The sequence below is a fragment of the Jiangella asiatica genome (assembly GCF_004349065.1).
Classification (GTDB): Bacteria; Actinomycetota; Actinomycetes; order Jiangellales; family Jiangellaceae; genus Jiangella; species Jiangella asiatica.
In genome coordinates this window covers 344,701-401,405 of the sequence record NZ_SMKZ01000001.1, presented here as the reverse complement: position 1 = coordinate 401,405, position 56,705 = coordinate 344,701, and the positions used below count along the sequence as shown (strand labels likewise).

Here is a 56,705-nt window from a genome sequence, read left to right as displayed (position 1 = left end):
GTCCGCCGGCGGCGGGTCGCCGCGAGGCGAGGCCCTGCTGCTGTCGGCGATCTTCGCGCTGCTCTACCTGGCCTGGTTCGGCCTGTACGTCGCAGCCGTCGACCGCCTCGGTAGGTGGCTGCGCCGGCCGCCGGTCAAGGCCCGGATCGAGCAGGTCACCGGCGTGCTCCTGCTCACCGTCGCCGGCCGGCTGGCGGTCGCCAGCCATTGAGGCAGGCAGTCGGTCGACGACCGTCGTCACGTCTTCGGTTCGGGTTCGATGGCGGCTTCATCGCCCTGCTCGGGCCCGACCGCGCCGGCGCCCACCCGTTCGTGGATGTTGTCGATCTTCCGCTCGATCCGTTCGAGATCCTCGGCGTCGGCCTGGAACAGCAGGTGCTTCGCCGCGAGCAGCAGCACAGCCTGGAAGATCAGCTGCAGCCACTCGCTCTGCCAGTTCTCGAACGTCGAGGCGAAGAACGACGCCAGGTAGTCGGACCACACGAATGGCTGATCGTGGTCCTGCTGCTCGCTCCGGAACTCGGCCAGCTGCGTGAAGAAGTGCCCCATCCATGATCCGAGGAACAGCAGGATCAAGATGTAGACGGCTCCCCACCGGCGAAAATGCCGCATTCCGGCCTCCTTCGAGATCGTTCGTCGCCAACGCACTACCCGGTGTGGCAGCGCCGAAACGGTGAGCACGTCCCCATGCCCAGCGCCTGGTGGGTACCACGCGCCGACACGGGTACGGCCTCACTGTCGGGCCACACAGCTCCAGATCGAGGAGAGCGACATGAACCGATGCGATGTCTGCGGCAACGAGTACGAGCGCACTTTCACGCTGCGTACCGCCGACGGTCACGAGTACGTGTTCGACAGCTTCGAGTGCGCCGTCCACCGCTGTGCGCCCGAGTGCGCGCACTGTGGCTGCAAGGTGATCGGCCACGGGATCCAGGCCGGCGACCGCGTCTTCTGCTGTGCACACTGCGCGCAGGAGGAGGGGGTCCGCGCCGTCAGCGACAACGCCGCTCACCCGGTGTTCTGACGCCGGGCCGGCCGAGCTGGTCGGCGTCGGGCTCGTCGTGAACGCCGTCCACGTGCGCGGAATCGGCCGGATTCATTGCGTGCCGCCGCACGATCGTCGGGTCGGGCCGGGCGGCCACCCGCGGTCCACGGGCGATACTGGTGTGTTCGAACCGTCGACTCCCCGTGTCGCCGGCCATTGGAGGTGCGGCACATGGACCACATGGACCGAAGCGATCTCGCCCAGTTGGCGCTGGAGCTGCACGACGAACCCGACGTGGAGCAGACCCTCGACCGGCTGATCGAGTACGCCCGCGACACGACCGGCTGCGACGAGGCCGGTGTGTTGTTCCTGCACGGTGGCGGCCGGATCGAGACCGTCGCCATCACCGGCCCGAAAGTGGCCACGTCCGACCGTCTGCAGACCGAGCTCCGCGAAGGGCCGTGCCTCGAAGCCCTCCAGAACAACGAGTCGTTCGTCGTCACCGACACCACGCTGGAGAAACGATGGCCGGCCTGGGCGCGCGGCGTCACCGAGCTCGGCCTGCGCAGCGTCATCGGCGTCCGGCTCTCGACCTTGCGCGACATCCACGGCGCACTGGACCTCTACTCCGCCACGCCCGGCTTCTTCGACGAGGACGACCTGGAGGTCGCCGACATCTTCGGTCGGCACGCGTCCGTGGCGCTGGCGGCCGCGCGCGAACAACACGGGCTGCGTCAGGCGATCGGCACCCGGCAGTTGATCGGGCAGGCACAGGGCATGCTCATGGAGCGCTTCGACCTCGACGCGGATCGCGCGTTCGCGCTCCTCCGGCGCTACTCGCAGCACAAGAACGTCAAGCTCCGCAACGTCGCGCAGCAGGTCATCGACACCCGGCAGCTGCCCGGCGACTGACCGTGCCGGCGCGGGCCAGCCGTACGGCCGCGTCGGGAGTGGGCGGACATCTTGCCCGAACCCGTCCGAAATCTTCCCCTTGCCCGCCCAAAGGGCCCCTGGTACCGTCAGTCAATCGTTTGACTAGGAGGCCCCGTGAGCGTTGCTGTCGACCTCCGGGGGCGACGGGCACTGATCACCGGAGGCGCCGGCGGTCTCGGCCTGGCCTGCTCCCGGTTGCTCGCCGCCGCCGGTGCGCGCGTCGCCGTGTGCGACCTACCGGGCGAGCCGGTGAAGGCGGCGGTCGAGGAACTGGGCGACGCCGCGGTCGGTATCGAGGCCGACCTCACCGGTGCCGGCGAGCCGGCGCGGGCGGTACACGAGGCGACCGGCGTCCTCGGTGGCCTGGACATCCTGGTCAACTGCGCCGGGATCATGGAGACGACACCGATGGCCCAAGTGAGCGAGGAGTCGTGGCGGCGCATCATGGACGTCAACCTCACGGCGACGTTCCTGGTCACCCAGGCCGCGGCGAACGCGATGGCCGAGCACGGCGGCGCCGTCGTCACCCTTGCCTCGGTCGCGGGCCGATCCGGCCGGCCGAACGCGGTCCACTACGCCGCCAGCAAGGCCGCCCTGCTGTCCATGACCAAGTCCGCCGCCCTGGCCTACGGGCCGGCGGTCCGCGTCAACGCCGTGTGCCCCGGCGTCTTCCACACGCCGATGTGGGACGGCATCATCGCCGACCGCGGCAAGGCGTTCGGTCCCGGCGCCGGCGAGGCCTACCTGCGTGAGGTGACGGCCGCCGCGCCGTTGCGCCGGGAGGGTCGCCCCGACGAGCTCGCCGCCGTCGTCCTCTTCCTGGTCAGCGACCTCGCCTCCTACGTGACGGGCCAGGCGGTCAACGTCGACGGCGGATTGGAGATGCACTGATGGCCAACGGTGCGATCCCGGGACCGTTCCGCCTGCTCACCGCCTTGTACGCGGACGAGCCGATGACGCGCGTGTTCAGCGAGGAGGCCACCGTCGACGGGTGGCTGCGAGCCGAGCTGGCCTTGTGCCAAGCGCAGGCGAGCGTCGGCGTCGTCGACGACCATGACGTCCAGGCGCTGAAGAGCCGGCTCGCCGAGCAGCCCGTCGACCTGCCCACCCTGTGGGAGGAATCGCGCAACGTCGGCTATCCGGTCCTGCCGCTGGTGCGGCAGCTGGCCGAGCCGGTCGACGGCGCCAGGCCGCCGCGGGTGCACTGGGGAGCGACCACGCAGGACATCATGGACACCGGCCTCGTCCTGCAGCTGGTCGCGGCGGGCCGGCGACTCGACGAGCTGCTCCGCGAGTTCGGTGACGCCCTCGCCGCCTTGGCCGGCCGGCATCGCAGCACCGTGATGGCGGCCCGGACGCACGCACAGCAGGCGGTCCCGACCACCTTCGGCGCCAAGATCGCGACCTACCTCGGCCAGGTGTCCCGCGACCTCGCCCGTCTGCGGACGGCGGCGGCAGCGGTCGGTGTCGTGTCGCTGTACGGTGCCGGCGGCACGTCTGCCGCGCTGGGGTCGACCGCGGCGGCCGTCCGGCGGGCGATGGCGGCCGAGCTCGGGCTGGCCGCGGACGACGTGCCGTGGCACGTGGCGCGCGACCGCCTGGTCGAGTTCGGTGCGGCGTGCGCGGCGGCGGCGGGGACGGCCGGCCGGTTCGGGCGCGAGATCGTCGACCTGTCGCGCACCGAGATCGCCGAGGTGCGCGAGGTCGACGGCCACCACCGGGGAGCGTCGTCGACGATGCCGCAGAAGCGCAACCCGATCTCGTCGGAGGCGATGCTCGGGTTCAGCGTGCACGCGACCACCCTGCTGCCCGGGCTGTACCGGGCGCTGGAGGCGGGCCACGAACGGGCCACCGGCGAGTGGCAGGCCGAGTGGATGATCGTCCCGGACCTGGCGTGCAGCACGGCCGCCGCGCTGGCGCTGGCCGCCGACACGGCACGAGGCCTGCAGGTCGACGCCGCGGCCATGGCGTCGAACATGGGCGCCGAGGGAGGGTCGGTGCTGTCCGAGGCGTACATGATGCGGCTGGCGCCGCACCTGGGGCGGGAACGCGCGCACGACACCGTCTACGCGGCGGCCGCCCGGGCCCGCGCCGAGGGCACGACCCTCGACGAGGCCGTCCGGACCGCCGAGGTCGCCGCGCTGCTGCCCGAGCCGATCGCCCCCGGCGACTACGTCGGCGAGGCGGAAACCAGCTGCGACCGCGCCCTGGAGGCATGGTCCGTCCAGCGAGAGGTGAAGGAGCGATGACGGAATCGGAGACCGGCACCGGAGCCATGCTGCGCGACCTGCGCGACGTGTGGCGCATCCGGCTGCTGGAGGAGAAGGTCCGCGATCTCCGGCTGGGCGGCGACATCGTCGGCTCGGTGCACCTGTGCATCGGGCAGGAGGCCGGCCCGGTCGGCGCCTGCTCGGTGCTGGAGCCGGCCGACGCACTGTTCGCGACGTACCGCGGGCACGGCTGGGCGCTGGCCCGCGGCGTGCCGGCCGCGGCGATTCTGGCGGAGCTGCTCGGCCGCGCCACCGGCGTCAACGGCGGGCGCGGCGGATCGGCGCACTTCACCGCGCCCGAGTACGGCTTCCACGGCGAGAACTCGATCGTCGGCGCCGGGGCGCCGCTGGCGCTCGGCGCGGCGCTGGCCGGGCGGTTCGACGGTACCGGGCGGGTCGCGCTGTGCGTCTTCGGCGACGGCGCGATGAACCAGGGCGCGGTCCACGAGTCGATGAACTTCGCGGCCGCGTTCGACCTGCCGGTGGTGTTCGTCTGCGAGAACAACGAGTACTCCGAGCTGACCCCGATCCGGGACATGGTGCGCAACGACGTGCTCGCCGACCGGGCCCGGGCCTACGGCATGCTCGGCGAACGCATCGACGGCAACGATCCGGCCGTCGTGCGCGACCGCGTCGGCGACGCGGTCCAGAGCGCCAGGGAGGGCGGCGGCCCGGTCCTGCTCGAGCTCATGACGGCCCGCCTGGTCGGCCACTACATCGGCGACGCCGAGCAGTACCGGCAGCCGGGCGAGCTGGAACGGCTGGCCGAGAACGAGCCGGTCACCAGGCTGCAGGCGGCACTGCGCGCGGCGGCCGTCCCCGAGTCCGACATCGCCGCGGCGCACGACGACGCCGCTCATGAGATCGAGGCGGCGGCGCGGGAGGCCGCGGCCGCCCCGCTGGCCGACGCCGAAGCCGTCAGGAGGCACGTCCATGCCTGAGACCCGCAAGCTGTCCTACGGCGAGGCGGCCAACGCCGCGCTGCGCCGCGCCCTCGAGGAACGGCCCGAGGTCCTGCTCTACGGCGAGGACGTCGGCGTGCCCGGCGGGGTCTTCGGGGTCAGCAAGGGCCTGCGCAAGCAGTTCGGCGACCGGGTGTTCGACACCCCCATCAGCGAGTCGGCCATCCTCGGCTCCGCCGTCGGTGCCGCCATGTTCGGCCGGCGCCCGGTGGTCGAGATCATGTGGACCGACTTCTTCCTGGTCGCCCTGGACCAGGTCGTCAACCAGGCGGCGAACGTCCGCTACGTGTCGGAGGGGCGGCTCACCGCGCCGCTGACCATCCGCACCCAGCAGGGCACCGCACCGGGCTCGTGCGCACAGCACTCGCAGAGCCTCGAGGCGTTCTTCCTGCACACGCCCGGCATCAGGGTGTGCATGCCGGTCACCGCCCAGGACGCGTACGACCTGCTGTTGTCGGCCATCGGGTGCGACGACCCCGTCGTCGTGATCGAGAACCGCACGCTCTACCACGGTGCCAAGCAGGAGGTGAGCCTCGGCGGGCCGGTCGCCCCGATCGGCGGCCTGCGCACCCGCCGTACCGGTACCACCGCGACCGTCGTGACCTGGGGCGCGCTGTCGCTGCAGACCGTGGCCGCCGCGGAGACACTGGCCCAGGAGGGCCACGACGTCGAGGTGCTCGAGACGCCGTGGCTGGACCCGTTCCCGTGGGACGAGGTGCTGGCGTCGGTCGCCCGGACCGGTCGGCTCGTCGTCGCGCACGAGGCCAACCGCACCGGCGGGTTCGGCGCAGAGGTGCTTGCCCGGGTGGCCGAGGCCGGCATCGCGCTCGCGGCACCGCCGCGGCGGGTCGCCGTGCCGGACCTGCGGCTGCCCGCCGCCCCCGGCCTCGCGGCCGCCGTCGTGCCTGGCGCCGACCAGATCGCCGCCGCCGTGCGGCAGCTCGTCGCCGCCGGCTGAACGCCGCCCTCAAACGATTGATCAATCCGTCCCACGCACGCGCGCCGGACACCCACGGATCGACTGAGAGGACTGTGATGAGGCACCACAACGGAGTGAGGGCCGCCGCCCTGATCGGCGCGCTGGCCGTGTCCCTGACCGCCTGCGCGACCGAGGACACCAGCACCGAGACGAGCGCCGAGGGCTCGGAGGACTCCGGCAGCTGCCGGATCGCGATCGACAACGGCTCCGGCACGGCCTTCCCGTACCCCAACGCCGGCGCCGCCGGCATCGTCGACAAGGCCGAGGAGCTGGGCTGCGAGGTGATCGCGAACCTCGACGGCAAGAGCGAGGTGCAGACCGAGGCCGCCAACGTCCAGACCATCATCGCCCAGCAGCCCGACGGCGTGATCATCATCCCGGCAAACGCCGCCGAGGCCGGCGAGTTCGTCGACCAGATGACCGACGCGGGCATCAAGGTCGTGAGCTACCACAGCATCATCGGCGCCGACCGCGCCATCGACGACGTCTACCCGTCGCTGAGCGCGCTGGTCATCGAGAACGAGACCGGCGTCGGCGAGATGGTCGGCCAGGCGATGATGGAGCAGCTCCCCGACGGCGGCCCGATCGGCCTCGTCCTGGGCGCCCCCGGCTACGCCGAGAACACACTGCGGGTGGAGCAGTTCCGCGCCGTCACCGAGGGCACGTTCGAGATCGTCGCCGAGCAGCCCGGCGGCTGGGTGGCCGACCAGGGCCAGGCGGCGTGCGCGTCGATGCTCAACGCCAACCCCGGCATCGTCGGGTTCTACGCCATCTCCGACGACATGGCGGTCGGCTGCCAGGAAGCGGTCGACGCGGTGGGCTCCAGCGCCATCGTGTGGGGGGTCGGCGGCGCTCAGCTCGGCATCGACTCGATTGCCGCCGGCGGCATGGACGGCACCGTCTGCTACAAGCCGTACGACGGCGGCGCCCGAGCCATGGAGGAGCTCAAGAAGGCGATCGACGACGACTCCTACGGCACCGGCGAGCTGGTGTTCTACGACACGCCCGTGATCACCGCGGAGAACGTCGACGACTGTGAGCCGCAGTGGTGACCGGGGCGCGGCGCGCGGTGACGAGGTGAGCGAGGTGCTGCTCGAGGCCCGCGGTGTCTCGAAGCGGTTCCCCAACGGGACCGAGGCGCTGCGGCAGGTGAGCCTCGCCGTCGAGGAGGGCTCGATCCACGGCCTGGTCGGGGCGAACGGCGCCGGCAAGTCCACCCTGTTCAAAATCATCGCCGGGGCGATCCCGCCGACCGCCGGGCGGATCCGCTGGCGAGGGGCGGACGTCACGTGGAGCGCCCCGGGCGACTCCCGCGCGGCCGGCGTGTCGACGATCCACCAGCACATCCCGCTGGTGCCGACGTTGACGGTGCTCGAGAACGTCTACATCGGTGAGCTGTCCGGGGTGTTCCGCACCGCGCCGCTGCTGCAGCGCTACGAGGAGCTGTGCGAGCGGCTGGGCTACCGCGCCGACCCGGACCGCATCGTCGGCGAGCTGCCACTCGGCGAGCGGCAGATGGTCGCCGTCGCCCAGGCGCTGGCCGGCGGCGCGACGCTGGTGTGCATGGACGAGCCGACGGCGTCCATGGCGCACGCCGAGGTCGACGTGCTGTTCGCCGCAGTGCGCCGGCTGCGTGCCGACGGGGTCTCGTTCGTGTTCTGCTCGCACTTCCTCGACCAGGTGTTGGAGCTCACCGACGCGGTCACCGTGCTGCGCGACGGGCGGGTCGTGACGTCCGCGCCCACCGCGAGCCTCGACGAGGCGGCGCTGGTGGACGCCATGGTCGGCCGGCGCCTGCACGAGATCGAGGAGCACCGCGCCGATCCGCTACCGTCAGGTGCCCCGGTGCTGCTGGAGGCGCGCGACCTGGCGTCCCCCGGCCGGCTGGCCGGCGTCGACCTCACCGTCCGGGCGGGCGAGATCGTCGGCGTAGCGGGGATGCTCGGCTCGGGCCGCTCGGAGCTGCTCGAGGCGCTGTTCGGCGCCGACCCGCGGTGCTCGGGCACGGTGGCCGTGCGCGGGGAGCCCGTGCGCAACCGGGTGCGTTCCCGGGTCCGGGCGGGCATCGCCCTGGTGCCGGAGGACCGCGCCCGGCAGGGTTTGGTCCCGGCGTGGGAGATCTGGCGCAACGTGTCGCTGCCGGGGCTGGGCGCCCTGTCGCGGCGCGGCGTCCCGGACCACGCCGCCGAGCTGGACCGCGCGGAGCGGGCCATCGCCGACCTCGGCATCCGCACCCCGTCCGCCGAGACCCCCGTCGGCGCGCTGTCCGGCGGGAACGCGCAGAAGGTCGTCTTCGGCAAGTGGCTGTTCGGCGACGGCGACGTCTTCCTGCTGGACGAGCCGACGGTCGGCGTGGACGTCGGCGCGAAAGCGGACATCCTCCAGCTCGTGCGCGGCTTCGCAGCGGCGGGCAAGGCGGTGGTGATCGTCTCCTCGGGCTTCGAGGAGCTGCTGGCGGTCGCCCACCGGATCGTGGTCATGCGCGCGGGGCGGGTCGTCGCCGAGCGCCTGACCGGAGAGACCGACGAACCGGAGCTGCTGGCGCTGGCCAGCGGCCTGACGACCGTGACTGGAGCGAGTCGACGATGACGACCACCATGCCACGACCGGCCGGCGCGGTGCGCGCGCGGCCGGCGCCGTCCCTGCGTCAGCGGGCCGAACCGTTCCGGCTGCACCGGGCCGGCGTCGTGTACGCGTTCGCGCTGATCCTGATGACGTTCACGATGGCGGCGGAGCTCACCGGCCGGCCGTTCTACCTGTCTCCGGTGAACACCGCGAACATCCTCGACCAGACGGTCCAGGTGGGCATCCTCGCGGTCATCATGACCATCTGCCTCATCAGCGGCAACTTCGACCTGTCAGTCGGAGCGACCGCGGCGCTCGGTGCCGGGGTCACGCTGACCGTGCTCAACACCGGCAGCGGGGTGGCCGTGGCGGTGCTGGCGGGGCTGGGCACCGGCGCCGCAATGGGTCTGCTCAACGGCGTGCTGGTGCAGCTGGTGGGCGTGAACGCGTTCATCGTGACGCTCGGGACGATGACCGGCGTCCGCGGCCTGCTGTTCATCCTCACCGACGGGCAGAGCATCCAGACCGACCACGACGGGCTCGGCGACGCGTTCACGGGGGTCCTGCCGCTCAACGCCAAGGTGTGGATCGCCATCGCCGGCGCCGTGTTCCTGGCGCTGGGCGTTCGTTCGCTGATGCGCGAACGCAAGGGGTTGGTGACCAGCGGCTACGGTCCGTGGATGGTGGGCGCCGGCGTCGTGGTCGTGGCGGTCGCCCTGCTGTTCCTGCCGACCCGGTGGGAGCTCACCAAGCAGGTCTACATCTTCGTCGCGGTCGCCGTGGTCGCGTGGCTGGTGCTGCGGTTCACCGCCGTCGGCCGGCGCCTGTACGCCGTCGGCGGCAACACCGAGGCCGCCCGGCTGTCCGGTATCGACGTGGCCCGCTACAAGATCACACCGTTCGTGCTCAACGGCCTGTTCGCCGCGCTCGTCGGCATCCTCTACGTCTCCCGGTTCTCCGCCATCAACCCGCAGGCGATGACCGGCCTGGAGCTGACGGTGCTGGCCGCGGCCATCCTCGGCGGCACGTCGCTGTTCGGCGGCGCGGGCAACGTGCTCAAGTCCGTCGTCGGCGCGCTGATCCTGTTCACGCTGATCAACGGCTTCGGCGTGCTGAACCTGGGCGCCAACTACCAGGACCTCATCAAGGGTGTCGTGATCATCGGCGCCGCCACGATCTACGTGCTGGCCGAACGTCGTGGACAGCGCAGCCGGCCGGCGGTCGCCGCACCTGACGACGACGACGGCGGAGGCGGCGGCCCAGCACCCGACCGGCCAGCTGGGGCGGACTCGCCTACGGCGCCGGACCGGCGGCAGGCCACCCCATGAGCGGACCCGCCGACACCGTGACCGGGATCTGGCACTTCAGCTTCACCGTGACCGACGTGGACGCCTCCGTGGCGTTCTACCGCGACCTGCTCGGGATGACCCTGGTCCACGTCCAGGACCAGGACAACCCCTACACACGCTCGCTGGTGGGCTACCCGGACGCCCGGCTGCGGGTTGCGCAGCTGCGCGCCGGCCCCACGGCGGGCACCGTGTCGTCACACGACCTGGAGCTGGTGCAGTATCTCCAGCCGGCCCGGCCGCGGCTGGACCCCGAGCGCGGACGGGCCGGCGCGGCGCACCTGGCCTTCGCCGTCGCCGACGCCGATGCCGTGCACACCCGGCTGGCAGGAGCCGGGGTGCGCTTCTTGTCGTCGCCGAACGCCATCACCGCGGGCGTGAACCGGGGCGGCAAGGCCTGCTACTTCCTCGATCCCGACGACATCACCCTGGAGCTGGTCCAGCCGCCGCCGTGACGCCCCGGTGTCCCCGCCATCCCTACACTCTGGCCAGGAGGTCGATCAGCCCATGCGAGTCGTCGACGCACATCAGCACTTCTGGGACCTCGAGGCGGTCGCCTACCCGTGGCTCACCCCCGACCAGGGCCCGATCTACCGCACGTTCGGCTGGGCGGACCTCGAGCCCGAGCTGACCGCCGCCGGTGTCGACGTCACCGTCCTGGTACAGGCCGCGAACTCCGTCGAGGACACCGAGGCGATGATCGCGCAGGCCGACCGGCACCCCGAGGTGGCCGGCGTCGTCGGCTGGGCCGACCTGACCGACGCCGGCGCCGCGCGGGCCGTCCTGGACCGGTTCGCGCCCGACCCGCGGTTCGTCGGCATCCGCCACCTCATCCACGACGAGCCCGATCCGGACTGGCTGCTGCAGGACGCCGTGCTGGACAACCTCGGGCTGCTGGTCGAGTACGACCTCAGCTTCGACGTGGTGGCCGTGCTCCCCCGGCACCTCGAGCACGTCCCCACGCTCGCCGCGCGCCATCCCGGGCTGCGGCTGGTCATCGACCACCTGGCCAAGCCGCCGATCAGCACGCGGGAGTGGGAACCGTGGGCGAGGCTGCTGCGCCGCGCCGCAGAGCACCCCAACGTCCACGCCAAGGTGTCGGGCCTGAACACCGCCGCCGACTGGTCCACCTGGAGCGCCGCCGACCTCGCGCCCTACGTCGAGCACGCCGTCGACGTGTTCGGCGCCGGTCGCCTGATGTACGGCGGCGACTGGCCGGTCAGCGTCCTGGCCGGCGGCTACCAGCCGGTGTGGCGGGCGACGCTGGAACTGCTGGAGCCGCTGTCCGACGACGACCGGCGGCGGGTGCTCGGCGGCACGGCGGCAGACTTCTACCGGCTGCCGGAGGTGGCGTGATGCTCGACGTCCTGCGTCCGATCGCGGCCGCCTGCGACCTGTCCGTCCCTGCCGGCCACCGCCTGCCGATCTCCGTCGTGGGCGCCGGCTCGATCGTCGACGTCGCCCATCTGCCCGCCTACGCCGCCGCCGGGCTCGAGGTCCGGGGCATCTTCGACCTCGACGGCGCCAAGGCCGCGGCGGTAGCCGAGCGGCACGGCGTCGAGCGGCTCTACGGTTCGCTGGACGAGTTGCTCGCCGACGACGTGCCGGTCGTCGACATCGCCGTCGCGCCGGCCGCCCAGCCGGACATCGCGCGGCGGGCGTTGGAGGCCGGCAAGCACCTGCTGTGCCAGAAGCCGTTCGCCCTGGAGCTGTCCGTGGCCGAGGACCTGGTCGCGCTCGCCGCCGACCGCGGCCGGGCCGTCACCGTCAACCAGCAGATGCGCTACGAGGAGGGCGTCGCGGCGGCACGGGAGATGGTGCGGCAGGGCTGGATCGGCGAGCCAACCTCCATGACGATCACCGTCGACATCGCCACCGACTTCTCCGGCTGGCCGTGGCTCTACCGCAGCCCGCGGCTGGACTTCTGGTACCACTCCATCCACTATTTCGACTCCGTCCGCTCGGTCCTCGGCGACCCGGCGACGGTGTACGCGGCGACCGGCGGCACCCCCGGCCAGGGCCCGGCCGGCGAGACGCGCACCGTCAGCACCTTGACGTTCCCGTCCGGCGCGCACGCGATGGTGTTCGTCAACCACGAGAACCGCGCCGGCGACGCCGTGGCCCAGTTCCGCATCGACGGGTCCGAGGGCGCCGTCCGCGGCACCATCGGGCTGCTGTACGACTACCCGCGCGGCCGCCCCGGCACCGTCGAGGTCAGCAGCCGCACGCTGCCCACCGACGGCTGGCTGACCTATCCGGTCACGTCCCGCTGGCTGCCCGACGCCGTGGCCGGGCCGATGCGCGCGCTGCTGGCGGAGGTGGCCACGGGTGCGGAGGCGCCGACCTCGGCCCGCGACAACCTCGGCACGCTGCGGCTGATCCACGCCCTGTACCGCAGCGCCGACACCGGTCAGGTGCAGGCACCGTGAGCACCGGCACCGGCGGACGCCGCGTCACACTGGCCGACGTCGCCGCCCGCGCCCGGGTCGACCGCTCGGTCATCTCGCGCGTGCTCAGCGGCGATCCCCGCCTGCTCATCAGGGAGGAGACCCGCCGCCGCGTCCTCGACGCAGTCCGCGAGCTCGGCTACCGGCCCAACGTCGCCGCCCGCACGCTGCGCACCCAGCGCACCGGCACGATCGGCCTGCTGATCCCGGACTACGCCAACCCGGTGTACGCGGAGATCATCAAGGGCGCCGAGGCGGCCGCCGCCGAACGCGACTGCGTCCTGCTCACCGGCAGCGCCGGCGCTGCGTCGGAGCTGGACTCCTACCTCGACCTGCTCGGGCAGGGCCGCGTTGACGGCCTGCTGCTGGCCGGCGAGCTGACGTCGAAGGCCACCCTCGACGGGCTGACCGCCGACGGCCTTCCCTGGCTGCTGGTCAACCGCACGATGCGCGGCGAGGCCCGGCACGTGGTGCTCGACGACGAGCGGGCCGCCGCCCTCGCCGTCGAGCATCTCGTCAGCCTCGGCCACACCGAGATCGCGCACCTGGCCGGACCGAGCCGCGCCGACACCGCACAGCGGCGCGAGCGCGGCTACCGCGCCTCGATGCGAACGCACGGGCTGGTGGTCCGGCCGGGCTGGACAAACCGCAGCGACTACACGGCCCACGGCGGATACCGCGCGATGATCCAGATCCTCGATGCCGGCGAACGGCCGACCGCGGTCTTCGTGGCCAACCTCGCCTCGGCCATCGGCGCGCTGCACGCGCTGCGCTCACGCGGCGTGGCGGCGCCGGACCTGATGTCGGTGGTCGCCGTCCACGACCTCCCACTGGCCGAGCACCTCTGGCCGGCGCTCACCACGGTGCGGATGCCGCTGCGCGAGCTCGGCCAGCGCGGAGTCGAGCTGCTGGCCCAGGTCGGGCCGGACGAGACCGTCCGCGAGGTCGTCACCGGCCCGATGGAGGTGGTGCCACGGGAATCCACCGCACCACCACTGGCCCGATGACCCGCGTGCCGCCCCACCGGCCCACCCACCGGCAGGAGACACCGTGAGCCGACGACCGCCCGGGGTGCTGTACCGCACCGACCTCGACCCGGTCGCCCCGGTGCCGCCCACCCCGGCGGTGCTCCGCCGCGCCGGAGAGCTGGGCATCGACCTGCGGGCCGTGCGCGGCACCGGCGTGAGCGGGCGCATCCGGTTGCGAGATCTCGCCGATTCACGGCCGTCCGTGTCCCCTGTGGCGCCGTCGGTGTCGCCGGCTGCGGCCGCGCGCTCGCTCGCCGTCGTCGAGGCCGACGTGACCGGACTGCTCGCGCGGGGCACCGGCCCGGACGAGCTGCTCGCCCGGGTGGCCGTCGCGGTGCTGCTGGCGGCGAGCGAGGCTCATGCGTCGGTGACCGACCTGAGCGTGACGGTTCCCGGCGCCGACGGCGCGCTGACCGCGGCCGCGGTACCGGGCGCCACCGAGCTGTCGGTGGCAGGGCTGACCCGGGCCCTGGCGGCGGCGCGGGCCGACCCGGTGCCCGGCACCGGCGCGGGGCTGACCGTCCACGACGCCGCCGAGGACAGGCTGCTGGTCGAGCTCCCCGTCGTCGAGCCGGCGCCCGCACTGCTGATCGGCGTCGGCGCGCCGCGGCTCCAGGTCGTGCCGGACACCTCCGGCGGAGGCCTGGCGCTGGCAGCGCGTCAGATCGTCCAGCTGGCCGCGGCGAGCGAGCCCAGCCGGCTGCCGCGCGGGGTGGTGATCCCGCTCCTGCGCGCGGCGGCCCGGGCACTCGAAACCGAACCCGGAACCGCCGGCATCCACCCGTCCCACCCGTAGTCCCACTCGCACCAGCCGAAAGCAGCACCGGCACGACGCATTACTCAATCGATTGTCTGGAGGCGATGATGCACAGACGTCTACTCAGGACGGCACTCACCGCGGCACTGGTCGCGGGGATGTCGTTGCTCGTGGCGCCAGTCCCGGTGAGCTCGATGGGCGCCGCGGCGGAGAAATCGGAGGGCGACTCCACCGCCTGGCGCGACGGCGCCCTGCAGGTGGACACCGAGGGCCTGATCTCCCGCTCCGACCTCATCCTCGAACAGGCGCCCTGGCGTGACTACGAGAGCATGCCGCTGGGCAACGGCCACCTCGGCGCGGCGGTGTGGGCAGAGCACGGCTTCACCGCCCAGCTCAACCGGAACGACACGTTCCCGGAGCTGAAGTCGGCCGGCCAGCTGGTGATCCCGGGTCTGTTCGACCTCTCCGCCGCCGATGACTACGCCGGCCGGCTGGACATGTACGACGCCCAGCTGCGGCAGTCCGGCGCCGGCCTGACCGCGCTCAGCTACGTCCGTGCCGAAGCCGATCAGCTGGTGGTCGAGGTGACCGGCGCGGACCCGGACCAGCCCCAGACCGTCGAGCTTCGCCTGTGGGAGGACCGCGCCCCGGCGACGTACGCCGAGGGCGGCGTCGCCGCGCTGGCCGAGACGTTCACCGACGAGCAGTCCGGCATCACCACCGGTGCCGTCGCCGCGGTGACCGCGGTGGCGCGCGACGTGGTCGCCGAGGTCGTCGACGAGCAGACGGTACGCCTGACGTTCCGGCCCGCGGCCGACGGGTCGTTCCGAGTGGTGACCGGCGTTCCCGCCTACACCGGCGGCGACGTGGCCGCGGCGGCGGCCGACGCGCTGGCCGGCGCGGAAGCCGACGTCGAGGCCACCCACTTGGCGTGGTGGTCGGACTTCTGGGCCACCGCCGCGCCGATGCGGATCGGCTCCGATGACGGTGTCGGGGAGTACATGGAGAACCTGCGCGTCCAGCAGCTCTACACCACGGCCGCCACACAGCGCGCGGACGTGCCGACGGGCCAGGCCGGCGCGGCGAACATGCTGTACCCGTTCGAGGACCAGATGATCTCGCCGGCCTTCTGGTTCCACTTCAACCTGCGCCAGCAGGTGTTCGCGAACTTCGGTGCCGGGACCGCGGAGTTCAACGACGCCTACCTCAGTCTCTACAACGACCGGCTGCCGCAGATGTTGGACTGGACCCGGCAGGTCTGGCCGGACACCGAGGGCGTCTGCGTGCCGGAGCTGTTGCGCTTCGACGGCACCGGCGGGGCGTGCGACGGCGAGGTCGGGCCGGCCTTCCTCAACCGGGTCATCTCCACCGGCCCCGAGGTCGCGCACAACATCTGGAAGCAGTACCTCTACACCGGCGACGAGGCCGTGCTGGACGAGGGCTACCCGCTGATGCGCGAGGTCGTCCGCTTCTACCTGTCGCTGCTCGAAGAGGGCGACGACGGCCGTGTCCACCTACACAACGTGAACTCGCTGGAGACCCAGTGGGACACGACCGACCCGACGCCGGACGTCGCGGCAATGAAGGTGCTGTTCCCGATCGTGGCCGAACTGGCCGCCGACCGCGGCGACGACGAGCTGGCCGACGAGCTGCTGGCGACGATCCCGAAGCTGCCGGAGTTCACCACCACCACGCGAAACGGCGTGGAGGTGATGGCGTGGTCAGCCACCGACGAGCCGGCCAAGAACACGCAGAACGTCGACCTCGAGCCGCTGATGCCGTGGAACCTCTTCGGCATCGACTCGCAGCTGATGCGCGACACATTCGAGCAGCGGGTGTTCCCGCTGACCCGTGAGTGGGACGAGAGCCCGAGCTGGGCCGCCCGCCTCGGCCTGCCCGACGACATGGAACGGCTGCTCGTGGAGGGCACGGTCGACCTGCAGAAGTTCCCGAACGGTTTCACCGGCCACGGCAAGAACGACGACCCCGCCTCGATTCACAACTACTACAGCTCGTGGAGCGCGGTCGTCGCCGGAGCACTCCAGGAGGCCCTGGTGCAAGCGCACGAGGGCGTCGTCCGCATCGCGCCGTCGTGGGTGGACGACTGGGACGTCGACGGCTCCGTCGTCATCCCCGGCGGGCACGTGGTGAGCACCCAGGTCCGCGACGGGGCGCCGAACCACGTCGGCATCCAGGCCGGCTCCGACGAGACGCTGCGGATCGCCAACCCGTGGCCCGGCGAGCGCATCCGCGTCGTCGACGGTGCCGACCCGGACCACTCGGTCGTCCGGCCGACGAACGCCGACGAGATCGAGCTGGCCGTCGAGGACGGTGCGAGCTACCTGGTCGAGCGGGTCGGCGACCCGCTGCGGTCGTTCCGGTTCGACGAGGTCGGCGGCGAGCCGGCCGCCGAGGCGCGGCACCTGGGCGGCCAGACCCTGGGTGTGGAGTCCAGCACGCCGGAGATCCGCAGCGACGTCGTCGACGTCGTCGCGCCCAGCTACCTCGACCGGCTGGTGCGCGCCGAGGACGGCGTCGACCACCTGCTGGAGAGCAGCAACGCCCTGCCCGACCTCCCGGACGCCCTGGAGGGCACGGCCATGGTCCGCGGCGCTCCGGACGACGCCGAGAACGCCGAACCGGCCGACTACCTCACCCTCGACCTGAGCCAGCCGGCCGACGTGTACGTCGCGCTCGACCAGCGCGGCGACGGGACCTGGTGGCCGGACTGGCTGGAGGAGCAGGGGTTCACGCGAACCGACATGACCATCGACACGCACGACTTCCTGCAGCGCGTGGGGCTGGAACCAGATGGCCGGATGCGCGTGTCCGGGTCCGGGGTGACCTTGATCGACGGCGAGAACGACTGGTCCGACCAGGTCCTCGAGGTGACCCTGCAACAGGTGCAGGTCGGCACCGGCGTCATGTTCCGGGCACCGGACTCGCGCAACGGCTACGTCTGGCAGATCGGCGGCGACCTCGGCAGCGACGGCGGCCTGGGACAGCTGCAGATGTACACGATGATCGACGGCAGGCTCACCCGCATCGGGCAGGTGAACCCGATCGAACCGGGCGCCGGCAACGAGTACGACCTGCGGGTCGAGGCGACCGGGGATCGCATCCGCACGTTCATCAACGGCGAGCTGGTCGACGATCGCCGCGACAGCACATTCGCCTCCGGCGCTGCCGGCATCCGTCAAGCCGGCAGCGAGGTCGGTGAGTTCGACCAGTTCACCGTCAGCGCGCCCGACGGAAGCGTCCTGTTCGACGACGACTTCTCCGGTGACCTCTCGGCCTGGAACATCCCCGCCGACCGGCAGAACGTGCCGCTCGTGGTCTGGACGAAGCAGCTGCCAGCCGGTCGGGTCTCCCTCGGCCCGAACTCTGGCATCGACGGGGAAGGCGAGGCGCCCTACGTGACGTTCATCGACGAGACGCCGTAGTCCCACGCCACACCCGCTGATCATTTCCCTCGCGGTCGCTGAGCGCCGCGAGGGAAATGATCACGTTCAGCACGAGATCTCGTGCTGAACGTGATCATTTTCAGGCTCTCCAGCGGTCCTGGGCAGGTGGGAGGCGGGGTCCGAATCGGGGACAATGTAGGGTTCGGACTGTGGGGACCGTGGTGGCAGTCATCGTCGTGGTCGCGGTCGTGTTGATCGCCGTGGCCGTGGTCCGAGCCCTCCGTTCCCGCTCCGGGACGGCTCCACCGCCGCCGCCGGCGCCACGCGACCCGTTCGACCCCGGCGAGAGCACCTTCGGCGACCCTCGCACGCTGCGCGCCGGCGACATGGTCGAGCTGCTCGGCGAGCGGATGTTCGTCCGCGGCTCGCTGCGGCTGCGCGAGGGCGGCTACCAGTGGAGCGAGCACTTCCTCGACGACATCGGCGGCACCCGCACCTGGCTCTCGGTCGAGGAGGACCCCGACCTCGAAGTGGTCCGGTGGACCGCGCTGAAGAACAGCGACCTGCGGCCCAGCGCCGCGCAGCTCAACCACGACGGCCACGACTACCGGCGCGACGAGCACGGCACCGCGCAGTTCGTCTCCGAGGGCACGACGGGGCTCGGCTCGACCGGGCGCGTGGAGTACGTCGACTTCGAGGGCTCGGGCGGACGCTACCTGTCCTTCGAGCGGTTCGAGGGCGGCGAATGGGAGGTCGCGGTGGGCGAGCGTGTCCCGCCGGGCACCCTCACCGTGTACCCCGGCAGCGACCCAGTGCAGCCCTGACATGCTCGCCACCCTGGACGTCCCATACGTCGACACGCGCGCCGCCGACCTCGCCTGGACGCTGAAGCACCCACTGGTGCCCGCGCTGGCGCTGACCAGCGTGCCGCTCGCGTCCGGCGGGACGCTGGAGCTGCGGGTCCTCGGCGCCTCCCACCAGGTGGTCGTTCGCGAGCCCGGCGGTGTCGTCGTCGAGACCGTCGCCTGCCTGCCGGGTGAGCCCGCGTACCTGCCCGGCGACGTCCGGCGCCGGCCCGGCGGCTGGCACTACCACTTCCGCGCCGAGGTCGAGGAGCTGCCGGCGGCCGGGGTGCGCGAGCGCGTTCGCGACCTGCGCGCACTGGCCTGCGACGGCGCCGCCGTGGTGGCGGCGTTCCCCGCCGACCCCGACGCCGTCACGGCGATGCGCCTGACCCGCGCCGAGACCGGCAGGCTCGGCTGGGCCACCTGGCACGCCTACCCCGGCGCCGGTCAGCTGGTCACCACGCGGACGGAGCTGACCAGATGACCGCACGACGAGCCCGGCTGGCCGTCACCGCGAGTGTGCTGGCCGCCGCGTTGACGCTGAGCGCGTGCGGCAGCGCCGACGAGGACGTGCGCCGGGTCATCTCCGACAACTACGACCTGGTGAGCAGCAGCGGCGACTACTCCTCGTACCGCACCGAGGACTCCGTCGACACCGTCGCCGCCATCGTCGAGGACGCCGCCGAAGCAGGCCGCGACCACGAGGACTCCACCGGCCGCTATCTCGGCTACGAGGACACCATGGTGCACATCGAACCGTCGAACACCGGCGGGTCCGACATCGAGGTCACCGACGTCCGCGACGGCTACGACCGCTGGGGACCGGTCATCATCCCGATCTGGGGCGGGTTCGGCGGCGGCTACCGCAGCGGATTCGCCGGCGGCGGCTCCGGAGGCGGCAAGTGACGCACGGACACGAGAGGACACCCGCATGCTGATGACGCTGGGCGCCGAGGGCGACGTCGACGCCGGCGAGCTCGTCGAGGAGGCCGGCGTCGTCCTGGCCTACTGCGGCGTGGGCCTGGCGATGCTGCTGCTCGGCTTCGTCCTCATCGACCTGCTCACCCCGGGCAAGCTGCGCGACCTCATCTGGGTCGAGCGCAACTACAACGCCGCCGTGCTGGTGGCCACCGGGTTCGCCGCCCAGGGGCTCATCGTCGTCGCGGCCATCTACGCCAGCTCCGACGACCTCGTCGACGGGCTCGTCACGACCGTCGTCTACAGCCTCATCGGGCTGGTGGTGAGCGCGGCGGCGTTCCTCGTGGTCGACCTGATGATCCCGGGCGACGTCCGGCACGACCTCGTGCACGAGACACCGCACCCGGCCAGCTGGGTGCTCGGCGTGCTGCGCATCGTCGTGTCCGGCATAGTCGCGCTGGCCATCATCTGAGCACCGGGGGGCCGATCACGTCCACCACCGCCGCCCCGCCCGAGACGCCGCCCCGCGAGTTCTCCCGGACCGCGCGCGCGGTGATCCTGGCGGCGGCGCTGGTCTGTGCGGCCTGCGGACTGGTCTACGAGCTGGCCCTGATCGCACTGGGCAGCTACCTGATCGGCGACACCGTCGTCCAGGCGTCGATCGTGGTGTCGGTGATGGTCTTCGCGATGGGGGTCGGCTCTTTGCTGGCCAAGCCGCTGCAGCGGTACCCGGCCATGTCGTTCGTGATGGTCGAGTCGCTGCTGGCGCTCCTCGGCGGCTCGGCGGTGCTGATCCTCTACCAGGCCTTCGCGACCACCGACCTCTACACACCGATGATGGTCGTGCTGGCCGCGCTGATCGGCGTGCTCATCGGCGCCGAGATCCCGCTGCTGATGACGATGCTGCAACGCATTCGCGCGCAGGACGCCGGCAGCGCCGTCGCGGACATGTTCGCCGCGGACTACCTCGGCGCCCTGCTGGGCGGGCTGGCCTTCCCGTTTGTGCTGCTGCCGGCGTTCGGCCTGGTTCGCGGCACTATCGCCGCCGGAGCGCTGAACCTGGTGGCCGGCACGGTCGTGGTGGCGTGGCTGTTCCGGCGATCGGTGCCGCGGCGCGGGTGGGCGGCGATCGCGGCGCTCGCCGCGACGGTGAGCACCGTCCTGACGGTGCTGCTGGTACGGGCCGACGACATCGAGGTCGACGCCCGGCAGCGGCTGTTCCGCGATCCCATCACGCACGCCGAGCGCTCGGACCACCAGGAGATCGTGCTCACCGAACGGCACCGGCTGTCCGGCGTCGACGACGTGCGGCTGTTCCTCAACGGCGACCTGCAGTTCGCCTCGCCCGACGAGTACCGCTACCACGAGTCGCTGGTGCACCCGGCGATGGCCGGCTCGCACGATCGCGTCCTGGTCCTGGGCGGCGGCGACGGGCTGGCGCTGCGCGAGATCCTCCGCTACCCCGACGTCGAGGAGGTCACGCTCGTCGAACTCGACCCGGCCGTGCTCGACCTGGCGCGCGAGCACGCGAGCCTGCGCGAGCTCAACCGCGACGCGTTCGCCGACGAGCGCGTCGACGCCGTCGACGCCGACGCCTTCGGGTGGGTCCGCGACCAGGTGGACGCAGGCGCCGAGCCCTACGACGTCGTCGTCGTGGACATGCCCGACCCGGACTCCACCGCGACGTCGAAGCTGTACTCACTGGAGTTCTACGGCATGGTCCGCGGCCTGGTCGCCGGCGACGGCCGGATGGTGGTGCAGGCCGGATCGCCGTTCTTCGCGCCGCGTTCGTTCGCCTGCATCGAGGCGACCGTCGCCGCGGCCGGCTTCGGTGTCGCCCCGTACATGGTGTCCGTGCCCAGCTTCGGCGACTGGGGGTTCTTGCTCGCCGCGCCCGGCGATGCGAGCAAGCCGGCTGCTCCCCCGTTGCGCCTGCCCGACGACGCGCCGCCGCTGCGCTACCTCTCCGCCGACGTCCTGCGCGCGGCCACCGTGTTCCCGCCGGACCGGGTGGTCACCGACGCCGAGGTGTCGACGCTGCTGGACCCGGTCGTGCTGGAGTACGTCCGGCAGGAGTGGCAGACCTACTGAGCCCAGTCGATGCACCGCCCACACGCCGTCAACCGGTGCCGCCGGGTGCCCGCGCCACCCAGTGCACGACCGGGTACGGCCTGGACAGGTCCGCCACGACGAGGTCCGCCCGGCGCCCCGCGGTGAGCTGGCCGCGATCGTCCAGCCCCACCGCGTCGGCCGGCCCCGCGGTGACCAAACCGACAGCCTGGGACAGCGACAGCGTCCCGGCGCGGGCCAGCTGTACGGCGGCGCACAGCAGCGCGGTCGGCAGGTAGTCCGAGGCGAGCGCGTCGACCAGTCCGGCGGCCGCCAGCTCCGCCGCCGACACGTTGCCCGCGTGCGAGCCGCCGCGGACGACGTTGGGCGCACCCGCCACGATGCTCAGGCCGACGGCCCGGGCCCGTTCGGCGGCGACCCGGGTCGTCGGGAACTCCGCCACCTGGCCGCCGCGGTCGAGCAGGGCGTCCACGTCCTCCACGCTCTCCACGTCGTGGCCCCACAGCCGGATGCGGCCCGCCCGAGCCAGCTCGCCCAGCCAGGCGAGCGTCCCCTCGCGCACGGAGACCGCTTCGTCCCGTTCCCGGGTCGCGCGCCATCGGGCGACATGCTCGGCCGCCTGCTCGGCGGTCATGCCGTCGCTGAGCTCCAGCCATCGCTGCATCGTCCGCGGGTCGAGGTACTGCCCCTGGCCCGGTGTGTGGTCCTCGTGCGACACGACGAAGGCCGCCCCGGCGGCGGTCTCGGACAAGCGCCGCTCCAGGTCCGCGCGTCCCACCGCACAGCGCTGGTCCAGCCGGTGCAGTACGCGGTGGTCCACGAGCGGGTCCGCGGCGGCCGCATCGATCACCGGGGCGAGCTCGGCCGCTCGCGGCGAGTCGATGCGCATGCCGACCGCGCTGTGTTCCTGGTAGGCGAGGCCGTGGTAGACGGTGGTGATGCCGGCGGCACGGAGCCGGGCGCCGGTCGAGGCGATCGCGAACGGTGGCGGGAGCGAGGCGCCCGGCCGGGGCTGGCACTCCTTGCTCAGCGTGTCGTTGTGCACGTCGATCAGCCCGGGCAGGACGTGCCGCCCGCCTCCGTCGACGTCGACGGAGCAACCGCGCGGCCGGGGTCCGACCTCGACGATGACGCCGTCACGCACCACCACCCGGGCATCGTCGATGATCCGGCCGGGCAGCACGGCCCGGACGTGGCCGAGGTCGTAGTCGGCGGGTGTGGTGAGAAGCCAGGGCCGCATAGCCGTCGATGCTGTCCGGACAACCCGGACAGAAGATGAACGACGGTTTCCCCCCGGTTCACCTCGTGCGCGTGGCGCATTCCCTCGGATGCCGAAATGTCCAACTCGGCCGCTCGCAGACGGTGCCCGGACCGGCCGGCGCCGAGGCGGCGTCCATGGCATCGAAGGGACCCCGATCATGACCCAACCGCATGACGACCGGTCGGCCATCGACTCCGTCCGTCGTCGGACGTTCATCACCGGTGGCGCCGCCGCTGCCGCCGTCGCCGTCGCCGGGACCACGGCCGGGCCGGCGCCCAGTGCGCAGGCATCCATCTCCACCACGGCTCGCGGACTGACCGCCGCCGTCCTGGAGTTCCGGGACCAGTGGACCAGCGCCACCGGTCTCGGCGAGCTGCTGCGGCGCGCCGGGATGACGGTCGTCGACCTCGACCCCACCCTGCCGGCCGACGCCCAGCCGGTCCCCGTCGACCTGATCGCGTTCGGGTCGTTCACCAACAACGACCGGACCTACCTCGACTACGTCGCCACCCACGCCGCCTCGCTGCGTGCCTTCGTGTCCGCCGGCGGCACGGTGCTGGAGATGACGCAATCCGACCAGTACGGCCCGACGGTGGCGTACCTGCCCGACACCCTGTGGGTCCAGCGCACCGATCCCGACAGCTCCACCATCCACCCGATCGCCACCGACCACCCGCTCCTGGCCGGCCTGCGCACCAGCGGAGGGCTGATCTTCCCCGGCCGCGGCGACTTCCCGACCAGCTACGAGAACCTCGGCGAGTGGCGAGGGGTGCGCGTCCTCGCCGCGGTCGAGGCCGACGGCGCACCACCGGCCCTGGTCGAGGGCGCCCACGGCGCCGGCCGCTTCGTCGCCAGCAGCCTCACCGTCGACAAGTGCTGGGATGCCGCCGGTGCCGCACGCCAGCCCGCCGAGGCGATCGCCGACAGCGAGATCTTCTTCGCCAACGTGGCGGCCTATGTCGGCATGGTCCGGGCCGGGACGGCGCCGGCCGTCGTACCGACCCCGGCGCCGCCGCAGCCGCCGACTGGTCCGCTGATCGGCCACGTCGACGCGAGCAGCGCCCGGATCTGGGCCCGCCCCGGCGTCGATCCGGCGGCTCACCCGAAGTGGACCTGCACGCTCGCCTACGGCAGGCAGCGTCGCCGCACCCGGGCCGGCATCGCCGTCGAGCGGGACAACACCCTGCTCTTCGACGTCACCGGCCTGAAGCCGGGCACCGAGTACACGGTCGAGATCGCGCCGGACGGGGACGCCGGTGACGTCGAGCCGTTGCGCGGCAGCTTCACGACCGCCCCGCCCGCGGGCAAGCCGACGGTGACGACGATGGGCTTCGGCTCCTGCGCGCCGTCGGTGCCCGACGCGGTCTGGGACCGGGTCCGCCTGGTGGGCTGCGAGGCGTTCGTGCTGCTCGGCGACACCCCCTACATCGACAGCACCGACCTCGCCGTCGCCCGGCAGAAGCACCGGATCTTCCTGCAGCAGCCGGAGCTGGCCGCCCTGGTCTCGTCGATGCCGGTCTGGGGCACCTGGGACGACCACGACTTCGGCGGCAACGACGTCCACGGCGACCTGGTCGGCAAGGTCAACAACCGGCGCGCGTTCGCCGACTACCGCGCCAACGCGACTTTCGGCCACGACGGCGATGGCGCCCTGCTGACCACGCCGCGCGACGGTGAGGGCATCTACACCTCCTTCCGGCGCGGCCCGGTCGAGGTGTTCCTGCTCGACCCGCGGTGGTTCAGCCGCACCGAGCCGAGCTGGGCCGACCCGTCCCAGCCCACCTGCATCGGCGCGGTCCAGTGGGACTGGTTCCGCACCGTGCTCTCGGAGTCCGACGCGCCGTTCAAGGCGATCGCCACCGGACTGATCTGGGACGACAAGCAGAACTCCGAGAAGGACGACTGGGGCACCTACTTCTACGAGCGGGAGGCGATCTTCGACTTCGTCAGGGACGAACGGATCGCCGGCTGCTTCCTGATGGGCGGCGACATCCACGTGTCCCGGGCGCTGAACTACGGCCCCCGCGTCGGCTACGACCTGTGGCAGTTCATCGTCAGCCCGCTGCACGGCTCGACCATCCCCAGCCTGAACGTCCCACACCCGGCGCTCGTCCACTCCGCGGTGGAGCCGAACGTGTTCCTGCGGCTGGTCGCCGACACCACCGTCGCCGACCCGACGCTGACCGCGACCTGGATCAACCGGGCCGGCACCGAGATCTTCGAGGTCGAGCGCCTCGCCTCACAGCTGGGCCACTGACACCCACGGTGGGCGCGGCCCCGCGGACGATGTCCGGACAACCCGGGCAGAAGGTGAACGACGGTTTCCCCTGGGTTCACCTCGTGCGCGGGGCCCGTTCCCTCGCGTGTCGGATCCTCATGCCAGCGCCACTGGCGGCCCTTCGGATCGAGAGGACACATCATGACCCACCCGCAGGTCCTGCTCGCCTGCCTGGACATGGCCGGCACCACCGTCGTCGACGACGGGGCGGTGATGGCGGCCTTCGCGCGGGCTCTGGACGCCATCGGCATCGAGGACGGCACCCCCGAGCGGGAGAAGGCGAGCGCCTACGCGCTCGAGACGATGGGCCAGTCGAAGATCGAGGTCTTTCGGGCGATCGGCGGCGACGAGCAGGCGGCACAGCGCGCAAACGCCGCGTTCGAGGCCGCCTACCTCGATTCGATCCGCGCCGGCGGTGCCTCTGCCGTCGACGGCGCCGCCGAGACGATCCTTAACCTTCGAGAGGCGGGGATCAAGGTCGCGCTGACCACCGGGTTCTCCGTCGCCACCCGCGACGCCGTGCTCGACGCGCTCGGCTGGCGCGAGCTGGCCGACCTGGTGCTGTCCCCGGCCGACGCGGGCCGCGGCCGCCCGTACCCCGATCTGATCCTCACCGCGCTCATCCGCTGCGCCGTCGACGACGTCCGTCAGGTCGCCGTCGCCGGAGACACGACCTCCGACCTGCTCAGCGGTCACCGGGCCGGGGCCGGTGTCGTCGCCGGCGTGCTCACCGGGGCACACCGCGCCACCGACTTCGCCACCGTCCCGCACACCCACGTGCTCGGCTCGGTCGCCGAGCTACCCGACCTCCTGACGTGATGACACCGATTCGAGGACCTGTGACATGACTGCCACCACCACGAAGCGCCGACTCGCCGCGTCGGCCGTGGCCGCCGCGCTCGGCGCGCTCGCCGCCGGCTGCTCCAGCGGCTCCGACGACGAGACGGAGGCCACCGCGGGCGGCTTCCCGTCGACCATCGTGCTCGGTGCGATCCCGGCGGAGAACTCCACCGACCTCGCCGCGGGCTACGACCCGATCGTGAAGATGCTAGAGGCGGAGACCGGCGCGACGGTGGAGGTCAGCCAGGCCTCCGACTACGCCGGGGTGATCGAGGGCCTCATCGCCGGCAACGTCGACATGGCCTTCCTCGGCTCCTTCGCCTACGTCATCGCGACCGAGAACGACGCGGACATCACGCCGCTGGGCGCGGTCACCGCCGCGAAGGACGAGGAGCCGGGGTACTTCTCCTACGGCATCGCCCAGGGCGACAACGCCGAGATCAGCGACCTGGCGGATTTCGCTGGCAAGGACGTCTGCTTCGTCGACCCGGGATCGACCTCCGGGTTCCTGTATCCGAGCGCGGGGCTGATCGAGGCCGGCGTGGTGAGCACCGCCACCGAGAGCGCCATGGCAGAGGCGCTCAACCCGATCTTCGCCGGCGCGCACGACGCCTCGGCGCTGGCGGTGAAGAACGGCGACTGCGACGCCGGGTTCGCCATGCAGAGCATGGTCGACCGCACGCTGATCGAGAGCGGTGAGCTCGCCGAGGGAGACCTGAAGACGGTCTGGGAGTCGCCGCAGATCTCCGGTTCGCTGTTCGTCGCCCGCGACGGCCTCGGCGAGGACGTCGTGGCCGAGCTGACGACGCTGATGACGGAGAAGGCCAACGCGGACTACCTGCTCGGCGAGGGCTTCTGCGAGGGCGACTGCCTGCTGACCGACGAGGACGCATGGGGTGTCAAGCCCGCGACCGACGCCGACTACGACGGCGTCCGCGAGGTCTGCCGCCTGACCGAGTCCGCGGCCTGCGAAGGCTGACTTGCCCGAACGCGACAGCACGGAGACACCATGAGCGCACCACCGGCGACCGCCGTCACGACCCGTGGCCTGGTCAAGCGGTTCGGCACGACCACCGCCGTCGACGGGGTCGACCTGGAGGTCCGGACCGGCGAGCTGGTGGTGCTGCTCGGGCTGTCGGGGTCGGGCAAGTCCACCCTGCTCCGATGCCTCAACGGCCTGCACCCGGTGACCGCGGGCGAGGTCGTGGTCGACACCGTCGCGGTTCACCGGGCGAGGCCGGCCGAGCTGCGCCGCCTGCGCACGGACGTCGGCTTCGTGTTCCAGCAGTTCAACCTGATCGGCCGGCTCACCTGTCTGGAGAACGTCCTGATCGGTGCGCTCGGCCGGGTGCGAGGACCTCGCTACGGGTTGCTGACCTGGTCCGCCCGGCACAAGCGGGAGGCGCTCGCGCACCTGGACCGCATCGGCCTGGCCGACCAGGCCGACCAGCGCGCCGACACCCTCTCCGGCGGGCAACAGCAGCGGGTGGCCCTCGCCCGGACCCTCATGCAGGGTCCACGGCTCCTGCTGGCCGACGAACCGGTCGCCTCGCTGGACCCGGAGAACGCCGGCACCGTGATGGACCTGCTGCTGCGCGTGTGCCGAGAGGACCGGCTCACCGTGGTGTGCACCCTGCATCAGGTCGACCTCGCTCTGGGCTGGGCGCACCGGCTGGTGGGCCTGCGCGGTGGCCGGAAGGTGCTGGACCGCACCGCCGACGGAGTCAGCCGGGCCGAAGTCATGGAGGTCTACCGCCGGCTGGAGACCGCCACCGGCATGGCGGTCGCCTGATGAACGCCCTCGCCCCGCCACGGGTGAGCGGTCCCGGCGGCACCGGGCGCCCGCGTCCCCGCTCTCGCCCGCCGCTGAGCTGGCGCCGCCGGGTGCTCGTGACGCTGGGCGGCGTCGGCCTGTTCGCAACCGTGGCGTCGTGGTGGTACCTGGAGTTCTCACCGGCGGTCCTGCTCGACGGCACCGACGCGGTGGCTCGCCTGGTCGGCCGGATGCTCCCGCCCGTCGTCGACGACCCGGGACGCACCGTCGACCTGGTCGTCGAGACGCTGCTGATGGCCCTGCTGGGCACGGTGATCGCCACCGTGCTGTCGGTGCCTCTGGCCTTCCTGGCCGCGCGGAACACCACGCCGCACCCGGTGGTCCAGGCCGCGGCCCGCGGTGTCATCACGTTCTGCCGCGCCGTACCCGACCTGGTCTTCGCCATCGTGCTGGTCCGCGCGATGGGCATCGGCGTGCTGGCCGGCGTCCTTGCGCTCGCGCTGCACTCCGTCGGGATGCTGGGCAAGCTGTTCGCCGACGCCATCGAGGAGATCGACGAAGGCCCCAGGGAGGCCGTCCGCAGCACCGGCGCCGGCCGCCTGGCCGTCCTGGTCAGCGGCGTCGTCCCCCAGGTGGTGCCGTCGTGGATCGGCACGTTCGTGTACCGGGTCGACATCAACCTGCGGATCTCGGTCGTGCTGGGCTTCGTCGGCGCCGGCGGCATCGGGTTCGCGCTGCAGAGCTCGCTGCGCAGCCTGTCGTACGACGCCGCTCTGGGCATGGTGTTGGCCATCCTCGCCGTGCTCGCGGCCATGGAGGTCGCCTCCGTCGGCGTCCGTCACCTGCTGCTCCAGCCCTCGGCCCGGCACCCGCGCCGGGACCGGGCGGCTCGGTGGATCTTCGGTGCCGGCCTGCTGCTGGCGACCGGGTTCGCGTTCGCCTGGCTGCGGATCGACCCGCTCACGATGGTTACATCCGCGCCCGACGTCGTGGCCGCGGCCATGCGTCTGGTGCCGCCGGACTTCGGCCTGGTCGGCGGCCAACTGTGGGAGGCGGTCCTCCAGACCCTCGCGATCGGGGTGCTCGCGACCGCCGGCGGCATCGTCATGTCGATCCCCCTCGGTCTGCTGGCCGCGCGGACCGTGTCGCCGCACCCGGTTCTCGCGTGGGCGGCGCGCGGGCTGATGCTGGCGGTGCGCAGCGTGCCCGAGCTGATCCTGGCCGTCGTCTTCGTGGCCGCGGTCGGCCTCGGTCCCGTCGCGGGGGTCTGCGCGCTGGGCATCGGCTCGATCGGGTTCCTCGGCAAGCTGGTCGCGGACGCGGCGGAGGAGATCGACCTCGGACCCGTCGAAGCGGTGCGCGCGGTCGGTGGCGGCTGGTGGCAGGTGCTGTTCTCGGCCGTCCTCCCGCAAGTGATGCCGAGCCTGATCGGCTCGTCGCTGTACCTGCTCGACGTCAACATCCGGCACTCCACGGTGCTGGGCATCGTCGGTGCCGGCGGCGTCGGCTTCCTCCTCTACGAGGCCGTCCGCACACTGAACTTCGAGTTCGCCGGCGCCATCATCCTCATCGTCTTCGTCATCGTCTACGTCATAGAAAGGCTTTCGGGATGGATCCGCGCGCAGGTCTGACCACACCGGGCGGCCGTCCCGAACCCTGGGCACCGACGACGGCGACGACGGTCGCCGCGGTCTGGCGCGGCGGTGCCACGGTGAGGCTCGAGTCGGTCCCGTTGCCCGAGCCGGCGGCCGGCGAGCTGCTCGTCGCCGTCGACCTGGCCACGGTGTGCGGCAGCGACCGGCACACTGTCGCCGGGCGACGCGGTGCCGCGTGCCCCAGCGTGCTCGGCCACGAGGCCGTCGGCCACGTCGTCGCGGCCGGCGACGGTGCCCCCGCCGCCGTCGGCGACCGGGTGGTGTGGGGCGTGACGGTGAGCTGTGGCCGCTGCGACCGGTGCGCGAGCGGCCGCACCGCCAAGTGCCGGCGCGTCCGCAAGGTCGGCCACGAGCCGTTCGACGGCGACTGGCACCTGTCCGGCGGGTACGCCGAGCACGTGCTGCTGCCGGCAGGTGCCACGGTCGTGCCGGTCCCGCCCGCGCTGCCGGACGTGCTCGCCGCACCGGCGGCGTGCGCGACCGCGACGGTGATGGCGGCGCTCGAAGCCGCCGGGCCGCTGGCCGGCACCCGGGTCCTGATCTGCGGCGCCGGCATGCTGGGACTGACGGCCGCGGCCGCCGCGGCCGATCGTGGTGCCGCCGCGGTCGTGGTGACCGACGTCGACCCTGCCCGGCGTGCCTTGGCGCGGACCTTCGGAGCGACCGCCACCGTGCCGTCGGCGCAGGCACCGCGCCCGGTCGACGTCGCGGTGGAGCTGTCCGGCGACACCGGCGCCGCGGCCGGCGCGCTCGCGGCTCTCGACATCGGCGGCCGGCTGGTGCTGGCCGGCGCGGTGACCCCGGTCGCACCGGTTCCGGTCGACCCGGAGCGCGTCGTGCGGAGCTGGCTGACGATCACCGGCGTGCACAACTACGAACCTCGGCACCTGGCCGAGGCGATCGGCTACCTCGATGCCAGCCGCTCAGCCTGGCCGTGGGAGCGGCTGGTGAGCCCGGCGGTTCCCCTGGACCGGGTCGGCGCCCTGCTCACCCAGCCGAGGCAGTCGCGGCCCAGGGCGGCGGTCGCCCCGTGAGCGTCCACCTGGTCGTCGTCGGTGGCGGCGTCGTCGGGCTCGGGCACGCCGTCGAGGCGGTGGCGCGCGGGCTCACCGTCACCGTCGTCGAACGGGACGACCGGCCGCTGGGCGCGTCGGTGCGCAACTTCGGTCACGGCTGTGTGACCGCCCAGAGCGACGCGGCGTACGCGCACGCCGTCGCCAGCCGAAAGCGCTGGTTGCGCCTGGCGCGCACCGCCGGGTTCTGGGCCGGTGAGACCGGGACGGTGGTGGTCGCACGCGCCGACGACGAGCTCGACGTGCTGCGCTCGCTGGCCGCGGAGCGCGCCGGGGACGGCGTGACCTTGCTGACCGGCGCCGAGACCGACGCCCGCGCCGGCACCGCCGGTGCTCGAGGCGGCGCCTACCTGGCCGGCGACATCCGGGTCGATCCCAGGGAGGCGGTGCCGAGCATCGCGCGCTGGCTCGCCGAGCAGCCAGGGGTGACCTTCCGGTGGTCCACCACCGTTCTGGGTGTCGAGCCCGGCGGGGTCCGCACCAGTCGCGGGGACATCGCCGCCGACCAGGTCGTGGTGTGCGTCGGCCACGACGTGGACCAGCTGTTCCCCCAGCTCGCCGCCGACGCCGGGGTGCGTCGCTGCAGCCTGCACATGCTCCGGGTGGCCGCGCCCGATGGTCGCCTCCTGGACGCGGTGACCGCCCCGGCCGTGCTCACCGGACTGTCCATGCTGCGGTACTCGGCCCTGGCGCGCCAGCCCGCGGCCGCCAGGGTCCGGGAGCGCCTAACCTCCCAACGGCCCGAGCTGCTGGACCTCGAGGTGAACCTGATGTTCACCCAGCACCCCGGCGGTGACCTGCTGATCGGCGATACGCACGCCTACGGCGCCAGCGTCGACCCGTTCGCCGCCGAGCCCGTCGACCAGCTGATCCTGGAGGAGACGGCGCGCCTGCTGGGCGTTGCCTCGCTGCGGGTCCAGGAGCGATGGCGCGGCGTGTACGCCTCGGCGCCCGGAGACTTCCTGGTCCGTCACACCGCGCCGGGCAACACCGTGGTCGGCGTCACCACCGGCATCGGCATGACCACCGGGCTCGGCCTCGCCGCTCACGTCGTCGATCAGTTGCTGGCCGGCCGCGTGCCGACGGCGGACCCGTCCTGACCGAAGATGTCTCCGGCCTCGAAGACCACGCGGATGGCGTCCGCGCGAATCCACCGCTCGGTCAGGTAGACCGGCGCGCCACTGGTGGCGTCCTTGTTGAGCGACTCGACCAGCCACACCGGCGCACCCAGGCCGATGGCCAGCTCGTCGGCGACCTCCTCACCGGCAGCCTCCATGCTGGCCCGGACTCTGCTGCGTGCCGGCACGACAGCACCGATGTCGCGGAGGATCCGATCCAGCGACTCGACCCGCCGGAGAGCGGCCGGAAGCTCCGGCACGGTCGCCGCCGGCACCCACTCCGTGCCCCAGGACGCCGGCAGGTCATCGGTGAACGAGCAACGCTGCAACCGCCACACGGCGCTCCCCTCGACCGCGTGCAACATGTGCGCCACGGCCGCCGGCATGGGCACGTCGACGCAGGAACGCACCACCGTCCGTGGCGTCGCGCCCGCATCGCGCAGCGTCTGACTCCACGACGGCGGCCGCCTGCTGGAGATCAGGTAGTCGACGCGCCGGGACGTGAACGTCCCCAGACCCCGCACCCGGCGGACGAGGAACTGCCGCTCGAGCTCCTGGACCGCGGCGCGCGCCGCCGCCCTGCTGACCCCGAACCGCGCGGCCACCGCGAGCTCGCCGTCGACCTTCGTTCCCGGAGGCAGGCCGGCGATCTCAGCCGCCATGACCGCGGCGATCTCCCGGTACTTGGCTGACGCCACGCGCCCAACCCTGCCATCCACATCCGGGCCCGGCAACGCGACGCCGGGCCGCCATCGAGTGAGCCTCAAATGATCACGTTCACCACGAAATCTCGTGTCGCACCATGCGTGTAAGCCTCGTGGAGCGCGCAAACGCCTGGTGATGGGTCCCGGGCAACCGCGACGATCTCACATCGTTGGAGGACGTCGAACGGCTTCGACGCCTCGACGCGGGGAGTGCGACCTACCCGGGCGTGGTCCCACGCAGGACGGCGACGACCGCGATCGGGACCAGGAGCAGGGTGAGCCCGCCGGAGAGCACCAGCCCGCCGGTCGTCCCGGCCACTTCGATGAGAGGGCCGCCGATCAACAGGCCGAGCGGGGCGGCCACCATCGAGCCGGTCGTCCAGAGCGTCACCACCTGCTGTTGTTCGTCCGGCGCCAGACCGGACTGCAGGAAGCTGTAGGCGACCGGCGTGAACGGCGCCCAGACCAGGCCGCCCAGGCCGAACACGACCATCGCGGCCGGCAGGGTTCCGACGAAGGCCAGCACGATCGGACAGAACGCCCACAACGCGATGATCGCGATGAGGAGATGGCGTTGCGGCAGGTTGCGCAGCTGGTTGACGAGAGCGGCGCCGACGAACGCGCCGACCCCCAACGCGCCCCACATGAGGCCGAGGCCGGTCGCATCGGTGTCCAGAGTGCCGCGGACGTACAGCGGCAGGGCGATCTCGATCGGCATGTAGAGGAAGTTGAAGAAGAACTCGACGACCAACAGGCGTGCGGCCACTGGACGCCGGCGCAGGATCCGCCAGCCCGACTCGTGTGACGGCCGGCGCCGGAGCGCGTCGTGGTCCTTGGCGACGCGCGGGACGGATGCGACGACGGCGGCAAACAGGATCAGCGCACCGCCGGCGTCGAGGAAGAGGGCGACGCCGGGGCTCGTGGCTGCGACGATCAGCCCACCCACGACCGGGCCGACGATGTACAGCGCGAACGTGACGTTGAGGCCGAGCAGACCGTTGACGGCGAACCGGCCCGTGTCGTCCACCATAGACGTGGCCAGGAGACGCCGACTGCTGGAGCCGGCCATCCGGAAGGTCGCGCCGAAGAACAACCCGACGATGAGAACGGGCAGCGTGAGGCGGTCGGTCACCGCCAGGGCACCGAGGCACGCGAAGGTCAGCGATCGCAGCACGCAGTCGGCGATCAGGAGCGTCCGCGGCGGTATCCGCACCCGTCCCAGTCCGATGGCCAGCGCCAGCACGGTGGACAGCACGAACGGTGCCGCCTCGACCATCCCGATGGCGATCGCCTTCGGGACGTCACCGTGGATGGAGAGCGTCTGCACGGGCATGGCCACGAGGATCATGCCGGTACCGACGTGGGCGAGCAGGTCGCCCAGCAGGAGACCAGCTACCCGCCGGTTGCGCAGGACCTCGCGGTAGGACTGGTTGGCCCCTCGGGTCTCGGCTGCGGCCATGTGGGCCGGCTCAGCGAAGCTCGTTGAGGCGGATCAGGTTGCCCGCGGGATCGCGGACGGCGCAGTCGGACCGGCGCTTCTCGATTCCTGATCGTTCACTCATGCCCGACGTATTCGGCGAGGTGCTCGCCGGTGAGGGTGGAACGCTTCGCGACGAGGTCCCGAGGTGTTCCCTCGAAGACGATCCGGCCGCCGTCGTGGCCGGCGCCGGGGCCGAGATCGATGAGCCAGTCGGCGTGCGCCATGACCGCCTGGTGGTGCTCGATGACGATGACCGACTTGCCGGACTCCACGAGCCGGTCGAGCAGGCCGAGCAGCTGCTCGACGTCGGCGAGGTGCAGGCCGGTGGTCGGCTCGTCGAGGACATAGACGTCGCCCTTCTCGGCCATCTGGGCGGCCAGCTTCAGCCGCTGCCGCTCGCCGCCGGACAGCGTCGTGAGCGGCTGGCCGAGGCTGAGGTAGCCGAGCCCGACAGCCGCGAGCCGGTCGAGGATCTTGTGCGCGGCCGGTGTGCGCGCTTCGCCGTCCTCGAAGAACTCCTCGGCCTCGCTCACCGACATCGCCAGCACCTCTGCGATGTTGCGGCCACCGAGCGTGTACTCCAGCACCGAGGCCTGGAACCGCTTGCCGTCGCAGTCTTCACACGGGGTCGCCACGGTGTCCATGAACCCGAGCTCGGTGTAGATCACGCCGGCGCCGTTGCACGTCGGGCAGGCACCCTCGGAGTTGGCGCTGAACAGTGCCGGCTTGACGCCATTGGCCTTCGCGAACGCCTTGCGGATGGGCTCGAGTAGCCCGGTGTACGTCGCCGGGTTGCTGCGTCGTGAACCGCGGATCGCGCCCTGGTCGATCACCACCACACCGTCGCGACCGGCGACCGAGCCGTGGATCAGCGAGCTCTTACCAGAGCCGGCGACACCGGTGAGCACGCAGAGCACCCCGAGCGGGATGTCGACGTCGACGTCCTGGAGGTTGTGCGTCGACGCGCCACGGACCTCCAGCGCGCCGGAGGACGAACGCACCGACTCCTTGAGGGCGGCCCGGTCGTCGAGATGGCGGCCGGTGATGGTGTCGCTGGCTCGCAGCCCGTCCACGCTGCCCTCGAAGCAGACGGTGCCGCCGGCCGTACCGCCGCCGGGACCGAGGTCGACCACGTGGTCGGCGATCGCGATCGCCTCCGGCTTGTGCTCCACGACCAGCACGGTGTTGCCCTTGTCGCGCAGCCGCACCAGCAGGTCGTTCATCCGCTGGATGTCGTGCGGGTGCAGGCCGATGGTGGGCTCGTCGAACACGTAGGTGACGTCGGTCAGGGACGACCCGAGGTGCCGCAGCATCTTGATGCGCTGCGACTCGCCGCCCGAGAGGGTTCCGGACGGACGCTCGAGGCTGAGGTAGCCCAGGCCGAGCTCCACGAACGAGTCGAGGTTCTCCCTCAGCGCACCCAGCAGCGGCGCCACCGACGGCTCGTCGAGGCCGCGGATCCACGCGGCCAGGTCGGTGATCTGCATCGCGCAGACGTCGGCGATGCTCTTCCCGTTGATCTTCGACGACCGCGCCGACTCGCTCAGGCGGGTACCGCCGCAGTCCGGGCACGCGGCGAACGTCGCCACCCGCTCGACGAACGCACGGAGGTGCGGCTGCAGCGAGTCGACGTCCTTGGAGAGGAACGACTTCTGGATCCGCGGGACGAGACCTTCGTACGTGAGGTTCATGTTGTCGAACTTGATCTTCGTCGACTTCCGGTACAGGAGGTCGTGGAGCTCCTTCTCGCTGTACTCGCGGATCGGCTTGTCAGGGTCGAAGAAACCGGACGCGGCGAAGATGCGCACGTTCCAGCCATTGGCGTTGTAACCGGGGATCGTGAACGGGCCGTCGCTGAGCGACTTGCTGTCGTCGTACAGCTGCGTCACGTCGATGTCGGACACCGAGCCCCGGCCCTCGCAGCGCGCACACATGCCACCGAGATAGACGACGTCCTGCACAATGAGCTTCTCGCCGTGACCCTTGTCGGTGGTCATCACCCCACTCGCCTTGCGCGTCGGGACGTTGAACGAGAACGCCATCGGAGGTCCGACGTGCGGCTCCCCGAGTCGGCTGAAGAGGATGCGCAGCATCGCGTTGGCGTCGGTGGCCGTGCCGACGGTGGAACGGGGGTTGGCACCCATCCGCTCCTGGTCGACGATGATGGCCGTCGTCAAGCCTTCGAGGAGGTCGACGTGCGGCCGGGCCAGCGTCGGCATGAACCCCTGAAGGAAGGCGCTGTAGGTCTCGTTGATCATCCGCTGCGACTCCGCGGCGATCGTGCCGAACACGAGCGAGCTCTTGCCCGAGCCCGAGACCCCGGTGAACACCGTCAGCCGGCGCTTCGGGATCTCGACGCTGACGTCCTTGAGGTTGTTCTCGCGCGCACCCTGCACACGGATCAGGTCGTGGCTGTCGGCTGCGTGGCGCGCAGCCGTCTCCGTCCGCGTAGCGGTGTTCATGCTCACTCCATCTGTTGGCGGCTCAGTGCTGCTGCTGAATCCGGATCTCGTTGCCGGCGGGATCGCGGACGGCACAGTCACGAGCACCATACGGCTGGTCGACCGGCTCCTGAACCACCTCGGCGCCACCGGCCTCCAGCGTCGCGAAGATGCCGTCGACGTCCGAGGTCGCCAAGTTCACGCCGAAGTAGCTGCCCTTGGCCAGCAGTTCGAGGATGGTGCGGCGCTCCTCGTCGGTCAGCCCGGGGATGCCCGCCGGCGGGTGCAGGACGATGGCCGTGTCGGGCTGCCCGGCGGGGCCGACCGTGATCCAGCGCAGCCCTTCGTGTCCGACATCGTTGCGGATCTCGAAGCCGAGGACGTCGCGGTAGAAGGCCAGGGAGGCGTCCGGGTCGATGTGCGGGAGGAACGTGGCGTTGATTTTGAGGTCCATGGCAGCCACGCTAGCTGCGGCTCCGGGCCGACGCTTCTCGATTCCTGATCGGTCTGGTGACTTTGCGCGCCACGCAGGACGGCATGCCGACCGTGGCGCGCGCCGACTGGTCCCGGTAGACGCTCGGCGGCACGCCGACCAACTCGGTGAAGCGCGTGCTGAACGTGCCCAGCGAGGAGCAGCCGACGGTGAAGCAGACCTCGGTGACGCTGAGGTCGCCACGACGCAGCAGCGCCATCGCCCGCTCGATCCGTCGCGTCATCAGGTACGAGTAGGGCGACTCGCCGTAGGCCTGCCGGAACTGGCGGCTCAGATGCCCGGACGACATGTTCACGCCATGCGCCAGTGCCGCGACGTCCAGCGGCTGTGCGTACTCGCGGTCGATCCGGTCTCGAACACGCCGCAGCCGCGCCAGGTCGCGCAGGCGCTGCTCCTCGACGGGACTGCTGGTCACCTACAGAATGGTGCCACATCGTCACCGGGCGCGCGCCCGCTCTCCATCCGAAGACGGTGCCGGAGATCATCCGGCCCGCGCCGAGCCCGAGGAGCAGCGAGACCGCGGTCAGAGCCACGCCGAACCGAACGGCACTCGTGACTCCCAGATGATCGACGACCAGGCCACCGAACAACCCTCCGAGCGCGATGGACGTGTTGGCCGGACACCAGGTGCGAGGCGATCAGTTTCTGCGCGACGTACAGGGCCATGTCCGTCCGGTCTCCCGTTCGCGTGCCTCGTCGGCACGTGAGGAACTCAGCGGTCGCACCCGCCCATCACCGGGTCGATGCTCGCGACGGCGACGATGACGTCGGCGATCATGCCTCCCTCGCACATCGCGGGCACGGCCTGCAGGTTGTTGAACGACGGGTCGCGGACATGGACCCGCCACGGCCGGGTGCCGCCGTCGGACACGACGTGCGCCCCGAGCTCGCCGCGCGGCGACTCCACCGGCACGTACACCTCGCCGGCGGGGACCCGGAATCCCTCGGTGACCAGCTTGAAGTGATGGATCAGCGCCTCCATCGACTCACCCATGATGTGCCGGATGTGATCCAGTGAGTTGCCCAACCCGTCGCTGCCGATGGCCAGCTGGGCCGGCCAGGCGATCTTCTTGTCGCCGATCATGACCGGACCCGGCTCCAGGCGGTCCAGGCACTGCTCGACGATCTTCAGCGACTCCTTCATCTCATCCACGCGGACCCGGTATCTGCTGTAGGCATCGCACGTGTCGCGCGTCGGCACCTCGAAGTCGTAGGTCTCGTAGCCGCAGTACGGCTGCGACGTGCGCAGGTCCCACGGCAGGCCTGTGGAGCGTAGCACCGGGCCGGTGAGGCCCAGCGCCATGCAGCCGGCCAGGTCGAGGTAGCCGACGCCGACCGTGCGGCCCTTGAAGATCGGGTTCTCGTTGAACAACGCCTCGTACTCGCCGATGTGGTCCCACATCCAGCGCAGGTACTCGCGGACGCTCTCCACCGCCCCAGGCGGCAGGTCCTGCGCCACACCCCCCGGCCGGACATAGCCGTGGTTCATCCGCAGGCCGGTGACCAGCTCGAACACGTCGAGGGTGCGTTCGCGCTCCCGGAAGCCCATCGTCATGATCGTCAGCGCGCCCATCTCCATCCCCGCGGTCGCGATCGCCACCAGGTGCGAGGAGATGCGGTTGAGCTCCATCATCATCACCCGCAGCACCGTCGCCCGCTCCGGGATCAGATCCTCGATGCCCAGCAGCTTCTCCACGCCCAGCACGTAGGCGGCCTCGTTGAAGAACGGGGACAGGTAGTCCATGCGGGTCACGAACGTGACCCCCTGGGTCCACGTCCGGTACTCCATGTTCTTCTCGATGCCGGTGTGCAGATATCCCACCCCGCACCGCACCTCGGTGACCGTCTCGCCGTCCAGCTCCAGAATCAGCCGGAGCACACCGTGCGTGGACGGGTGCTGCGGGCCCATGTTGACGACGATGCGCTCCTCGCCGGCCGCCGCGGCGGCGGCCACGTCGTCCCAGTCCTGCCCGGTGACGGTGTAGACCGGACCCTCTGTCGTCTCACGGGCCCCCGCGTACGGGTCCTCCACATCACCGCTGGCGGAAGTGAACCTCACCTCGTCGTCGCTGGTCATCGCCTATGCGCCCTTCGCTCAGATCTTGGCACCGTCACTTGCGGCACAGGGCTCACCCGACCCCGCCGCTGCTTCCGGCGGTGACCAGTCGGCGAATATCGTCGGGAAGCGTGTCAGCGACCTTCTGGGCTACCGCTCCCTCGGTGGCGTCGTTGGCTACTTCGAAGACGACCCGCGCGAGGTACGCCGCGATCGGTTCGTCAGTGGCCGAGCGCTCGGCGACGCGTGCCACGAACTCGGTGGCGTCGAAACGTTCGCCCGGAGTGTCTTCGATGCCGAAGTCGAGCGTGCGGCGCAGATGCTCGCCGATCTCCGGAGGCAGTTGGGCGGCGAGGTTTGTCGCCAAGCCTCCTGGTACCCGCTCGCCCAGTGTCTCGAGTGTCGCTCGAGTAGCCCGCTCGGCATCACCGCGGGAGGACAGCTTGGCTCGGTGCTGGACCTGTCCGATGAATTCGTCATGCTGCATGGCGTCACGTCTCCGTTCGTGGGACTACGGCTCAGGAGGCTCCTCCTCCACGTGGACGGCGCCGGGTGCGTCTGTCGCTTGTCGTGCAGGCGAGTCGAGCTCGGGCTCCTCCGCAGCCAATCGATCCTCGATCGAGGTGTCCTCGGCTTGCTCCCTGGCGGTGATGCCGTGCGCAGTCGATTCCACCGGCGCCTCGGTCGGCATGCTGGCCCGTTGGGGCTCCGCCACCTCTCCGGTGCCGGGGGTCACGTCGTCGGCTACCTCAGGGACACCGGCGTCGTCAGGGGTGGCTCCCGGATCCCGGCTGTAGCCGTCGACGTCGTCAACCTCGACATCGTCCGGATCGATGGGGCGTTCCGGGTCGGAGTCGGTCATGGTCGTCGTCGCCTCCGTACGTTTTCGCGTTTGCGGCGGAGGTTGTTCAGTACCCGCGTGAGGCGACGGTAAACAGCGCTGGATGGCTACCGACCAGTGAGGATACCGATACGGCGGACTCTGAGCTCACCAGCGTCGTTCGCATCAGGCAGGTGCACGGTCATGCCCGGACGCGGTCGCCGTCGAGAACCACGACGTCGCCGAAGTCGTCGTCACGCATCGCTTGGGCCGGCTACTCCCACTGGGGCGCTCGGAGATGCGCCGACGGCCTGGGTTGTCATCGGCATGGCCACGGTCTGCGCCGTGACTCCTCCGCGGAGTCGTGTGTCTGGGGGCATGCGGGTCGATGCCCCGTTGTCATGCTTGTTCGGCTCCTGGCCCATGCCTCATGGCGGATCCATTCCTCCATCGCCGCCGCGGCCTGACGGCGATTCTGGTTCCTTGATCCCTTCCGGACCTCCGGGCATTTCGTCGGCGAAGGTGGTGTCGTCGTGCTCGGTTGCGAAGTCGTCCGTTGCTTCGTCGGGAGCCACATCATCCGCTTCGGGTTCGTGTGCCCGCCCATGGTCGTCCGCATCGCGATGTCGGTTCATGTCCGCCCCAAGATCGGCTAGGCCTGGATGATTCGTAGCTCCGCGAGTACCCGCGCCGCAGGTAGTCATGCGTGGACGGCGGACGATCCGTTCGATCCGCTCCGGAGACACGTTCGCTTGGCACGCATCGGGTACCTCACACACTGGCGGGATCGGAGGCAACCGACAGGCAAGATCGTCTGCACCAGTTGCGAGCTGACGGGCTCGGTCGTGCGTCAGCATCGTCTGTCGTAGCATTTTCAAGGTCAGGTCAGCGGCACGCTCACCGAACGGGAGGCGGCGACCCTCGTCCAGGCCCGACAGCGCGAGGGCCTGTCGAACGCCGAGATTGGCGGGCGCCTCCGCCTCGCCGAAGCCACGGTCAAGGGCCACCTGTCGTGCCTGCTCGAGAAGCTCCGCTGCGGCAACGTCCAAGCCGGCCTCACGAGCCCGTAGATCGCCTCAGCTTGTCGCTGGGACTGATGGGGCCGTGAATGGTTCCCGTACGCGCGGGTACGCGGCGCGCGTATGCCGTTCGGCGACTCGGGAGGGATTCCGATGCCGATCGGAAACGCTCAGGACGTATCCCGAGGACCTCGGTGGTGTCGATCGGGAACGGCTGCTGGCGTGCCGACAGTGTGCTGTGGCCTGTGACGAGCTGATGGCCGCGCTCGGCTGAGGCACGGACGCCAGCGTGGGCCTGACGAGGGGACCGTGACGCCTGAGTCGCGTCAGGAGCGACGGCGCTGCATGGACGGGGCTCGCTGTGGAACGACCAAACGCTGAGGAGAGGTGGGAATGCATGCGACGGACCGACCGGATCGCTGAGCCATGGGGGAGTCGGACGCCGTACGGGCCGGGGGAGCCCTGGCCGGTGCGGGTGGACTCGTACCTTGCCGACGGCGTCACCGCCGACGACGTGCAGCACTGGGCGCAGTCGGCCTCGATCCTGCACTCCAACGGCGACGCGCTGGACATCGCCGTCGTCGACGGGCGCATCGTGGGGGTGAGAGGTCGCGCGATCGACCGGACCAACCACGGACGGCTGGGTCCGAAGGACCTCTACGGATGGCAGGCGAACAACTCGCCGGACCGCCTCACGCGCCCGCTCATCCGGCGCGACGGTGAACTGGTGGAGACGGACTGGGACACCGCCATGGACGCGGTCGCCAGCCGGACCAGGGAGCTGCTCTGCGAGCTCGGTCCGTCCTCGATCGGCTTCTACACCACCGGCCAGCTGTTCCTCGAGGAGTACTACACCCTCGGGCTCATCGCGCACGCAGGCATCGGCACCAACCACGTGGACGGCAACACCCGGCTCTGCACCGCCACGGCGGCTACGGCACTGAAGCAGTCGTTCGCCTCCGATGGCCAGCCGGGGTCGTACACCGACATCGACCACGCCGACGTCGTCTGCCTCTATGGGCACAACATGGCCGAGACCCAGACGGTGCTCTGGACCCGTATCCTCGACCGGCTCGCCGGGCCGAACCCACCCCGGATCGTGTGCGTCGATCCGCGGCGGACCCCGGTGGCCGACCACGCCACAGTGCACCTCGCTCCGCGCCCCGGAACGAACGTCATGCTCATGAACGCGCTTCTCCACGAGCTGCTCGACCACGACTGGATCGACCATGAGTACGTCGACGCCCACGCCGTGGGGCTGGCGGAACTGCGGAAGATGCTGCAGGGCCACACCGTCGAGCACGCCGCCGAGGTGTGCGACATCCCGGCCGACGACCTGCGCGAGGCCGCCCGGCTCATCGGCACCTCCCAACAGTTGGTGTCGACCGTGCTCCAGGGCTTCTACCAGTCCCACCAGGCAACCGCCGCGTCCGTGCAGGTCAACAACATCCACATCCTTCGCGGCATGCTGGGCCGGCCGGGATGCGGCATCCTGCAGATGAACGGACAACCCACCGCGCAGAACACGCGCGAGTGCGGCGCGGACGGCGATCTGCCCGCGTTCCGGAACTGGTCGAACGACGCCCACATCGAGGAACTGGCCAGGGTCTGGAACGTCGACCCTATGGACATCCCGCACTACACCGCGCCCACGCACGCGATGCAGATCATGCGCTACGTCGAGGACGGCTCCATCCGCCTGCTCTACGTGACGGCGACGAATCCCGCGGTGTCGATGCCGGAACTGGCTCGCATGCGCGAGATCCTCTCCCAGGACCGCCTGTTCCTCGTCGTCCAGGACATCTTCCTGTCCGAGACCGCCCAATTGGCCGACGTGGTGCTGCCGGCGGCAACCTGGGGCGAGAAGACCGGCACGTTCACCAACGTCGACCGCACCGTCCACCTGAGTGAGAAGGCGGTCGACCCTCCAGGCGATGCACGGGCCGACCTGGACATCCTCATCGACTATGCCCGAAGGCTGGACCTGCGCGACAAGGACGGCGCGCCGCTCGTGAAGTGGAGCACCCCGGAGGAGGCCTTCGAGGGCTGGAAGGACTGCAGCCGAGGCCGGCCATGCGACTACACCGGTATCACTTATGACAAGCTCCGTGGCGGGAGCGGGATCCAGTGGCCGTGCAACGACGAGCACCCCGACGGCGCCGAGCGCATCTACGTCGATGGCGAGTTCTGGGCGCAACCCGGCTACTGCGAGAGCTACGGTTGCGACCTGGTCACGGGCAGTCCGGTCGAACCCACCGAGTACAGGGCACTCAACCCCGCCGGCAAGGCGATCATCAAGGCCGCCGAGTATCTTCCGCTGCACGAGCCACCTTCGGAGAAGTTCCCGTACCAGCTGATCACCGGCCGGACCCTCTACCACTTCCACACCCGCACCAAGACCGCCCGCGCGCCGCAACTGCAGGGCGCCGCCCCGGAGGTGTGGGTCGAGGCGTCCACCGGCGACGCCACCCGGGAGGGCTGGTCGGAGGGCGACATACTCCAGGTGACGACCCCACGCGGCGAAGTGACGGCACGGCTGCGGATTGGCGGCATCCGCGACGGGGTGCTCTTCCTTCCCTTCCACTACGGCTACTGGGACGTCTCGAGCGGGCACGAGCCGGACGGCCACGGCCGCGCCGCCAACGAACTGACCTTCACCGACTGGGATCCCGCCTCCAAACAGCCGATCTTCAAGACCGCCGCGGCTGCTGCCGTCCGCGTCGCCGAGTCCGGTGGTGTGCCGGCTCCGGCCCCTACCACGACGGCGTCGCGACCGGTCACCTCCGCTGTCCCGCCGACCCGCGGCGATCCGTCGGCCATGGCGCTCGAGGACGCCGCGACAGCTGGAGGTGCCCGATGAACCTCGCCCAGACCCTGCGCAGCCTGCACGCCAACAAGGTCGGCGCCGCCATCGAAGAGTTGCACCGCAGCGAGAACGACCTGGCCGCTGCATTGCTGAGCGTCTCCGACCGGCACAAGGCCGATCACGAGATCTTCTACGTCGCTCGTGACATCGCCCGCTGGTCACAGGAACACGTGAGCCGGCTCGCCACCGTTGGTCGCGACTATGACCTCGACCTCGATCCCGAACCCGAGGACGAGGCCACACTGCTCGCCAGGATGAAGCAGAAGAGCGCCGAGATCGTCGGGCGCCGTCACGAACCGGCGCTGCTGCTACTGGCCGACTTGCGTCACATCCAGAGGACCGCCGCCGGGGTCTCGGTGGACTGGGAAGTCCTCGCCCAGACCGCGCAGGCCATGAAGGACCGCGAGCTGCTTACGACGGCACAGGACTGCCATCCGCGAACCCTCCGTCAGATGCGTTGGGCCAATTCCAAGATCAAGGAGACCGCCGCCCAAACGATGGTCACCGGCTGATGGGAGCCGTCCGATGACGAACGCCACAGCGCCCAACATCGACGCCGGCCCCGGGGCAGGTTGGACCGCTCGCCAACCCGCTGCCGCTGGGCTTCCTCGCCCGCGATCCGGTAACCGCCACCGGCAAGGCGGTCCCCTGGTCATCGTCACCAGCGCGGCCCGGTTCGGGGTGACGGTATCGCCCAGAAACAGCCGCATCTGGTTCGCTTGCCGTTGGCAATGGCTCGAAGGTGCGCGGTCACCACCGACGACGTCCGGCCATCTACGACCGTGGCTTGGCGAATACGCGTCCAAGCGCTGAGGGCGGCTCGCTACGGCTGCCTTGTCGAGTACGAGTCGACGTTCTACCGCGGCTCGGCCTCCGCCTGTCGTTGGGCCCCGAGCTTGGCCTCGAGCTCGCGGATGGTCTCGGGGAGAGATGCGCGAATCTGCCGGGCGACCTGCTGGTTGAACCGTGGCGTGGGCACGGAGACCGACATGGCCGCGATGGCGGCGCCACTCGGGTCGTGGATGGGCATGGCGATGCAGCGACACCCGACGACGTATTCCTCGCGGTCCTCGCCGTAGCCGCGCTCGCGGATGCGGCGCAGCTCGGTGCGCAGCCGATCGGGATCGGTGATGGTGTTATCGGTGAAGCGTTCGAGCGTGACATCGCGCAGGCGCTCATCGAGCACGGCGTCGGGGAGTTCGGCGAGCAGCACCTTGCCCAGGCCGGTTGTGTGCGCCGGCAGCCGGTTGCCGATCGAGGACACCAGCTTCATCGGGTGCGGCGACTCCGAGATCGCGAGATAGACGTTCTCAAGGCCGTCCAAGCGCGACAGTTGCACGGTCTCCTTGGTGGTGGCGGTGAGCTCGTCCATGAACGGTTGGGCGATGTCGGCCAGGTGCTGGATGCTGGAGTACGCCTGGGCGACCTCCCAGAGGTGGAATCCGAGCTTGAACTCGCGGGTGACCTCGTCGAGCTCCACGAACCCGCGCTGCCGGATCGTACGCAGCAGCTGGTGCGTCGAGGAGTTCGGCAGGCCGAGGTCGCGGACGATGCTGACGAAGGTGGCGCCGCGGTTGTCCGCGAGGTACTCGAGGATGGTGAGCACTCGGTCTGCCGATTTCACGGCCGGCGACGTGTCCTCGGAATCATGATTGTGCACGTCGCTTCGCATACATAAATCCTACTCGCCGGTCGTGAAATCGTCCGACCAGAGGGCATCCCGATCGACGACGTCGGTTCAGCGTGTCGCCCAGGGGATTCCAAGGGACTGCCATCGGCTTCATAACGGCGGAATTCCCGCTCGACTGAGGGCTTGACGCCCGCTGGCATGGACAGCGATGCTCCTTCACAGGTGCGATGACCGTGTCACTCATATGAAATTCGCCAATCGTCGAGGGGACGGCCCGACCCATGCGCGCACTCGTACTGCAGGACTGGTGGAGCCTGACGGTGGCCGAACAGCCGGACCCTCGCGTCGGTGCGGAGGACGTTCTCGTCCGGGTGCTGGCCACCGGTATCTGCGGATCGGACCTGCACGGCTTCACCGGCCACAACGGGCGGCGCCGGCACGGCCAGGTGATGGGCCACGAGACAGCCGGCCACGTCGTGGAACTGGGCGCGGAGGTCGGCGGCGGCCTGGCGGTGGGTGATGTGGTCACGATCAACCCGGTGATCGGCTGCCACTCCTGCTCACGGTGTGCCGCCGGCGCACCTCAGCTGTGTGAGGACAAGACGGTCATCGGTGTCACGCCGCGCCGAGCGGCGGCGTTCGCCGAACTCATCGTCGCGCCGGCCGCCAACCTCGTGCCGCTCCCGGCCGGCATGCCCGACGAGCACGGCGCCTTGGTCGAACCGTTGGCCGTTGGATACCACGCGGTCCGGCGAGCACCGGTGCGGCCCGGGGACGCGGTCCTCGTCATCGGCGGCGGGCCGATCGGCCAAGCCTGCGTTCTCGCCGCGCGGAGGGAGGGCGCCGGGGCCGTGGCTGTGTCGGAACCGGATGCGCATCGCCGCAGCCTGGCCGCGTCGCTCGGCGCCGTGGCCGTTGACCCGGCGACCGGCCCGCTACCTCCGGCCGCACAGCGGGCACTCGGGGAACGACCCGCGGTGGTCGTCGACGCCGTGGGGTCCGGTGCGACGCTGGCCGCCGCCCTGGCCTCGGCGCGTCCCAATGGAAGCGTCGTCCTCGTCGGCATGGCCGAGCCGGAGCTCGCCATCCCTGCCTACGACGTGTCCACCGAGGAGCGCACCATCTTCGGCAGCTTCTGCTACACGCCGGCGGAGTTCCGTGACACCGCTCGGTGGGCGGGCACGGCACCGGACGACCTGGAGCGCCTGATCGAGGGGCGCGTGGACCTGAGCGGTGGGCCCGACGCCTTCGTCCGGCTGGCCCGCGGCGACTGGACGGCCAGCAAGGTCCTGGTGTTCCCCAACGGGCTGAGCGTCGGCGCGGTATGACGACGGTGCTGATCACGCGCGCCGAACCAGGCTACCGGCGCCGACCTGCGCGTCGACGGCGGCCTGCTCGCCACCGTCGGCGTCACCCTTCCGGAAGGAGACGCATGAGCATCAGGCTCGCGCTCGGACACATCGACGACCTCGACGACACGGTGGTCACCTTCGCCCACCAGCTCGGCCTGCGAAGCATCCACCTGCACACCCCGGCCAACCTCGACGGCAGCCGCGGGTACTGGGATGCCGGCGAGCTCGGCGCGCTGCGTCGACGCTGTGAGGATGCCGGGCTGATCGTCGAGGCCATCGAGAACGTCCCCTACCACCACTGGGACCGGGTGCTGCTCGGCCAGCCCGGGCGGGCCGCGCAATTGGAGAACTACTGCCGGACGATCCGCAACCTGGCCGATGCCGGCATCACGGTGCTCGGGCACCATTTCCTGCCCGGCTACGTCTGGCGTACCGACCTGCGCGCCGCCGGCCGCGGCGGAGCGCTCGTCACGGCGTACGACGCCGACCGGGTCGACGAGGGCAACAAGCTACTCGGCTACAAGCTGACACCCCCCGCACCGGTCACCGAGCCGATCAACGCCAGGACCATGTGGGACAACTACCGGGTCTTCCTCGAAACCGTGCTCCCCGTGGCTGAAGAGGTGGGCGTCCGGCTGGCCCTGCATCCCGACGACCCGCCGACACAGGTACCGCTCGGCGGTATCGCCCGGATCCTGTCCAGTCCCGAGGGACTGGAGCGGGCGTACGACCTGTCCGGCGGCAGCCCAGCTTGGGGGCTCAACCTGTGCCTGGGCACGGTGTCGGAGATGGACGGCGAACGCAGCGTGAACCGCGTGATCGACTTCTTCGGCCCGAAGGGCAAGATCTTCTACGTACACTTCCGCGACGTGTCCGGGGTCGTTCCCCGGTTCGCCGAGTGCTTCCTCGGCGAAGGCAACTACGATCCGGCGGCGGTCCTGACCCGGCTGGCGCGAGTGGGCTTCGACGGGTTCATGATCGACGATCATGTGCCGGCGATGATCGGCGACCCGGACACCTGGACCGAGACCTCACCGGCGGCCTACTGCAGCCGAGGCCGCGCCCACGCCCTGGGGTATCTGCAGGGCACCATGAACGCGCTCGGTCTGGACGGCCGACGCTCGGAGGAGATCCGATGATCGCGGTCGAGGAGGTGGCGGAGCCGCTGTCCGAATACGGTGAGGGCCCGACCTGGGACGCGACGGCCAGCCGGCTGCACTGGGTCGACATGCTCGCGGGCGACCTGCTCAGCCTCGACCCGTCGACCGGCGAGGTGACCACCCGGCACGTCGGCACCGTCGCCCGGCCACGGGCCGGCGGTGGGCTGGTGCTGGCGTTGGAGCGCCGCCCTCCTCGACCCCGACGGAGTGCTACGCCTCCTGGACGAGCTGTGGACCGATCCCACGATCCGCTTCAACGACGGCGGCTGCGACAGAGCCGGGCGGTTCTACTGTGGGTCGATGTCGTACCAGCAGGACCAGGCGCTACCAGTCGGCACTGTCTTCCGGCTGGACCCGGACCTCACCACATCGGTCGTCCTGACCGGAGCTGTGATCTCCAACGGCATCGTCTGGACCCCGACGAGACGACGGCTTACTACATCGACTCTCCCACGCGTCGGATCGACGCCTTGGACGCTCTGCCTGACGGCAGCCTCACCGGCCGACGCACCATTGCACGTACCCCGAACGACGCCAGCATGCCGACGGCATGGCCCTCGACCCCGACGGCGGGCTCTGGCCGGCGATGTGGGACGGCGCCGCTGTCCACCGCTACCTGCCGGACGGCACGCTGGACACCGTCGTGCACTGCCGGCACGCCAGGTCACGGCGTGCGCGTTCGGCGGGCCGGAGCTCACCGACCTCTACATCACCACCTCACGACACAGCATCCCCGCCGACGAGGCCGGTCCGCCCAGCGCTCTGTTCCGCTGCCGCCCGGGCGTAGCGGACGTTCCCGAGATCCCGTTCGCCGGCTAGCCACGTGCCAGGACGTCACGCGCGAACTCGACGAGGCGTTCGGCACTGCGCAAGGCGCGACGCAGCTCCGCGGACCTCACGTTGATGACGCCGTAGTGCGCAGCGTCCTTCACATCGAGCAATCTCTCGAGATGTCGCGACACCTCGCGACCGCCTGGTTCGATCTGAGCCAGCAGCGCGACGGCCTGCTTGTGATCCTGACCGCGGCCACGACGGCCCAGCGCGCCGCAGCAAGCGGCGTCGGCCGCCGCGATCCCGGCCAGCACAGCCAGACCCGCTGCGACGCTCGCCGACGCGGCCACCGAGTCGCTCTCGGAGGCCACCAGTTCGGCGACCTCGCGATACTTCATCGCTTGGCTCAGCCGTACACGGGCCTGGCCGGGATCGCATCCCTCGGTCCTACCGGTCCCACGAGGACTCACGAGATCGACCCGCCGAGGAGATCAGCGACCGGCCGCCCGGCGATGTGCACCGCATCGCGTGCGAGCTCGTCGACGACGGGTTCCAGCCGATCTTGCATCCCTCGCGCCTCACGGACTGACACTTCGATCATGCTCGCCCGGTTCCCACTCCACCGAGCGATCGCGTCCGAAAGGTCCGAGACCTGCTTTCGCCAGGTCACATCTTCGCCATCTACCTGATCCGGTCTCACGACGAAGACGTCGACATCCGACTCGACGTCGCCGTCTCCACGCGCCATCGAACCGAAGACGGCGACCGAGACCGGTCGCAGCTCCCAGGTTCGCACGTGGTCCCGGATGCGGCGAATGAACTCGGATCGAATGTCGGCCAAAGCGAGTACTGCCGGCGCAGCGACGTGGTCGCGGTTCAACGTGTACAGCAGCGACGGAGTCGCCTCCTGGACCTCCACCAAACCGTGCTCCACGAGCCGACTCAGGACTCGACGCACACCTGACCAGCTACCTCGCCGGGCAATACGGCTGACCTCCCGGCCAGTCAGCGGACGCGTCGTCCCCGCCAAGACCATCAGAACGTCCGCATCCAACGAAGGCACGACGCTCGTCGCCGGCCTCGAGATATCCACGCCTGCCCTCCTTCCACCTGTGACACTTTTATAACCACTCGGTTCTTATAGTAACCAGTAGGGTTGGATAGTGCGTGCCCCATGCCCGTGGTCGCGACAGGGAGCCGATCGATGGGTGCCGGGCGCGCTGGTGACGGTGATGTGCGCCGCCAACGTCACGACCGAGGCCGCCGATCAGCCGGCGCTGCCCGCGCCCGGGCAACAGACGTCGGGCAAGTGGTGTGAACCCGTCGGGGGTGACGCCTCGGCGGCGCGGGCCGGACGCCGGCGTGGCGCGGGTGCCGTAGCGTGGCGGGATGCGCGCGGGCGAACTGGTCACCCTGGGCCGAACCGACCTCCGGGTGAGCCGGCTGGGCCTCGGACTCGCCTCCATCGGCGGCCTGTTCGCGCCGGTCCCCGAGGAGCAAGCGTTGGCGACGGTAAATCGCGCCTGGGACCTCGGCATCCGGCTGTTCGACACCGCGCCGGTCTACGGCTACGGCAGGTCGGAGCGCCGGGCGGGTACCGCGCTGCGGAAGCGCCCGCGGGACCGGTTCGTGCTGTGCACCAAGGTCGGCCGGCTGATCGAACCGGGCGGACCGGACACGCAGCCGATCTGGGCGGATCCTCCCGCGGGTGTCGGGCCGCGCCTGGACCGTTCCTACGCCGCCACGCTGCGGTCGCTGGAGGACAGCCTGGAGCGGCTCGGCGCCGATCGGGTCGACGTGCTGCACATCCACGATCCGGAGCAGGACTACCCGACGGCGCTCGCCCAGACGTACCGCGCCCTCGCCGAACTGCGCGATGACGGTGTCATCGGCGCCGTGTCGCTGGGGGTGAACCATGCCGACGTGGCGGCACGTTTCATTCGCGACGCGCCCCCGCCGGGTCCGGACTGCGTGCTCCTGGCAGGCCGGCTCACCCTCCTGGACCAGTCGGGTCTGGACGATTTGGTGCCGCTGTGTCAGCAGCGTGGCATCGCGATGATGGCCGCGGGGGTCTACCAAGGCGGCGCCCTCACCGCGTCCCGAGCCGATGCGCCTGGTGCCCCCGGCTGGGTGCCCGCCGCGATGGCCGCGCGTATCCAGGCGATCCGGGACACCTGCCAGCACCACGACGTCCCCGTCCTCGCGGCGGCGGTCCAGTACCCGTTTCGCCACGCCCCGGTGTCGTCGGTCGTGGTGGGTGCGCGCGCGCCGGACGAGATCGCCGAGACCGCCGCGCTCCTGGGCCATCCCGTTCCGCCGGCCTGCTGGGCAGCGCTCGAGCGACGAGGTCTCATCCGGGCTACCGTCGCGCCCGGTAAACCCGGCGGTTAGATGGTGCCGCGCTGGATCCCTGTCTCGATGAGGTCGAGCATGTCCTCCACGGCGCGTCGAGAGGCTTCCTGGCGGGCGGGGGCCGGCCAGCTGACGAACTCGTAGGTGAGGTCCACCGTCTCGTCGGGGGCGTCGGCAAGGGTCACGGTGACCAGCTCGCGCGGCTCCTGGAACCGGAAGACGACTCGGCGCGGCGGATCGACCTCGGTGTACTCGAACCCGAACGGGATCTCGGAACCGTCCGCGTCGGAGATCATCACCGCGTCCATCCGCCCGCCCGCCTTCGCGTCGACCCGCATCCGGTCGGCGGGCGTGTGGTAGCCGGGCACGACGAACCATTGCTCGAGTCTGCTCGGCTCCACGAACGCTGCGTAGACCCGCTCCGCGGTGGCGGGCAGCCGGCGACGCACGGTGAACCCGCCGCTGGAGTCTTGGAGCTTCTCAGACATGTGGTGCTCCCTCCGGCCTCGCGTCGGGGTTGCGAAGAGTGAGTACGACGACCCCGGAGTTCAGCGTGCGGGTGGCCGTCAGCTCGAGCTTCTTGGTGAGGCCGTGGTGGAGGAGCAGGTCGTTCTCGTCGCCGGCTCCGGCCAGGTGCGGGTGCACCCACAGGTGGAGCTCGTCGAGGAGGTCGGCTTGCAGGAGGGTCTTGGCCACCGGGCCGTAGCCGTGCATCAGGATCGACGTGCCGTCCTGAGCGCGCAGCGCCCGGACCGCCTCGACCAGGTCGCCGTCGAGCACGCTGGTGTTGTGCCAGGCCGGATTCTGGAGGGTGGTGGACGCGACGTGCTTGGGAATGGCGTTGATCGCGTCGGCGTACTCGCCGTCCCTGCCCGGCCACGCACCGGCGTACACCTCATAGGTCTTGCGACCCATCAGCATCGCGTCGGCGGCCCGGAGCTGCTCTAGCGCGAACTCGTCGGACTCGGCGTCGACGTAGTCGAAGTGCCACTTGTCCATGTGGTTGACCACTCCGTCGAGGCTGACGAACGTGGAGTTGATGATGGTTCTCACGGCCTGTCTTCCATGTGGGGGCGAGCTGCTGACGCACGGTCGCGCCGGCTGACCACTCGCAGCTGGGTTGTCCGGGTCCATCATCGGCACGCGTCGGTGACGGTGGAAGGACCAATCCGCGGCCTGGAGTCCGGACCAATCGGGCCGGCCACGTCGGTTGGGCCCCGTCGTACACGAGACCGCGTCACGGGTGCTCAGGCGCCAGGTCGGCGAGCCAGTCGCCTCGGTGTCGCCGGACCGGGCCGAGACCACTGTGGCGTTCGCGGGCGGGATCCCGCGGCATGTACGAAGCCGACTCCATCGTCACCGGCACCTACGACGGCCGACCAGCCTCCGGCCGCGCGTACGTCGAGCTCTACGGTGACTGGAAATGATCGACAGACCCGGTCGCTTGCCTCATCGCGGTTCCTATGAATCCGCCAAGAAAACCTTGCGCGGACCATGATCCTGACAGGATCCTGACCGGCTTCGGACAGGCTGCTCTCCATGAGCGAACACGAATCGTTCCCTGAATCCCCAGACGTGTTCACGAACCGCAACGGACTGGGGCAGCATCACTTTTCGCGGCGGGCCGTACTTCGGCTGATGGCCGCGGCTCCTGTCGCAGCCGGCGCCACCTGGGCCATCCCCGGCGTCGCGTACTCTTCTCAGTCCACCAGCGCCCGGTCTGGCAGGTCCACCGCTGATCCGGCGTTGGAGGAGAAGATTCGCCAGCTCATCGACAAGCCGGAGTTCACCGGACAGTGGAGTCTCAAGTTCGCCTCGGTGGGAACCGGAGAGTCGATCTGCGCGTTGGACTCCGCGGTGCCGCACCGCCTGGCCTCCGCGATCAAGCAGTTCTACGCGACAACGGCATTCGAGCAACTAGGACCGGACCGTACGTTCCCGACCCGGATCTACGCCACCGGACCCGTTCGCCACGGCGTCCTGCACGGCGACATGGTCCTGGTCGCGGGCGGCGACCTCCTGCTGGGCTCCCGCGTCCAGCCCGACGGGTCGATGTACCTCGAGGCCCCGGACCACGGCTATGCCGCCAACTTCATGGAGGAAGCCAAGCCGATCCCAGGCGATCCCCTGCGGTCGATTCGCGAACTGGCCGACCAAGTGGCCGCCCACGGGATCCGGCGCGTCTCCGGAACGGTCCGAGTGGACACTTCGCTGTTCCGCCAGGCGCCATCGAACACCGGAGGCAGCCCGATGACCACCTCGCCGCTGATGATCAACGACAACATCATCGACATCACCATCGTCCCGGGAGCCAAGGCAGGAGAACCCGCCTCCGTCACGATGTCGCCGCAGACTCCGTATCTTCAGATCGTCAACCAGCTCAGGACGATCGACCCCGAGACGGAGACAGCCCAGCGGGTGGCGTTCACCGACGACATCACCCACCCCGACGGCACGCACACCGCCACCCTCACCGGCGGCGTCCCGGCCGGCGTGGAGTCCCTGCTCTTCCCGTACTTCATCCCCGACCCCGGCCGCTTCGGCGAATACGCGTTCGCCACGGCCCTACAGGACAAGGGCATCCAGGCCGAGCCGCCGGCCGTCCCCGAGGACCGCGGCACCGTAGCTACAACCTCCCACCACGGCAGGCCGCTTGCCGAACTGGTGACGGTGCCGCTGGCGAAGCAGGTCTGGCCCATGCTCAAGGTCAGCAGCAACCCTCACGCAGCCAACCTGCCCTACGTCGTCGGCGCCATCGCCAGCGGCGATCCGGAGAACGCCCGGGATGCGTACGAAAGCCTCCAGAGTGACCTGTTCGTCGAGGCCGGCCTGGACCCACACCCGCCGGGCTCGGAACGGGACCTGTACTCCCCCGACTTCTTCGTCACCTTTCTCGACCACATCCATGGCAAGCCGTACCTCGACTCGTACCTCGACGCGCTCGACGACGAGAACCCGGCCGGTGTGCCGGCGTTCACCAAGGGTGGCAGCGGATTCGCGCTCCTGCCGGACGGTCGAACGGAGTTCCACCTCGCCGGCGCCGGGTACCTCGCGCCGCCCGGCAAGGACATGGTCGGCTTCGCCGTCCTCACCGAACAGACAACGAAGTCGGACGATCCCGCGGAGAAAGAACCGCTGGACACCCTGATGCGCGACACGATGGGGGAGATCCTCGCAACCGTCTACGACGCCCTGGCCTGAACTCTGCGAGTCATCGGTCCGCCACGATCCCCGAAAACGAACCTCCCGATGCCAGGAGAACCCATGCCGTCCCGGCGCTCCGTGCTTGCCGCCGAGGACTCCTTCTCCGGCACCATCCCGCCCACCAACCGGGATGAACGTGTAGCGACGGTGACACGGTCGGCGTGGGGCTGGGCCCAGCAACCGCGTCCGCGCGATGACGCAGGCCCAGCTGGACGACAACCACGAACCGCTCGAACCCCGCAGCCGTGTCCACCGGACCACCGCCTGTCTCAAACCCGCCTGCTCGAGCACCTCGGTAGCCTTCCGGCCATGGCTACTCATTGGACTCTCGGGTGTGATGCCATCGATCCTCGTCGGCTTGCTGCGTTCTGGGCGCTGGCACTCGGGTATGTGGACGAGCCCGGCTACGACTTCCCGGATGGCGCGTCGATCATCGACCCGGACGGCAAAGGCCCGGCGATCGGATTTCTCAGGGTGCCGGAGCCGAAGACAGCCAAGAACAGGATGCACATCGACATCCGGGTGGCAGGCGAGCCACCCTGGGACATGGCGAAGCGGGAGCAACTGATCCGCACGAAAGTGACCGAGCTGATCGCTGCTGGGGCGACAGCATGGCGTGAAGAGTCAGATGGTGCAATCCTCGGTCACGTCGTCATGTATGACCCTGAAGGGAACGAGTTCTGTGTTGCCTGAAGGGTGCATCGGGTTGTCATTCGGCTCCAAATGCCGAAGTGGCGTGCAGCAACGCCAAACGCCCGCTGGGCCGGAAACCCATCGCGGCTCGCGCACCGAGCCGCTCTGACCACCACGTGAATCCACCGGCCACTCTGGCGGTGCCCCCAAGACGCGGACGTGGCGAAGCACCGCCTGGTGAGGGAGCGCGAGCGGCGTTGATCATGGCGCGGCGGATCGGTGACCGATGGCTCGCCGGCAGTCGGTTCGACCGGGTCTCGCCGAGGTCGTCGTGCGGTTTGACCGCGACGGCGTGGCTGACGACGATCGCCGTGCCGTTGGCGGTACCGCGCGCCCACATCGCCGGGCCATTTGGATGTCATACGGATGTCGCCGCGGCTTGGTTGTGATGTCGAGTCCCCGCAATAGCGTGCGGAGCTGCGACGAATCACCGCACATTCGCACAGCGGGATCAAGCAGTCGCAGACAAGGAGCCACGAAGCCATGGATCAGGACGGAACTCAGCCTCCGCATGCGCCGCTCACCCGTCGTCGGCTCCTGGGAGGCGCAGCTGCGGGAGGCGGAGCGATCGCACTGACGTCGCTGGCTCCGAATGTCGGCAGGGCGTTGGCGGCCACGGAGTCGTCCAGTCGGCGGCCGTCGTTGCGTGACATCAAGCATGTCGTGCTGCTGATGCAGGAGAATCGCAGCTTCGACCACTACTTCGGCACCATGTCAGGCGTTGCTGGCTTCTCCGATCCGGACGCGATCCAGTTGCCGAACGGCCGCAGCGTGTTCTACCAGCCCACCGACAAGAACCCTGACGGCTATCAGCTTCCCTTCCATCTGGACACCCGCACGACATCCGCGCAAGGGATGCCGACGGCGGGTGACTATGCCTGGGCTCCGTCGCACATGGCGTGGAACGGCGGCAAGATGGACCTGTGGCTGCCGTCCAGCTACCAGTACTTCCGGGGCAACAAGGAGCACATTCCGCGGCTCATGGGGTATTTCGAAGAGCAGGACATTCCCTTCCACCGCGCCCTCGCCGACGCATTCACGATCTGCGATCACTACCACTGCTCGATTCTGGGATCGACGACGCCCAACCGGGTCATGTGGGAAAGCGGCACCGTCGATCCTGACGGGAAGGCCGGCGGGCCGATTCTGACCAATGCCATGAACGTCAACTCATGGCAGACCTACGCCGAGACCCTGACCGAGGCCGGCGTCAGCTGGAAGCACTACTGGGTCGAAGGCGGGATGCGGAGCCAGATCGGTTGGTTCAAGGGCTACCAGGACGCGCCGGAGTCGTCACCACTGCGTCAGAACACGCAAGTCACCGAGGTCGGGCAGTTCGAGTACGACGCGCTGCATGATCAGCTACCGACGGTGAGCTGGCTCTTCCCGGGTCCGGGTCAGAACGAGCACCCGAATCAAGGCATGCCGGCTGCCGGTGCGGAGTTCATCGCCGGCAAGATCGATGCGATCGCCGCCAACCCGGACGTGTGGGCCAAGACGGCGTTCGTCCTGGTCTGGGACGAACACGGTGGCATGTTCGACCACGTCCCGCCGCCCACACCCCCGGAGGGCACCCCCGAGGAGTTCACCACGCTGACATCCCCGGGTGGCGTCGACGGTGCGGGACTTCCGCTCGGTGCCGGATTCCGCGTGGGGTGCATCATCGTCTCGCCATGGACCGCCGGCGGGTGGGTGTGCAGCGAGCCGTTCGATCACACGTCGAATCTGCGCCTCCTCGAGCAGGTGACTGGTGTCCGATCTCCGAACATCAGCCAGTGGCGCCGGCAGACGTTCGGCGATCTCACCTCGGCGTTCCGGTTCCGCGGACGACCCGCTGACCCGCCGACGCTGCCAGGTGCCACCGCGGGTGCTGCTTTGGCTCAGTACGAGGTTGCGCACCTGCCCGAACCGGTCGCCCCGGACGAGCAGATCCCGCCGAAGCAGGAACCAGGCGACCGACCCGTGATCCGCCCGCGGGATCGCTGATCGGCATTCGCGTCATAGGAAGCGGGCAAGGCGGCCAACGCCCGACCGGCACACCGCGAAGGAGTCGAAGGACCATGGATCACGATGAAGGTACCCCCCCAGAAGGTTCCTCTCACCCGTCGTCGACTCCTAGGAGGCGCAGCTGCGGGAGGCGGAGCGATCGCACTGAC

General features: G+C 70.6%; 53 protein-coding genes and 3 pseudogenes (2 of these 56 only partly in view). 41 read left to right on the top strand and 15 right to left on the bottom strand.

Annotation, left to right across the window (positions count from 1 at the left end):
• Window positions 1-211, top strand: the 3' portion of a protein-coding gene (locus tag E1269_RS01705) for a LysE family translocator (RefSeq protein ID WP_131890305.1). It extends 410 nt beyond the left edge of the window; 211 of the gene's 621 nt are visible here — the last part of the coding sequence; its start codon lies beyond the left edge, outside the window; it ends in the stop codon at window positions 209-211.
• A gap of 26 nt (window positions 212-237) precedes the next feature.
• Here the strand turns inward: E1269_RS01705 and E1269_RS01700 are convergent, their stop codons facing one another.
• On the bottom strand, window positions 238-612 hold the full coding sequence (locus tag E1269_RS01700) for a DUF6766 family protein (RefSeq protein WP_131890303.1): 375 nt from the start codon (window positions 610-612) through the stop codon (window positions 238-240).
• A 160-nt stretch (window positions 613-772) separates the two neighbouring features.
• Between E1269_RS01700 and E1269_RS01695 the strand changes: the two genes are divergently transcribed.
• The 20 genes from E1269_RS01695 (at window position 773) to E1269_RS01605 (ending at window position 21,530) form a co-directional block, all read left to right on the top strand.
• Window positions 773-1,024, top strand: a complete 252-nt coding sequence (locus E1269_RS01695) for a hypothetical protein (protein ID WP_131890301.1) — start codon at window positions 773-775, stop codon at window positions 1,022-1,024.
• Window positions 1,025-1,216: 192 nt separating this feature from the next.
• The gene (locus tag E1269_RS01690) at window positions 1,217-1,897 is read left to right on the top strand and encodes a GAF and ANTAR domain-containing protein (protein WP_131890299.1); all 681 of its coding nucleotides are present in this window, start codon (window positions 1,217-1,219) and stop codon (window positions 1,895-1,897) included.
• A gap of 135 nt (window positions 1,898-2,032) precedes the next feature.
• On the top strand, window positions 2,033-2,809 hold the full coding sequence (locus tag E1269_RS01685; protein WP_131890297.1) for an SDR family NAD(P)-dependent oxidoreductase: 777 nt from the start codon (window positions 2,033-2,035) through the stop codon (window positions 2,807-2,809).
• Complete coding sequence (locus tag E1269_RS01680; RefSeq protein ID WP_203432708.1) at window positions 2,809-4,167, top strand: lyase family protein; 1,359 nt, start codon at window positions 2,809-2,811, stop codon at window positions 4,165-4,167. Before E1269_RS01685 ends, E1269_RS01680 begins: the two co-directional genes overlap by 1 nt.
• Window positions 4,164-5,129 carry a thiamine pyrophosphate-dependent dehydrogenase E1 component subunit alpha gene (locus tag E1269_RS32690; RefSeq protein WP_203432706.1) on the top strand — a complete coding sequence of 322 codons (966 nt, stop codon included), beginning with the start codon at window positions 4,164-4,166 and terminating at the stop codon, window positions 5,127-5,129. The genes E1269_RS01680 and E1269_RS32690 overlap by 4 nt, the downstream gene beginning before the upstream one ends.
• Complete coding sequence (locus E1269_RS32685) at window positions 5,122-6,108, top strand: alpha-ketoacid dehydrogenase subunit beta (protein ID WP_203432704.1); 987 nt, start codon at window positions 5,122-5,124, stop codon at window positions 6,106-6,108. Before E1269_RS32690 ends, E1269_RS32685 begins: the two co-directional genes overlap by 8 nt.
• A gap of 77 nt (window positions 6,109-6,185) precedes the next feature.
• Entirely contained in the window at window positions 6,186-7,181 is a 996-nt protein-coding gene (locus E1269_RS01670; protein WP_131890295.1) for a sugar ABC transporter substrate-binding protein, read from the top strand.
• A 25-nt stretch (window positions 7,182-7,206) separates the two neighbouring features.
• Window positions 7,207-8,718 carry a sugar ABC transporter ATP-binding protein gene (locus E1269_RS01665; RefSeq protein WP_131890293.1) on the top strand — a complete coding sequence of 504 codons (1,512 nt, stop codon included), beginning with the start codon at window positions 7,207-7,209 and terminating at the stop codon, window positions 8,716-8,718.
• Window positions 8,715-10,022 (top strand): ABC transporter permease, encoded by a 1,308-nt coding sequence (locus tag E1269_RS01660; protein WP_131890291.1) that lies wholly within the window; start codon window positions 8,715-8,717, stop codon window positions 10,020-10,022. The genes E1269_RS01665 and E1269_RS01660 overlap by 4 nt, the downstream gene beginning before the upstream one ends.
• On the top strand, window positions 10,019-10,495 hold the full coding sequence (locus tag E1269_RS01655; RefSeq protein WP_131890289.1) for a VOC family protein: 477 nt from the start codon (window positions 10,019-10,021) through the stop codon (window positions 10,493-10,495). The genes E1269_RS01660 and E1269_RS01655 overlap by 4 nt, the downstream gene beginning before the upstream one ends.
• Before the next feature lie 52 nt (window positions 10,496-10,547).
• Complete coding sequence (locus tag E1269_RS01650) at window positions 10,548-11,396, top strand: amidohydrolase family protein (RefSeq protein ID WP_131890287.1); 849 nt, start codon at window positions 10,548-10,550, stop codon at window positions 11,394-11,396.
• Window positions 11,396-12,469 carry a Gfo/Idh/MocA family protein gene (locus tag E1269_RS01645; protein ID WP_131890286.1) on the top strand — a complete coding sequence of 358 codons (1,074 nt, stop codon included), beginning with the start codon at window positions 11,396-11,398 and terminating at the stop codon, window positions 12,467-12,469. Before E1269_RS01650 ends, E1269_RS01645 begins: the two co-directional genes overlap by 1 nt.
• Complete coding sequence (locus E1269_RS01640; protein ID WP_162606173.1) at window positions 12,466-13,494, top strand: LacI family DNA-binding transcriptional regulator; 1,029 nt, start codon at window positions 12,466-12,468, stop codon at window positions 13,492-13,494. The genes E1269_RS01645 and E1269_RS01640 overlap by 4 nt, the downstream gene beginning before the upstream one ends.
• A gap of 43 nt (window positions 13,495-13,537) precedes the next feature.
• Window positions 13,538-14,311 (top strand): E3 binding domain-containing protein, encoded by a 774-nt coding sequence (locus E1269_RS01635; protein ID WP_131890282.1) that lies wholly within the window; start codon window positions 13,538-13,540, stop codon window positions 14,309-14,311.
• Window positions 14,312-14,379: 68 nt separating this feature from the next.
• Window positions 14,380-17,715, top strand: a complete 3,336-nt coding sequence (locus E1269_RS01630) for a glycosyl hydrolase family 95 catalytic domain-containing protein (protein ID WP_131890280.1) — start codon at window positions 14,380-14,382, stop codon at window positions 17,713-17,715.
• Window positions 17,716-17,894: 179 nt separating this feature from the next.
• Window positions 17,895-18,500, top strand: a complete 606-nt coding sequence (locus tag E1269_RS01625) for a DUF4178 domain-containing protein (protein ID WP_203432702.1) — start codon at window positions 17,895-17,897, stop codon at window positions 18,498-18,500.
• A 1-nt stretch (window position 18,501) separates the two neighbouring features.
• Window positions 18,502-19,005 carry a DUF2617 family protein gene (locus E1269_RS01620; protein WP_131890276.1) on the top strand — a complete coding sequence of 168 codons (504 nt, stop codon included), beginning with the start codon at window positions 18,502-18,504 and terminating at the stop codon, window positions 19,003-19,005.
• Entirely contained in the window at window positions 19,002-19,427 is a 426-nt protein-coding gene (locus tag E1269_RS01615) for a DUF4247 domain-containing protein (protein ID WP_131890274.1), read from the top strand. The genes E1269_RS01620 and E1269_RS01615 overlap by 4 nt, the downstream gene beginning before the upstream one ends.
• Before the next feature lie 25 nt (window positions 19,428-19,452).
• Complete coding sequence (locus E1269_RS01610) at window positions 19,453-19,911, top strand: DUF350 domain-containing protein (protein WP_203432700.1); 459 nt, start codon at window positions 19,453-19,455, stop codon at window positions 19,909-19,911.
• A 14-nt stretch (window positions 19,912-19,925) separates the two neighbouring features.
• Window positions 19,926-21,530 (top strand): polyamine aminopropyltransferase, encoded by a 1,605-nt coding sequence (locus E1269_RS01605; protein WP_131890272.1) that lies wholly within the window; start codon window positions 19,926-19,928, stop codon window positions 21,528-21,530.
• A gap of 28 nt (window positions 21,531-21,558) precedes the next feature.
• On the opposite strand, the gene E1269_RS01600 is transcribed toward E1269_RS01605, so the two are convergent.
• A complete protein-coding gene (locus E1269_RS01600) occupies window positions 21,559-22,749 on the bottom strand; it encodes an alpha-D-ribose 1-methylphosphonate 5-triphosphate diphosphatase (protein WP_131890270.1) in 1,191 nt (396 codons plus the stop codon).
• A gap of 178 nt (window positions 22,750-22,927) precedes the next feature.
• Here E1269_RS01600 and E1269_RS01595 point away from each other — a divergent pair, with 178 nt between their 5' ends.
• From E1269_RS01595 to E1269_RS01565, 7 genes are all read left to right on the top strand, one after another.
• Window positions 22,928-25,027: an alkaline phosphatase D family protein gene (locus E1269_RS01595; RefSeq protein WP_131890268.1), complete on the top strand. Its 2,100-nt coding sequence runs from the start codon at window positions 22,928-22,930 to the stop codon at window positions 25,025-25,027.
• Window positions 25,028-25,189: 162 nt separating this feature from the next.
• The gene (locus tag E1269_RS01590) at window positions 25,190-25,867 is read left to right on the top strand and encodes a phosphonatase-like hydrolase (RefSeq protein WP_131890266.1); all 678 of its coding nucleotides are present in this window, start codon (window positions 25,190-25,192) and stop codon (window positions 25,865-25,867) included.
• Window positions 25,868-25,892: 25 nt separating this feature from the next.
• On the top strand, window positions 25,893-26,867 hold the full coding sequence (locus tag E1269_RS01585; protein ID WP_131890264.1) for a phosphate/phosphite/phosphonate ABC transporter substrate-binding protein: 975 nt from the start codon (window positions 25,893-25,895) through the stop codon (window positions 26,865-26,867).
• A 30-nt stretch (window positions 26,868-26,897) separates the two neighbouring features.
• Window positions 26,898-27,680 carry a phosphonate ABC transporter ATP-binding protein gene (gene phnC / locus E1269_RS01580; protein ID WP_131890262.1) on the top strand — a complete coding sequence of 261 codons (783 nt, stop codon included), beginning with the start codon at window positions 26,898-26,900 and terminating at the stop codon, window positions 27,678-27,680.
• Window positions 27,680-29,293 carry a phosphonate ABC transporter, permease protein PhnE gene (gene phnE, locus E1269_RS01575; protein ID WP_131890260.1) on the top strand — a complete coding sequence of 538 codons (1,614 nt, stop codon included), beginning with the start codon at window positions 27,680-27,682 and terminating at the stop codon, window positions 29,291-29,293. The genes phnC and phnE overlap by 1 nt, the downstream gene beginning before the upstream one ends.
• On the top strand, window positions 29,272-30,351 hold the full coding sequence (locus tag E1269_RS01570) for a zinc-binding dehydrogenase (protein ID WP_131890258.1): 1,080 nt from the start codon (window positions 29,272-29,274) through the stop codon (window positions 30,349-30,351). Before phnE ends, E1269_RS01570 begins: the two co-directional genes overlap by 22 nt.
• Window positions 30,348-31,490, top strand: coding sequence for a TIGR03364 family FAD-dependent oxidoreductase (locus E1269_RS01565; protein WP_203432698.1), 1,143 nt, complete (start codon window positions 30,348-30,350; stop codon window positions 31,488-31,490). The genes E1269_RS01570 and E1269_RS01565 overlap by 4 nt, the downstream gene beginning before the upstream one ends.
• Here the strand turns inward: E1269_RS01565 and E1269_RS01560 are convergent.
• The 8 genes from E1269_RS01560 to E1269_RS01520 all read right to left on the bottom strand — a co-directional run bounded on the left by E1269_RS01560 (window position 31,448) and on the right by E1269_RS01520 (window position 39,544).
• The gene (locus tag E1269_RS01560) at window positions 31,448-32,206 is read right to left on the bottom strand and encodes a GntR family transcriptional regulator (RefSeq protein ID WP_131890256.1); all 759 of its coding nucleotides are present in this window, start codon (window positions 32,204-32,206) and stop codon (window positions 31,448-31,450) included. The genes E1269_RS01565 and E1269_RS01560 overlap by 43 nt on opposite strands.
• A gap of 223 nt (window positions 32,207-32,429) precedes the next feature.
• Complete coding sequence (locus E1269_RS01555; RefSeq protein ID WP_131890254.1) at window positions 32,430-33,671, bottom strand: MFS transporter; 1,242 nt, start codon at window positions 33,669-33,671, stop codon at window positions 32,430-32,432.
• Between the two features lie 95 nt (window positions 33,672-33,766).
• Window positions 33,767-36,154, bottom strand: a complete 2,388-nt coding sequence (locus E1269_RS01550) for an ATP-binding cassette domain-containing protein (protein ID WP_131890252.1) — start codon at window positions 36,152-36,154, stop codon at window positions 33,767-33,769.
• 22 nt (window positions 36,155-36,176) lie between these two features.
• Window positions 36,177-36,587: a VOC family protein gene (locus E1269_RS01545; protein ID WP_131890250.1), complete on the bottom strand. Its 411-nt coding sequence runs from the start codon at window positions 36,585-36,587 to the stop codon at window positions 36,177-36,179.
• Between the two features lie 10 nt (window positions 36,588-36,597).
• Complete coding sequence (locus E1269_RS01540) at window positions 36,598-37,041, bottom strand: helix-turn-helix transcriptional regulator (RefSeq protein WP_131890248.1); 444 nt, start codon at window positions 37,039-37,041, stop codon at window positions 36,598-36,600.
• Between the two features lie 297 nt (window positions 37,042-37,338).
• Window positions 37,339-38,703, bottom strand: a complete 1,365-nt coding sequence (locus E1269_RS01530; RefSeq protein WP_162606172.1) for an NADH-quinone oxidoreductase subunit D — start codon at window positions 38,701-38,703, stop codon at window positions 37,339-37,341.
• A gap of 52 nt (window positions 38,704-38,755) precedes the next feature.
• The gene (locus E1269_RS01525) at window positions 38,756-39,169 is read right to left on the bottom strand and encodes a DUF2267 domain-containing protein (protein ID WP_131890246.1); all 414 of its coding nucleotides are present in this window, start codon (window positions 39,167-39,169) and stop codon (window positions 38,756-38,758) included.
• A 24-nt stretch (window positions 39,170-39,193) separates the two neighbouring features.
• Window positions 39,194-39,544, bottom strand: coding sequence for a hypothetical protein (locus tag E1269_RS01520; protein WP_131890244.1), 351 nt, complete (start codon window positions 39,542-39,544; stop codon window positions 39,194-39,196).
• Window positions 39,545-40,449: 905 nt separating this feature from the next.
• Between E1269_RS01520 and E1269_RS34010 the strand changes: the two genes are divergently transcribed.
• The 3 genes from E1269_RS34010 (at window position 40,450) to E1269_RS01500 (ending at window position 43,899) form a co-directional block, all read left to right on the top strand.
• Window positions 40,450-40,572, top strand: a complete 123-nt coding sequence (locus E1269_RS34010) for a LuxR C-terminal-related transcriptional regulator (RefSeq protein ID WP_239000739.1) — start codon at window positions 40,450-40,452, stop codon at window positions 40,570-40,572.
• A 346-nt stretch (window positions 40,573-40,918) separates the two neighbouring features.
• The gene (locus tag E1269_RS01505) at window positions 40,919-43,381 is read left to right on the top strand and encodes a molybdopterin oxidoreductase family protein (RefSeq protein ID WP_131890242.1); all 2,463 of its coding nucleotides are present in this window, start codon (window positions 40,919-40,921) and stop codon (window positions 43,379-43,381) included.
• Complete coding sequence (locus E1269_RS01500; protein WP_131890240.1) at window positions 43,378-43,899, top strand: hypothetical protein; 522 nt, start codon at window positions 43,378-43,380, stop codon at window positions 43,897-43,899. The genes E1269_RS01505 and E1269_RS01500 overlap by 4 nt, the downstream gene beginning before the upstream one ends.
• A 344-nt stretch (window positions 43,900-44,243) precedes the next feature.
• On the opposite strand, the gene E1269_RS01495 is transcribed toward E1269_RS01500, so the two are convergent.
• The gene (locus tag E1269_RS01495) at window positions 44,244-45,011 is read right to left on the bottom strand and encodes an IclR family transcriptional regulator (protein ID WP_162606171.1); all 768 of its coding nucleotides are present in this window, start codon (window positions 45,009-45,011) and stop codon (window positions 44,244-44,246) included.
• 287 nt (window positions 45,012-45,298) lie between these two features.
• On the opposite strand from E1269_RS01495, the gene E1269_RS01490 reads away from it, so the two are divergent.
• From E1269_RS01490 to E1269_RS34080, 5 genes and pseudogenes are all read left to right on the top strand, one after another.
• Window positions 45,299-46,345, top strand: a complete 1,047-nt coding sequence (locus tag E1269_RS01490; protein WP_131890236.1) for a zinc-dependent alcohol dehydrogenase — start codon at window positions 45,299-45,301, stop codon at window positions 46,343-46,345.
• Window positions 46,346-46,449: 104 nt separating this feature from the next.
• The gene (locus E1269_RS01485) at window positions 46,450-47,508 is read left to right on the top strand and encodes a mannonate dehydratase (RefSeq protein WP_131890234.1); all 1,059 of its coding nucleotides are present in this window, start codon (window positions 46,450-46,452) and stop codon (window positions 47,506-47,508) included.
• Window positions 47,505-47,654, top strand: a pseudogene (locus E1269_RS34090) (SMP-30/gluconolactonase/LRE family protein); the annotation flags it as partial. The gene E1269_RS01485 and the pseudogene E1269_RS34090, both read left to right, overlap by 4 nt.
• Window positions 47,655-47,688: 34 nt before the next feature.
• Window positions 47,689-47,904 (top strand): annotated as a pseudogene (locus E1269_RS34085) (SMP-30/gluconolactonase/LRE family protein); the annotation flags it as partial.
• A gap of 175 nt (window positions 47,905-48,079) precedes the next feature.
• A pseudogene (locus E1269_RS34080) lies at window positions 48,080-48,348 on the top strand (SMP-30/gluconolactonase/LRE family protein).
• Here E1269_RS34080 and E1269_RS01475 read toward each other — a convergent pair.
• Together E1269_RS01475 and E1269_RS01470 are read right to left on the bottom strand one after the other, a co-directional pair.
• The gene (locus E1269_RS01475; protein ID WP_131890232.1) at window positions 48,345-48,698 is read right to left on the bottom strand and encodes a hypothetical protein; all 354 of its coding nucleotides are present in this window, start codon (window positions 48,696-48,698) and stop codon (window positions 48,345-48,347) included. The pseudogene E1269_RS34080 and the gene E1269_RS01475 sit on opposite strands and share 4 nt — an antisense overlap.
• 68 nt (window positions 48,699-48,766) lie before the next feature.
• A complete protein-coding gene (locus tag E1269_RS01470) occupies window positions 48,767-49,219 on the bottom strand; it encodes a nucleotidyltransferase domain-containing protein (protein ID WP_162606170.1) in 453 nt (150 codons plus the stop codon).
• Between the two features lie 470 nt (window positions 49,220-49,689).
• Here E1269_RS01470 and E1269_RS01465 point away from each other — a divergent pair, with 470 nt between their 5' ends.
• A complete protein-coding gene (locus tag E1269_RS01465) occupies window positions 49,690-50,691 on the top strand; it encodes an aldo/keto reductase (protein ID WP_131890228.1) in 1,002 nt (333 codons plus the stop codon).
• Here the strand turns inward: E1269_RS01465 and E1269_RS01460 are convergent.
• Together E1269_RS01460 and E1269_RS01455 are read right to left on the bottom strand one after the other, a co-directional pair.
• A complete protein-coding gene (locus E1269_RS01460) occupies window positions 50,688-51,140 on the bottom strand; it encodes an SRPBCC family protein (RefSeq protein WP_131890226.1) in 453 nt (150 codons plus the stop codon). The two genes, E1269_RS01465 and E1269_RS01460, sit on opposite strands and share 4 nt — an antisense overlap.
• Window positions 51,133-51,705, bottom strand: a complete 573-nt coding sequence (locus tag E1269_RS01455) for a dihydrofolate reductase family protein (protein WP_162606169.1) — start codon at window positions 51,703-51,705, stop codon at window positions 51,133-51,135. The genes E1269_RS01460 and E1269_RS01455 overlap by 8 nt, the downstream gene beginning before the upstream one ends.
• A gap of 486 nt (window positions 51,706-52,191) precedes the next feature.
• Between E1269_RS01455 and E1269_RS01450 the strand changes: the two genes are divergently transcribed.
• From E1269_RS01450 to E1269_RS01435, 4 genes are all read left to right on the top strand, one after another.
• On the top strand, window positions 52,192-53,853 hold the full coding sequence (locus tag E1269_RS01450) for a D-alanyl-D-alanine carboxypeptidase (RefSeq protein ID WP_131890222.1): 1,662 nt from the start codon (window positions 52,192-52,194) through the stop codon (window positions 53,851-53,853).
• 312 nt (window positions 53,854-54,165) lie between these two features.
• Window positions 54,166-54,549, top strand: a complete 384-nt coding sequence (locus E1269_RS01445; protein WP_131890220.1) for a VOC family protein — start codon at window positions 54,166-54,168, stop codon at window positions 54,547-54,549.
• 483 nt (window positions 54,550-55,032) lie between these two features.
• On the top strand, window positions 55,033-56,535 hold the full coding sequence (locus E1269_RS01440; protein ID WP_131890218.1) for an alkaline phosphatase family protein: 1,503 nt from the start codon (window positions 55,033-55,035) through the stop codon (window positions 56,533-56,535).
• An 84-nt stretch (window positions 56,536-56,619) separates the two neighbouring features.
• A protein-coding gene (locus E1269_RS01435; RefSeq protein WP_131890217.1) for an alkaline phosphatase family protein crosses the window boundary here: on the top strand, window positions 56,620-56,705 show its start. It continues 1,408 nt past the right edge of the window; only the first 86 of its 1,494 coding nucleotides appear in the window; it begins with the start codon at window positions 56,620-56,622; its stop codon lies beyond the right edge, outside the window.

Excerpts from the sequence above, each read along its gene's own strand:
- E1269_RS01700 (WP_131890303.1), bottom strand. The coding sequence starts at position 612 with ATGCGGCATTTTCGCCGGTGGGGAGCCGTCTACATCTTGATCCTGCTG.
- E1269_RS01695 (WP_131890301.1), top strand. The coding sequence starts at position 773 with ATGAACCGATGCGATGTCTGCGGCAACGAGTACGAGCGCACTTTCACG.
- E1269_RS01690 (WP_131890299.1), top strand. The coding sequence starts at position 1,217 with ATGGACCACATGGACCGAAGCGATCTCGCCCAGTTGGCGCTGGAGCTG.
- E1269_RS01680 (WP_203432708.1), top strand. The coding sequence starts at position 2,809 with ATGGCCAACGGTGCGATCCCGGGACCGTTCCGCCTGCTCACCGCCTTG.
- E1269_RS32690 (WP_203432706.1), top strand. The coding sequence starts at position 4,164 with ATGACGGAATCGGAGACCGGCACCGGAGCCATGCTGCGCGACCTGCGC.
- E1269_RS32685 (WP_203432704.1), top strand. The coding sequence starts at position 5,122 with ATGCCTGAGACCCGCAAGCTGTCCTACGGCGAGGCGGCCAACGCCGCG.
- E1269_RS01670 (WP_131890295.1), top strand. The coding sequence starts at position 6,186 with ATGAGGCACCACAACGGAGTGAGGGCCGCCGCCCTGATCGGCGCGCTG.
- E1269_RS01660 (WP_131890291.1), top strand. The coding sequence starts at position 8,715 with ATGACGACCACCATGCCACGACCGGCCGGCGCGGTGCGCGCGCGGCCG.
- E1269_RS01655 (WP_131890289.1), top strand. The coding sequence starts at position 10,019 with ATGAGCGGACCCGCCGACACCGTGACCGGGATCTGGCACTTCAGCTTC.
- E1269_RS01650 (WP_131890287.1), top strand. The coding sequence starts at position 10,548 with ATGCGAGTCGTCGACGCACATCAGCACTTCTGGGACCTCGAGGCGGTC.
- E1269_RS01645 (WP_131890286.1), top strand. The coding sequence starts at position 11,396 with ATGCTCGACGTCCTGCGTCCGATCGCGGCCGCCTGCGACCTGTCCGTC.
- E1269_RS01630 (WP_131890280.1), top strand. The coding sequence starts at position 14,380 with ATGCACAGACGTCTACTCAGGACGGCACTCACCGCGGCACTGGTCGCG.
- E1269_RS01620 (WP_131890276.1), top strand. The coding sequence starts at position 18,502 with ATGCTCGCCACCCTGGACGTCCCATACGTCGACACGCGCGCCGCCGAC.
- E1269_RS01615 (WP_131890274.1), top strand. The coding sequence starts at position 19,002 with ATGACCGCACGACGAGCCCGGCTGGCCGTCACCGCGAGTGTGCTGGCC.
- E1269_RS01610 (WP_203432700.1), top strand. The coding sequence starts at position 19,453 with ATGCTGATGACGCTGGGCGCCGAGGGCGACGTCGACGCCGGCGAGCTC.
- E1269_RS01600 (WP_131890270.1), bottom strand. The coding sequence starts at position 22,749 with ATGCGGCCCTGGCTTCTCACCACACCCGCCGACTACGACCTCGGCCAC.
- E1269_RS01595 (WP_131890268.1), top strand. The coding sequence starts at position 22,928 with ATGACCCAACCGCATGACGACCGGTCGGCCATCGACTCCGTCCGTCGT.
- E1269_RS01590 (WP_131890266.1), top strand. The coding sequence starts at position 25,190 with ATGACCCACCCGCAGGTCCTGCTCGCCTGCCTGGACATGGCCGGCACC.
- E1269_RS01585 (WP_131890264.1), top strand. The coding sequence starts at position 25,893 with ATGACTGCCACCACCACGAAGCGCCGACTCGCCGCGTCGGCCGTGGCC.
- phnC (WP_131890262.1), top strand. The coding sequence starts at position 26,898 with ATGAGCGCACCACCGGCGACCGCCGTCACGACCCGTGGCCTGGTCAAG.
- phnE (WP_131890260.1), top strand. The coding sequence starts at position 27,680 with ATGAACGCCCTCGCCCCGCCACGGGTGAGCGGTCCCGGCGGCACCGGG.
- E1269_RS01570 (WP_131890258.1), top strand. The coding sequence starts at position 29,272 with ATGGATCCGCGCGCAGGTCTGACCACACCGGGCGGCCGTCCCGAACCC.
- E1269_RS01555 (WP_131890254.1), bottom strand. The coding sequence starts at position 33,671 with ATGGCCGCAGCCGAGACCCGAGGGGCCAACCAGTCCTACCGCGAGGTC.
- E1269_RS01550 (WP_131890252.1), bottom strand. The coding sequence starts at position 36,154 with ATGAACACCGCTACGCGGACGGAGACGGCTGCGCGCCACGCAGCCGAC.
- E1269_RS01545 (WP_131890250.1), bottom strand. The coding sequence starts at position 36,587 with ATGGACCTCAAAATCAACGCCACGTTCCTCCCGCACATCGACCCGGAC.
- E1269_RS01530 (WP_162606172.1), bottom strand. The coding sequence starts at position 38,703 with ATGACCAGCGACGACGAGGTGAGGTTCACTTCCGCCAGCGGTGATGTG.
- E1269_RS01525 (WP_131890246.1), bottom strand. The coding sequence starts at position 39,169 with ATGCAGCATGACGAATTCATCGGACAGGTCCAGCACCGAGCCAAGCTG.
- E1269_RS01520 (WP_131890244.1), bottom strand. The coding sequence starts at position 39,544 with ATGACCGACTCCGACCCGGAACGCCCCATCGATCCGGACGATGTCGAG.
- E1269_RS01505 (WP_131890242.1), top strand. The coding sequence starts at position 40,919 with ATGCGACGGACCGACCGGATCGCTGAGCCATGGGGGAGTCGGACGCCG.
- E1269_RS01500 (WP_131890240.1), top strand. The coding sequence starts at position 43,378 with ATGAACCTCGCCCAGACCCTGCGCAGCCTGCACGCCAACAAGGTCGGC.
- E1269_RS01490 (WP_131890236.1), top strand. The coding sequence starts at position 45,299 with ATGCGCGCACTCGTACTGCAGGACTGGTGGAGCCTGACGGTGGCCGAA.
- E1269_RS01485 (WP_131890234.1), top strand. The coding sequence starts at position 46,450 with ATGAGCATCAGGCTCGCGCTCGGACACATCGACGACCTCGACGACACG.
- E1269_RS01475 (WP_131890232.1), bottom strand. The coding sequence starts at position 48,698 with ATGAAGTATCGCGAGGTCGCCGAACTGGTGGCCTCCGAGAGCGACTCG.
- E1269_RS01465 (WP_131890228.1), top strand. The coding sequence starts at position 49,690 with ATGCGCGCGGGCGAACTGGTCACCCTGGGCCGAACCGACCTCCGGGTG.
- E1269_RS01460 (WP_131890226.1), bottom strand. The coding sequence starts at position 51,140 with ATGTCTGAGAAGCTCCAAGACTCCAGCGGCGGGTTCACCGTGCGTCGC.
- E1269_RS01450 (WP_131890222.1), top strand. The coding sequence starts at position 52,192 with ATGAGCGAACACGAATCGTTCCCTGAATCCCCAGACGTGTTCACGAAC.
- E1269_RS01445 (WP_131890220.1), top strand. The coding sequence starts at position 54,166 with ATGGCTACTCATTGGACTCTCGGGTGTGATGCCATCGATCCTCGTCGG.
- E1269_RS01440 (WP_131890218.1), top strand. The coding sequence starts at position 55,033 with ATGGATCAGGACGGAACTCAGCCTCCGCATGCGCCGCTCACCCGTCGT.